We start from the raw sequence: 52,987 nt of genomic DNA, 5'->3' as shown, positions 1-52,987 counted from the left end.
TATGCGTCATCATGACGCATTATTTGTGTATATTTTAACATATTGTTTTAACGCGCATAACGCGCTTCATCGATCATCGCCTACGGCTGCGCTCGACACTATATATTGAAAATAGCAGCGCAAACGACCATATATATTGAAAAAATCCCTTTCGGGGTGTTTGCTCCGGACTTCGTGAAAAACAAGCAAATAACAGCAAGAATTACTTGCGATCCGGGTCGGTTGTGCGCCTGCGCGCCTGTCATGCTAAGAGTGATGCAAGGCCGGACGTTGGGTGGCTCGCTGGGGACCGCAGCAGCGTCGAACGAGTGGGCGTTGTGAAGCGACCGAGGGACATGAAGCGCAATCTGTCAGGTTGGGGCGTGACCATTGCGGGCCTGCTGCTTTCGAGCGGCGGCGCCTATGCGATGTGGACGGGCTGGGACATGATCCTCGTCGAGCGCGGCTGGAGCCTGTTCATCGCCGGCGCCGTCGCGGTCTCTGGAGGCGTGGTAACGATGGCGCTCGGGCGGGTGATCGCGCATCTGTCGCGCCTCGCCGCGGCCCCCGTGCAGGCGGCGGCGAGCCACGCTTCCATCGCCTCGTCGGCGGGGACGGCGGCCTCGCCGGTAGCGGAACAGCGCGCCCCGGCGGGGCAGGCGTTCGCGGAAGAAAGAGCGTCCGCCAATCCGCCGCTCCCGGCCGACCTTTCCGGCGCGAAGCCGGCCAAACCGGCGCCCGCCAGAGTGGCGCCCCCCAGACCGGCGACTCCAGCCGCGTCAGGCGCGGCGAGCGCAAAGTCCGAGAGCAAGCCGGCGACGGCCGAGGCCGCGCCGCTGCGCCCGGCGACCCCGCCGCCGAGGTTCAGCGCCCCCACGCCGAGCGAGCCAAGGACGGATGAGCGCGTCGCCGAGTCCAAGACGGAGACGTCGCCTCCCGATTTCGCCGCTTTGCTGAATCCGCAACTCAAGCCGCAAGCGCCTGCGGCGGAGCCGGCCGAGGTCGACCGCTACACAGCGGGCGACGCCACTTATGTGATGATGTCCGACGGCTCGGTCGAGGTGCACAGCGCCGGGAGCGTGCAGCGTTATCCGTCCCTCGCGGCGCTGAAGGCCGACACGTCATTGCGCCAGCGACAGACGTAACATCAGCCGCCTTTGCCCCAGATGAGAAAGAGGGCCGCGTCGCCGGGCAGGCCGTCGGGAAAGTCGATGACTTGCGCGGCGATCTTGAATCCGCGCGGGTGAAGTTCGTTGCGCCAGCGGCGGAAAACGTCGCTGGGCTCGCCCCGCAGCGTCTCTGGCCAGCGGCTGTCCGGCGCGTTGATCGCCCGTCCCCCATCCGCGCAAAGTTGCGACGGGAATCGTATGAGAATGTGTTCGGTGAGGCCGCCGGCCGCGGCCGCGCGCGCCTGAGACAGCATTTCCCGCCATTGCGCGTCCGTGAGGCGGCGCGCCGCAAGATCGCGAATGCGCTGTTCGCGCAAAGCGGCGGCGGCGCGCCGCTGCTCGATGCGCTCGTTTGCGATTTCGTGCTCATGCGCGGCGACGAGTTCGCGAAACTCGGAGGCCGTCACAATGTCGCAACTCGCGGGCTCCGGTTGCGGCATGGTGATCGTGGGCCTGTCGGCGGCGGTCGCGTCGCCGCCCGCCCTGGCGATCGCCTCCAGCACCGCGCGGCGCAGCAACAGGCCGACGAGCTTGCGTCCCTCGACGACGGGCATGCGCTTGAGCCGGTGCTCGGCCATGATCCGCTCGACTTCGGCGAGGCGCGCGTCGCAGGGAACAAAGATCGGCGGCGCGGTCATGATCTCGCTGAGCGCGCGGCTCTTGCCAAGGAAGGGCGCTTTCGGCCGGTTGCGCAGCAGAAACGGCGGGATCGGTCCGAGATCGACGGCAATAGCCGGACGCGCCTTCTCCAGATTGCTGCGCGTCACAATGCCAATCGGCTCGAGGTTCGTGTCGACGACCGGCACGGCGCCGAGCGAGGACTCGGCAAGGGCTTTCGCGACGTAATCAATGTCGGCGTCGAGCGTCACATAGACGAAGCGGCGCTGCATGAGGTCGCAAGCGATCATTCGGCTCCTCGCACGGTCAGGGTCATTCTGACAGTTCGATTGTTACCGGAACGTGATCGGATGGCCGCTCCCAGCCGCGCGCTTCCGTGCGCACGTCGAGCCGCTTCAGCGCGCCGCCGAGCGCCTCGCTGACGAGAATGTGGTCGAGACGGCGCCCGCGATTGGAGGCGGCCCAGTCGGCCGCGCGATAGCTCCACCAGGTGTAAAGCTTTTCATCCGCGGGCACGAAATGACGCATGGCGTCGATCCATTTGCCGGCGCGAAACACATTGTCGAGCTTCTCGACTTCGACCGGCGTGTGGCTCACGACTTTCAACAGCGCCTTGTGGCTCCAGACGTCATGTTCGAGCGGCGCGATGTTCAGATCGCCGACGAGCGCGACGCGCCCCTTCGCGGCGCCGTTCTCGCCCCAGCTCGTCATCTCGTCGAGAAAACCGAGCTTGTGCGCGAATTTCGGATTGATTTCGACATCCGGCTCGTCGCCGCCCGCCGGAACGTAGAAATTATGCAGCGTGATCGGTCCGCCCGCGCTCTCGACCTCGACGGCGATATGGCGCGCGTCGCCTTTCTCGCAGAAGTCGCGTTTCTCGATGAGCCGGAGCGGCTTCTTCGAAATGACGGCGACGCCGTGATAGCCCTTCTGTCCGTTGATTTCAGCGTGCTTGTAGCCGAGCGCCGCAAAGTCCTTCATCGGGAATTCGGCGTCGCGGCATTTGGTTTCCTGAAGACAGAGAACGTCGGGCGCCGTCGTTTTCAGGAAATGCGCCACGAGCGGCATGCGCAGCCGAACGGAATTGATGTTCCAGGTCGTGAGCTTCAAATGGGTCAGGCCTTGGTTTTGTCGCCGAACAGGAAGGGCGCCACGTCTTTCACGCCGGGCTGCTTCTCCGTGACGAAAGGGGTGGGGCGGCACACCGCCATGGCGGAGAGCCCGACGCGCGCCGTGAGCAGGCCGTTGAGCACGCCCTCGCCGAGCTTGGCCGAGAGACGCGCGGCGATGCCGTGCCCGAGCACCTGCTGGAGTAGCGTATCGCCGACCGCCACGGTGCCGGTGATGGCGAGATGCGCGCCGACGGAGCGCGCGAGTTTGAAAAATCCGAGCAGGCCGGGGCGCCCGCCATAGATTTCGGCAATGCGCCGCATGAGCACGATCGCCTGTCCGCCGACGAAGATCACATCCAGCACGGCGCGCGGACTCACGGCCGTCACGACAGAGACTCGCTTCGCCGCCGCCGCGATTTCGCGCCGCGCCTGCCCATCGAGCGGCGCGACGAGATTGCGCTCGGCGAGGTCGACGAGGTCCTTGCCGTCGATGATCTGCTTTGCGTAATCGTTCATGAGCGCGCGCGGCCGCGCGAGATCGACGCGCTGCTCATAGAGCGCGCAAAGCTCCAGCACATGGACGCGCGCAATTTCTGCGTCGTTCGCCGCGCGCGCGCCCGCCAAAGCAGCGTGGAGTTTGGCGACGCGATTTTGCAGCATGATCGAGCGGATTTCACGCGCGATGAAGACGAGCGCCGCGGCGGCGGCGGCGATCGCGAGCGCCAGTCCGATTGTGCCGAGAAAAGCGGAGTGCCGGAAAAGGTCCTCGACGAGATTCCATGCCCATGCGCTCACCGCCAGAGTGAGAAGGCCGCTCAGCGCGGACAGGAACAGACCGCCGGGGGTGAGAAACCAGCGATCGAGAACGCCCTTGGCCCGCGCCGCCGCGACGGCCTCCTCGCCACCCGGCGCGCCTTCGACGAGTTCGACCGCTTCGGCGAAAACATCGACTTCTGGTTCTATCACCTCCGGCGCGGGTTTCGAGGCGACGGTCTCGTCGCCATCGAGGCGAAACGCGCGCGGGCGGAGTCTGCGTTCGGAATTGCGCTCGGAGTTGCTCATGGGCCATGTCCGGGAATAATCGAGATAGTCCTTTATCGCTTTCGGCCGCAAAACGGGAGCGTCATGATCGTTTCTTGGAAAAAGGCTTGTCTGCCCCCGACGCCTTGGCCAAGGAAGGAGCGGCGGCGGCGTCGTCATCCGGGCGCTTGTTGCGCACCTGCCGAGCCTCCGCTAGCATTCGCCGCGCTTCAGCCGGCGTGTCTCGAAGATCAGAGCTTGCGTAAACCGTCATGATCTCCTTCCTGTCCGACGCCCTCGCGCTCGCCATCGGCTATCTCCTCGGCTCGATTCCCTTCGGTCTGCTGCTCACGCGCGTCGCCGGAACGAGCGATCTCCGCTCCATCGGCTCCGGCAACATCGGCGCGACCAATGTGCTGCGCACCGGTCGCAAGGACCTCGCCGCCGCGACCCTCCTGCTCGATGCGCTCAAGGGAACGGCCGCCGTGCTCATCGGCGCCAAGCTTTCGCCCGAGGGCGCGATGATCGCGGGCTTCGCCGCTTTCGTCGGTCACATTGCGCCCGTCTGGCTGAAGTTCAGGGGCGGCAAGGGCGTCGCGACCTTTCTCGGCTGTCTCTTCGGACTCTATTGGCCGGCGGGACTGGCCTTCTGCGCCGTCTGGCTCGCTGTCGCGGCGATCACCCGCTATTCGTCGCTCTCGGCGCTCGTCGCGAGCGTCGCGGCGCCGCTGCTGCTGCTGGCGGTCGGGCAGGGCGGCGAGGCTTTCGTCGTCGGCGCGATGACGGCGCTGCTGTGGCGCAAACACGCCGAAAACATCGCCCGGCTGCGCGCGGGGACCGAAAGCCGCATAGGTCAGAAGACATGAAGGACGCGGGGACGGGCGCGCATCTGAGCGAGGAGCAGCTCGTCGATTGGCTGCGCCTGATCCGTAGCGAAAACATCGGGCCGCGCACGTTCCGGGAGCTGATCAACCGCTTCGGCGGCGCGCGCGCGGCGCTGGAGGCGCTGCCCGAACTCGCCAGGAAAACGTTGCGCGGCCGCACGATTCGCATCGCCGAGCGCGACGACGTCTTGCGGGAGATCGACGCCGCGACCGCCATGGGCGTGCGCTTCGTGACGACCGGAGATTCCGATTACCCACCGCTGTTGCGCCAGATTCACGACGCGCCGCCCGTGCTGTCCCTTCGCGGCGATCCCGCCGTGGCGCAGCGAAGCGCCGTGGCGCTCGTCGGCTCGCGCAACGCCTCGGCGGCGGGGCTCGCCTTCGCAGAACGGATGGCCCGCAGCCTCGGCCGCGCGGATCATGTCGTCGTGTCGGGCCTTGCGCGCGGCGTCGACGCCATCGTGCACCGCGCCAGTCTCGAGACGGGAACGATCGCCGTGCTGGCCGGCGGACAGGCTCGGCCCTATCCCGCCGAGCACGAGCGGCTCGTGGCCGATATCGCGGGGCAGGGGCTCGTGGTGTCCGAGATGCCGATCGAGTGGGAGCCGCGCGGGCGCGATTTCCCGCGCCGCAACCGAATCATTTCCGGCCTCAGTCGCGCCACCGTGGTCATCGAGGCGGCGCGGCGCTCGGGCTCGCTGATCACGGCCCGATTCGCAAATGAACAGGGGCGGGAGGTTTTCGCCGTGCCCGGCTCGCCGCTCGATCCGCGCGCGGAGGGGACGAACGACCTTCTCCGTCAGGGAGCGACGCTGTGCGCAAGGCCGGAGGATGTCATCGACGCGCTGGCCGAGGGCCGTTCCGCGACGCCGGGCGCGCTCCTCGACGAGGCCATGAGCGGCGAGGAGGTCGAGCCCTTGTTCGACGAGCTGGATCTCTCCGCGCCGCAGGGAGAATTCGCTTTCGAGGAAAGCGCCCCGGAGGCATCGGAATACGAGCTTCGTGAATCGCCCGGAGCGGCCGCCCCATCGCAGAACCCGCCGGCGGGAGACGCGCGCGAGATCGTCCTGGCGCTGCTCGGTCCCGCGCCTGTGCCGGTGGATGAACTCATCCGTTTGACGGGTCTTGCCGCGCGTGACGTGCACGGCGCCCTCATGGAGCTCGATCTGGATGGCCGGCTCGAGCGGCATGGCGCCAATGCGGTGTCGCTCCTGTGCGCGCTTTAGTCTCAATTCTCGCGAAGAATGACAGCGCCGCCCATCTCGCGGGCGCGGATTTCCGCTTCGACCCGAGCGAGATTGAGGAAATACGCGACCATTTGCAGCTCCGCGCGAGCCGCGAGCTGAGCGAGTTCAGCGGTCATGTCCGCGATATAGCTCGCCATGGCCGCGGCGTCCTCCTCGGCGCGGCGCGCGGGCGTAGACGCCTGCGATGGCGTGGCTCCTGTGGCAGGTGTTCGGGCCATGAACTTGCCTCCGTCGATCTGTCTCTGCCGCAGCTTGATCTCAACCGTAAGGTGTAACCGTCTTAGAGCACAGTCTAGGGAAGTCAAGTACGGAAAGCCGTAACGGCGACCGGCGGCGCGATCTCGTGCATCCACCGGAAGTCTTTGACTTTCCGCTTAAATTCCCAATCTTGCCAGCCGGTCGAGCGCACCTTGCAGAATATAGGCCGCGGCCATGCGGTCGACGACCTCGGCGCGTTTGGCGCGGGACGCATCCTGTGCGATGAGCTCGCGCGTCACCGCCGCCGTGGAGAGACGCTCGTCCCAAAAGGCGAAGGGCAGGGGGGTGAGCTTGCGCAGATTGCGCATGAAGGCGCGGGTCGCCTGGGCGCGGGGACCTTCCGTGCCGTCCATGTTGAGCGGCAGGCCGAAGACGAGCGCCTGAGCCTCGAAATCCGCCGCGCGCTTCAGGAGCGCCTCGGCGTCCTGCGAGAACTTGACGCGGCGGATGGTGTCGAGCGGGGAGGCGAGCCGCCGCTCCACATCGGAGAGCGCGAGGCCGATCGTCTTGGTTCCGAGATCGAGGCCCATGAGTCGGCCGCGCGACGGCAGCGCGCGCGCCAGATCCTCGAGCGTGGTGTCTATGCTGGTCATGCCTCGCGCTACCATGCCCATCGTCAGGGATAAACCGCCCCGGGCGGGCAAACGCGGCCTTGGCGGCGCGCCCGCATTGCGCCCCGCCGTCTTCGGCTGCTATAGCGCCGTGACAGTTTCAACCGGCGGAGCTCTCCCATGTCTGTCGATTCCGCGGTGGTACGCCGCATCGCCCATCTCGCGCGCATCGCCGTCGACGGGAACGAGGTCGAGCGTCTGCGCGGCGAACTCAACGCCATTCTCTCCTTTGTCGAGACGCTCGGCGAGGTCGATGTCGAGGGCGTGGAGCCTATCGCCTCCGTTCTTCCGATGCAGATGAAGAAGCGCGCGGACGTCGTGACGGATGGAGGCATCGCCGATGACATTCTTGCCAATGCGCCGGCGCGCGAGGATCACTATTTCGTCGTTCCCAAGGTGATCGAGTAGCGCGCGCCCGAAGCCACACAGCCTCCCGCTTCCGATATATAAAGAGACTCGATGTCCGATCTGACGCATCTCTCCCTCGCCGACGCGCGCGACGCGCTGAAGTCGAAGAAAATCTCGGCGGTCGAGCTGACCACGGCGCATCTTGCCGCGATGGAGCAGGCGCGCGCGCTGAACTGCTTTATCACCGAGACGCCCGAACTCGCGCTGAAGCAGGCCGAAGCGAGCGACGCGAAGCTTTCGCGCGGCGAAGCCGGGCCGCTCGAGGGGCTGCCGCTCGGCATCAAGGATCTGTATTGCTCAAAGGGCGTGCGCACGACGGCTGCAAGCCGCATCCTCGGCAATTTCACGCCCACCTATGAGTCGACCGTCTCCGCCAATCTGCTGCGCGACGGCGCGGTGACGCTCGGCAAGCTCAATCTCGACGAATTCGCAATGGGCTCGTCGAACGAAACGAGCGCCTTTGGCCCTGTCGTTTCGCCCTGGCGGCGCAAGAACGATCCCGGGGCGAAAATCGTCCCGGGCGGCTCCTCGGGCGGCTCCTCGGCGGCGGTCGCAGCGCATCTGTGTCTCGGCGCCACGGCGACGGACACGGGCGGCTCCATTCGCCAGCCGGCGGCGTTCACCGGCACGGTAGGCGTCAAGCCGACTTACGGCCGCTGCTCGCGCTGGGGCATCGTCGCCTTTGCGTCGTCGCTCGATCAGGCCGGACCAATCGCGCGCACTGTGCGCGACGCCGCCATCATGCTGCGCTCCATGGCCGGCCACGATCCGAAAGACACGACGAGCGTCGATGCGCCGGTGCCGGATTACGAGGCGGCGGTCGGCGCTTCGGTGAAGGGGCGCCGCATCGGCGTGCCGAAGGAATATCGCCTCGACGGCATGTCGGCCGAGATCGCGGCGCTGTGGGATCAGGGCGTCGCCTGGCTGAAGGACGCGGGCGCGGAGATCGTCGAGATTTCCCTGCCGCATACGAAATACGCGCTGCCGACCTATTACATCATCGCGCCCGCGGAGGCGTCGTCCAATCTCGCGCGCTACGATGGCGTCCGCTACGGCTTGCGCGAGCCTGGCCGCGACATTGTGGAGATGTACGAGAAATCGCGCGCCGAGGGTTTCGGCGCCGAAGTGCGCCGACGCATCATGATCGGCACTTATGTGCTCTCGGCGGGTTACTACGATGCCTATTACGTGCGCGCGCAGAAGGTGCGTAGCCTCATCAAGCGCGATTTCGATCAGGCCTTCGCCGCCGGCGTCGATGCGGTGCTCACGCCCGCGACGCCTTCGACCGCCTTCGCTCAAGGCGAACAGGGCTCGACCGATCCGGTCGAAATGTATCTCAACGATGTTTTCACTGTGACAGTGAACATGGCGGGTCTGCCGGGCGTCGCCGTGCCGGGCGGCCTCGCCGCCAATGGCCTGCCGCTCGGCTTGCAGCTCATTGGCCGTCCCTTCGATGAGGAGACGCTGTTTTCGCTCGCCGCGGCGCTGGAGCAGGCGGCGCCGAAGATCGACTTCCCCCAACCCTGGTGGCGCGAGGCCTGATGATGAACAAGGCCGCGGCCGACACCGACCTCAAGGCGATGCAGGACGAAATGTCCGACGTTCGCCGCATCATCGACGAACTCGACGACGAACTCGTCGCGTTGCTCGCAAAGCGCCAGCGTCAGATCGAGCGTGCCGCAAAAGTAAAGCCCGCGCTCGGCATTCCGGCCCGCGTGCCGGATCGTGTCGACGAAGTGCTGGCGCGCGTGCTCGGCGCGGCGCGGCGCGAGGGGCTATCCGTCGAGCTCGCCATGAATCTCTGGACGAACATCATCGAATGGTCGATCCACTACGAAGAGCGCCTCATGGGCGATCACGCGCCAAAGGGCGACTAAGCGGCACACTCGTGGCAGGGCGATGGCCTCAGGTCACGCCCCAACGTCCGGGTCATTCTTGCGCTCGACCCGTTTGACGCGCAGGAATCCGTGTCGGATCGCCCAGCGCAGAAATTTGAGTTTCTGCCAGTAAAGGCGCTGCGCGGCGCGATGGGCGCCCGGAGAATGCGGCGCAAGGATCGCCAGGCCGATCGGCGCCATCCAGATGCCGAAGACAGGCAGCGGCGCGAGGATCGTGCCGCCGAGGATGAGGCCCACTCCGATGGGGATGCTGAGATAGCGCGGCGCCGCGCGCATGCGCGCGACCAACCCGTTCCTACGGTTCTTGCGGTTGTTGTCCGGCTCGTCGTTCCCGGCCATCGTTGGCCTTTCTCTCTCTGCGCGTCGCCCGTTCCGCTGGCGCCCGCTGTGGTCTATATGGAAGGCACAGGTTCAGCGAGGAAAATATGGCGACACAGGCGGCTCCCTCCAAGCTCATCAAAGGCGCGACCGGCGACTGGGAAGTCGTCATCGGCATGGAAATACATGCGCAGGTGACGAGCAACGCCAAGCTCTTCTCCGGGGCTTCAGCCGAATATGGCGGCGCGCCCAACGATCACGTTTCGCTCGTCGACGCGGCCATGCCGGGCATGCTGCCGGTCATCAACGAGGAATGCGTCAAGCAGGCGGTCCGCACGGGGCTCGGACTGGAAGCCAAAATCAATCTGCGGTCGATCTTCGACCGGAAGAACTATTTCTATCCCGATCTGCCGCAGGGCTATCAGATCTCGCAGTTCAAGCACCCGATCGTGGGCGAGGGCGCGGTCATCGTCGACGTGTCGCCCACCGAGCGCATCACGGTGGGCGTCGAGCGTCTGCATCTCGAGCAGGACGCCGGCAAATCCCTGCACGATCTTTCTCCCGGCGAGAGCCATGTCGACCTCAATCGCAGCGGCGTCGCCTTGATGGAAATCGTCTCCAAGCCCGACATGCGTTCGGCCGAGGAGGCGCGCGCCTATGTGACCAAGCTGCGCGCGCTGCTGCGCTACATCGGCTCCTGCGACGGCAACATGGAGCAGGGATCGCTACGCGCGGACGTCAATGTCTCCGTGCGGCGTCCGGGCGAACCGCTCGGCACGCGCTGCGAGATCAAGAATGTGAACTCGATCCGCTTCATCGGCCAGGCCATCGAGGTCGAGGCGCGCCGCCAGATCGGCATTCTCGAAGATGGCGGCAAGATCGATCAGGAGACGCGGCTCTTCGATCCGGGCAAGGGCGAGACGCGCTCGATGCGCTCCAAGGAGGAGGCGCACGACTATCGCTATTTCCCCGATCCGGATCTTCTTCCGCTCGAGTTCGACCAGGCTTTCGTCGATGCGCTGAAAGCGCAGCTGCCGGAATTGCCCGACGCCAAGCGCGCGCGCTTCATCGCCGAATATGGCCTGCCGCCCTATGACGCGGGCGTGCTGGTGATGGAGCGCGCGAGCGCCGACTTCTTCGAGCAGACGGCGAAGGGCCGCGACGCGAAGCTTGCGGCAAACTGGGTCATCAACGAACTCTTCGGCCGACTGAACAAAGAAGGGCTCGACGTGACGCGCTCGCCCGTTTCGGCGCAGGCGCTCGGCGCGATCATCGACCTCATCTCGGAGAACGTCATATCCGGCAAGATCGCCAAGGATCTGTTTGAGATCGTCTGGACCGAAGGCGGCGATCCGAAGGAGATCGTCGAACAGCGCGGCATGAAGCAGGTGACCGACACGGGCGCCATCGAAGCCGCCGTCGACGCCGTCATCGCCGCCAATCCGGACAAGGTGGAACAGGCGAAGGCGAAGCCAACAATGCTCGGCTGGTTCGTCGGCCAGGTGATGAAACAAACGGGCGGCAAGGCAAATCCGCAGGCCGTGAACGACCTGCTGAAGAGCAAATTGGGCGTCTGAGCGACGCCCTTCATTCGCTTCCTGCCGAATCGAGTCGGCCCGGACATGCGCGGTTTTTTCCCCGCGCGTCGTCCCGGCCGACATTTTTTTGCTTTTTTTGACCGTCGCGCACAATTTTTTTTCAAAGCCCCGTGCGGGCGACAGGCGTGCTCTCGAGTCGCGCGCATGCCGGCGTTTGAAGCGCGCGTCATTCCTCCTTCGCCGATGCAGGCAATGATGTGGTCGGCGTGCGAGGAAGCCTGCGTCGCTTCATCGGGCCAGTGCGAAACGGATTGTGACTCGAAGCGACGACCATCCAATATTTCAAAGAAAAACAACATATTGAAATATGCGTGCGTCACCAAGGAGAGACGCGTCGGCATGGTTTGGATTGGCTGCGTCCACGGGTGATCGCCGCATCGCCCCCGCAATCGTTTCAAGCGTGCGTCGGTTTCGCAGCGAGCGTTGGCGAAACATGCGGACAGGCCGACCGGGCGCGCTTCTTCTTTGTCGACGATGCTGCAGAAGGGTTTCACGCGCTCTGAAAGGCATGGCTGTCGCGCGGCGCCACTTGAACCCGTGATTAACCACGTTACGCTAGTTGGGCGTATTGTCGGTCGACCATAGTTCCGGCAATTCGGATCAAGGGGACTTATTATGGCGAGAGCTACAACAAAGCGTAAGCCGGCCAAGAAGGCGGCGGCGAAGAAGGGCGCGCGTAAAACCGCGACCAAGAAGGCGGCGACCAAGAAGCGCGCAACGAAGAAGGCGACCGCCAAGAAGACCGTCCGCAAGGCTGCGACCAAGAAGCGCGGCGTCGTGAAGAAGGCGGCGACCAAGAAGCGCGTGGTGAAGAAGGCGACGACGAAGAAGGCGGCGACCAAGAAGCGCGCCACCAAGAAGGCGACGACGAGAAAGGCGACCACGAAGAAGGCGGCGACCAAGAAGCGCACGCCGCGCAAGGTGAAGGTGGCGCCGCCGGTCGCTCCGGCAGAGGGCGTTGAGTAGAGGCGTCTTCGCCATGCGTGATCACAGGATCACGCGTCGTGAATGCGCCTTGCGCAAAAGTTTTGATCGCCCGAGGAAGCCCACATCCAGCGCGCCTCGGGCGGATTTGTTTTACGGGGCGGTCTTTCGCGAAGAACGTTCCTCCTCGCGGCTGGTCTGGCGCGTGAGGCATTGCGACGCGAATTCGCGCCATGTCGGCAGGCCGGCGATCCCGCGACGCTTCATTTGATCCCACTCCTCGGCGCAGGCGCGCATGCGCTCCCGTGACGCGCGCGGCAACAGCGGCGGCGGCGTCGATGTATCGACCGGCGGCAAAGGCGCGAGCCTTGCCGGCGGAGGCGGCGCCGGGAGGGCGGGACTCTGGGCCGGCGCATTCTGCACGCCTGGCGCTTTTGGCTTCGTGACGCCTCCCTCTGCATTTTTCGAGGTCGGCTTGCCGTGCTGCGCGGGGGCCGATGGCTTCGTCGCGGAAGCGGGCGGCGTCGCCGATTGCGCGAGCATCAATGGCGCCGCGGTGCGCGCAGGCGCATTTCGGACCGGCTGGGCGAGAGCCGGCGTCGCGAGTTCCATGGCGCAGAAGCTCGCCAGCATAGCTGCGGCGATCATGGCGAGGGGAGAGCATACGCCCGCGGCGACCATCTTCTCATTCCTTCCGCGAGCGGAGCGGACGCCTGTTTATACCGAGGCCGCGCGCCGGAGTCGAAAGCTGGATAAACGCGTGATAAGCCTCCTCGAAAAAAGGAGGCGACAATGACGGACACGGAGACTTCATCGACGCGGCTCACGCTTATCCAGCGTCCGCGCCGCAATCGCAAGAGCGACTGGTCTCGCCGTCTGGTGCGCGAGACCGCGCTCGACGTCTCGGATCTGATCTGGCCGGTGTTTCTGACCGACGGCGAGGGACGCCGCGAAGCCGTCGGCTCCATGCCGGGCGTCTTCCGCCTGTCCGTCGATCTGGCGACGGAAGCGATCGCCGAGGCCGCCGCGCTCGGCGTTCCGGCTGTGGCGCTCTTTCCCAATACCGATCCGAAACTGCGCGACGAAACGGCGAGCGCGGCGCTCGATCCCGAAAATCTGGTCTGCCGCGCCTGCCGCGCCATCAAGGCGGCGGCCCCCGAAATTGGCGTCATCACCGATGTGGCGCTCGATCCTTACACGAGCCACGGCCATGACGGGCTTTTGCAGGGCGACGAAATTCTCAATGACGAGACGGTTGCGGTTCTCACGCAGCAGGCGATCACACAGGCGCGCGCCGGTTCCGATATCATCGCGCCCTCCGACATGATGGACGGGCGCGTCGGCGCGATCCGCGCGGCCCTGGACGCCGCAGGCTTCCAGAACGTGCAGATCATGAGCTATGCGGCGAAATACGCCTCGGCCTTCTATGGGCCGTTTCGCGACGCCATCGGCACCAACAAGACGCTGCGCGGCGACAAGCGCACCTATCAGATGGACCCGGCCAACACCGACGAGGCGCTGCGCGAGGTCGCGCTCGATCTGGAGCAGGGCGCCGACATGGTGATGGTGAAGCCCGGCATGCCCTATCTCGATATCGTTCGCCGCGTCGCCGAGACGTTCCATGCGCCGACCTTCGCCTATCAGGTCTCCGGCGAATATGCGATGATCATGGCGGCCGCGCGCAACGGCTGGCTCGACGAGGAACGCGCGATGATGGAGAGCCTTCTCGCCTTCAAACGCGCCGGGGCCTCGGGCGTGCTGACCTATTTCGCGCCCCGCGCGGCGGCGCTGCTGTGCGCGCGGGGATAGGCGCGTCAGCTCGCCCGGCCTCCCAGGTCTTCGACGGCGGCAAGCCATTTTTCCGCCGTCGCGGACGTCATGTTCTTGATCGACCCGATCAGCGTGGCGCGCACGGGCGAGACGCCCGCATATTTGAGGATGTTGCGCTCGAGATTGCGCAGACCATGCGCGAGGAAGAAGAAGCGGTAAACGAGCGCAGGCATGCCCATCGTCACGATGACGCGCGCCGATCTTCCCTTGAGAAGCCCCTCGGGCAGGCGTCCTTCCCTGTAGCGAAGCGCAAATCCGGGCCGGAAGGTCTGCTCGGCGAAAGCTTTGAAAAGCGCCGGCGCGTCCCCGAGCCAGAGCGGATAGACGATCACCCAATGCTCGGCCCAGCGCAAAGTCTCCTGCGCCGCGGCGATCGGCTCAGGGAGCGCGCCGCTTTCGAATTCGGCCTGGCTGCGGATCAGGGGGAAGTCGAGAGCCGCGACATCGACGAGGCGCGTCTCGTGGCCGCTCCGGGCGGCGCCGGCCGCATAGGCTTGCGCCAGCGCCCGACAAAACCGCTCCGGCCGCCGGTCGGGATGTCCCTGAATGATCGCGATGCGCTTGCCCATGTCCCATGCCTCCACACGCTTTCCTTGCCTTAAACTGGAGCCGGAGGCGAAACAGTGCAACCGGGCGGCCTTATGGTCGGCTTTCGGCGCGGTCGGGGTGGACAAACACGGCCTCACGTGGTTTGCCTTGCCCATAGCGGCGGCGCTTCGGGGCCGCGGCCAATGTCCTTCCCGGTTCCCGCTGCTGACGATGATTCGACGCCTTCTCCTTCCCGCCATTGCGACGGGGCTGGCCCTGACGGCGCCAGCGCGCGCCGATTTTCGTCTGTGCAACAACACGAGCACGCGCGTGAGCGTCGCCATCGCTTATACGGACGGAAAAAGCTGGCTCTCGGAAGGGTGGTGGAACCTGCGGCCAACGGCCTGCGAGACGCTGCTGCGCGGGCCGCTCGCCGCGCAATTCTACTATGTCTATGCGATGGACGAGCGCGGCGGCGAGTGGAAAGGCAAGGCTTTCATGTGCACGCGCGACCGCGAGTTCAGGATCGAGGGACGCGACGACTGCTTCGCGCGCGGCTATGACAGGACCGGGTTCTTCGAGATCGACACGGGCCGCGACGCAAAGAGCTGGACGGTGCAGCTTACCGACCCCAACGCGTCGACGCATTGACACATGCGCCGTGCTATAGCGGCGCCAGGCAAAGGATTTGGGAACGGACATGAGAAGGCTCAGGCGCGTCAAGATTATCGCCACGCTGGGACCGGCGACAGTCGACAAGGCGGTCATCGCCGGGCTCGTGCGCGCGGGCGCCGACGTGTTCCGCATCAACATGAGCCACACGGACCATGCGGGGCTCGCCGCTTATGTCCGCACGATCCGCGAGATCGAGACGGAGATGTCGCGCGCCATCGGCATTCTCGTCGATCTTCAGGGGCCCAAGCTGCGCATCGGCGCCTTCGAGGAAGGCTCGGTCCATCTGCGCAAGGGCGATGTCTTCGTTTTCGATTCGGACCCCAGGCCCGGCGACGTGACGCGCGTGCGGCTGCCGCATCCGGAGATTCTCGCGGCGTTGAAAGTCGGCGACACCATTCTCATCGACGACGGACGCGTGCGCCTGCATGTCGTCGAGACGACGCCCGAGCGCGCTCATGCGGTCGTCGACGTCGCGGGCCGACTCTCGAACCGCAAGGGCGTGAGCCTGCCGGATACGGAAATCCCGATCACCTCCATGACGACGAAGGACCGCGCCGATCTGGAAGCGGCGCTCAAGGAGGGCGTCGACTGGGTGGCGATCTCCTTCGTGCAGCGTCCCGAGGATGTCATCGAGGTCAAGCAGATCACCAAGGGCCGCGCCCTCGTGATGGCGAAGATCGAGAAGCCTCAGGCGATTCACCGTCTCGAAGAAGTGATCGAAGTCTCCGACGCGCTGATGGTGGCGCGCGGCGATCTCGGCGTCGAGGTGCCGCTCGAACGCGTCCCGGGCCTACAGAAGCGCATCAACCGTTCGGCGCGGCGACTCGGCAAGCCGGTCGTGATCGCGACGCAGATGCTCGAGTCGATGATCCTCTCGCCGCTACCGACGCGCGCGGAAGTCTCGGATGTGGCCACCGCAGTCTTCGAGGGCGCCGACGCCGTCATGCTCTCGGCGGAGAGCGCCGCCGGGCAATATCCGCAGGAGGCCGTCGCGACGATGAGCCGGATTGCGGAAGAGGTCGAGACCGACGCCTTCTTCCGCTCGATCATCAACGCCCAGCGCGGCGAATTGCCCGATCCGACCTCGGCCGACGCCATTGCCGTCGCCGCGCGCGACGTGGCGCAGACGCTGCACTGCAAGGCGATTTGCGCCTGGACGTCTTCCGGTTCGACCGCGCTGCGCATCGCCCGCGAGCGCCCGCAGTCCCCGATTCTCGCACTGACGCCAAAGCGCGACACGGCGCGCCGTCTGGCCCTCGTCTGGGGCGTTCATGCGCTCGAGACGCGCGACGCCGTCGATATCGAGGACATGGTGAAGCGCGCTTCAGAATATTCGAAGAGCGAAGGCTTCGGCGATGACGGGGACCGGATCATCATTGTCGCTGGCATGCCCTTCGGTTCGCCGGGCGCGACCAACATGATTCGTATCGCCCATGTAGGCGAAGAGACGCACCAGCCGGCAGGCGAAGCGCCCTAAAAGAAAGGGGCCGTTTGGCGGCCCCGTTCCTATCAGCTTTTGACCTGGAGATTGTCGGCGGATGACCGGCCGCTGCGCTTGTCGACGACGATCTCGTAGCTGACCTTCTGGCCCTCGGCCAGATCGCGCAGGCCCGCGCGCTCGACGGCGCTGATGTGGACGAAAACGTCGTTTCCGCCGGCGTCAGGCTGAATGAAGCCGAAGCCTTTTTGTGCATTGAACCATTTAACTGCGCCAGTCTGCATTGGCGTGTCCTTTCGAGACATGAACGGACGGCCGCAGGGCGCGGCGTCTTCCCATCGAGATTGAGGTTGAAAGTCAGGCGCCGACGTCCCGAGACGAGAGAGCGAGAACGTTTCGGCCAAAACCCGATTCCGCCAATATGGTGTTTTGGTCGAAAAAATAAAGCGGGACGTGCGATTATTTCGGCTCTCGCCACTCCATCATTATTGTTGCGCGCCCCGAAAGCGTGTTGGCCCCTTGGCCGATCTGGGTGAAACCCCCGCGTTCGTAGAAGCGGATGGCGCGCTTGTTGTCGGCGTTGACGTCGAGCCGCACGAGGCCGGGCGCGAGGGCGCGCGCGGCGGCCATGAGCCTTTCGCCGCAGCCCAGCCCCTTGAACGCCGGTCCGACGCAGATCTGGTCGAGCCAGCCCGTCCGCGGATCGATGACAACGAAGCCCGCCAGCGCGGGCGGGTCGCCGGCGAAGAGGCAAAGCGTGAGCGCGCCCTCCGCTTCGAGCTTGGCGATTTGCTGCGTCAGCCAGTCACGGCGCGCGTCGAAATCAATCTCAGGATAGGTTGCGCGCCATGCGGCGACCCAGAGATCCAGCATGGCGGGCCAGTCGGCGTCTGCGCGCCTGCGCAGGAGAGGGGGGGAAGCCGGGCCGGGGAGGGGTGACTCAGGGTCAAACTCGACGGCAGTCACGTCCTCAGGCCTTCCTTATGACGTCGAGAAGCAGGCGGTGGATTGCCTCGTTGCCCGCGCAGATCTCGCCCTTGGCGAGCATGTCGCCGCCGCCGGAAAGATCGGTGACGAAGCCGCCGGCCTCGCGCACCAGCACGACGCCCGCCGCGACGTCCCAGCTGTTGATCCCACGCTCCCAATAGCCGTCGAAGCGCCCGCAGGCGACGAAGGCGAGGTCCAGGGCGGCGGCGCCCATGCGGCGGATATTGCCGATCTTCGCCATGCCGGCGGCCAGCTCGCGCTTGAAGGACTCATGATCGCGGACGCGCGCGAGCGGCGGGATGCCGCAGGCCACCATCGATTCTGCCAGCGAGCGGCGGGCGGCGACGCGCATGCGACGGTTGTTGAAATAGGCGCCCTGGCCTTTTTCCGCGACGAACATCTCGTCGGTCGCAGGATTATAGACGAGGCCGGCGACAAGCTGTCCCTCCCGCTCCAGCGCAATGGAGACGCCAAAGACCGGCAAGCCGTGCAGGAAGTTCGAGGTGCCGTCGAGCGGGTCGATATGCCAAGTGTGGCTCTTGTCCGACCCCTCTATAAAGCCGCTTTCCTCGAGCCGGAAGCTGTAGCCAGGCCGCGCCTTGGATAACTCCTCGAACAGCGTCTTCTCGGCGCGCTTGTCGGCGGCGGTGACGAAATCGCCGGGGCCTTTGACCGAGACCTGAAGATTCTCGACCTCCCCGAAGTCACGCTTGAGGCCGCGGCCCGCCTTGATCGCGGCGGCGGTCATCACATTCATCAACGCGGAACGAATCATTTGGGAAAGGCCTCGGGAGAAGGGGGGAGGCGTTCAAATGCATCCCGACCGCCCGCGCGTCAAGCAGCGCCGGGGCTTCGCATGGTTAATCCAAAATTAAGCAATCGAGTCGAAACTTGGCAATATCGGTTTCGGAGAGCCAGTCATGGCGCATATCGAGCTCGGCTATCGCGCGGCGGCGGTAAGGCCGTCCGCTCCTCAAAATCCCGTGCGCGCGCGGGAAAAGATCCAGGCCCAGCGTCCCGCGCCGGCCCGTCCGAGGTTCTGTCGCGTCGATGGCGGGCAACTGATCCGCACGGCGCTCCTCGTTCTGCTCTGTCTCGGACTATCCCAACTCCCTCGCCCCGAGAGGCTTCCGGCAAGCGGTTCGGTTGCCGCCTTTCAGCCGAAGGTCTGAGGCGGCTTTTTGTCTGGCGCATGCCGGGCAGGGCGTTAACGATTCTTTAACCAACCAGTCCTAACTTGGCGATATTACAGCGTATGTCCCGAGTGGCTCTTCTTCTCCACTCGTCCTTGATGCCTCCCTGTCACGCCTCGAGAGCCGCGTTTGCGGCTCTTTTTTTGTGTTCAAAACCCTTCCGCGGTTAAGGTTAAAAGAGAGCTAATGAAGCGCGCCCGGCCGACGTGCGCTAATGTCCCCTCTATCGAGTTCGGGGGGCGTCAGCCCCGGCAGCAAGCGTGAGCGTGGCATGGGTCGTGTCAGTGATAATCGGGGCGAGCAGAGCCAACCCGTTTCCTTTGTAGAGAAACTCGCGGGCTCCGAGGCCTTCGGCGCAATGTTCAAGGAAGGCATGGGCCTCGTCGAGGAGGCGGCCGCCTATCTCGACGGCGCCGGTCGCGGGGACGCCAAGGCTCTGCCGCGCGCCGAGGCGCTGGCTTATGCGGCCGAGAGCATGCGCCTGACCACCCGGCTGATGCAGGTCGCGTCCTGGCTCCTGCTTCAGCGCGCCGTCAACCAGGGCGAACTGACGCGGACGCAGGCGGCGAGCGATCGCCATCGGGTCAAGCTCCAGCATCAGGAACTGGCTTCCTCGCCAGAGGTGTTCCAGCGCCTGCCGCAGCGTCTGCGCGAGCTTGCGCTGCATTCGCTGCGTCTCCAGGCGCGAATCATTCATCTGGATCAGCTGATCTATACGGGTCCCGAAGCGGCCACGGCGCAGCTGGCGCCGGCGGCGAGCCCCGTTCAGGAGCAGCTGGCGCGGCTCCGGGACGCCTTTACGCAATAAGGCAAGGGGCGAGGCGGCGGATCGCCGTCATAGAACTCCCCCCAGAGGGAGGGGCTTTCGACCGTTCGCATCGCCAGAATCAGAAATGCCCGGCGCAAGGCCGGGCATTTCTGCATCAGGTTCGAGCGTTCTACCGCTTACTTCTTGCCGAAGCTCAGGCCGCCGAAGCGTGAATTGAAGCGCGACAGACGGCCGCCGCGGTCGAGCAACTGGGTCGAGCCGCCGGTCCAGGCCGGATGCGTCTTGGGGTCGATGTCGAGGTTCATCGTGTCCCCGTCCTTGCCCCAGGTCGAGCGCGTCAGATACTCGGAGCCGTCGGTCATCACGATCTTGATCGTGTGATAGTCGGGATGGATATCCTTTTTCATCGAACGCGTCCTTCCTGCGATCCTGAACGGCCACAACCCCGTGACGCCTTTTGGCGCGGGGCGGCCAGCCGAATTGACGATTTGGCTGCGCTCATAGCGCAATGCTTCCCATTCGGCAAGGCCGACCGGCTTCGCCGCGGGCTCAGGCGGCGAGCATGCGCTGAACCTCGCTCACGAGGTCGCGCAGATGGAAGGGTTTGGAGAGAATCTTGGCCTGCCGCGGCGCCTGGTTGTCGGGATTGAGCGCGACGGCGGCGAAGCCGGTGATGAACATCACCTTTATATCGGGATCGAGCTCGGTGGCGCGGCGCGCCAGCTCTATCCCGTCCATCTCCGGCATGACGATGTCGGTCAGCAGCAGCTCGAAGGGTTCGACGCGCAGCTGGTCGTAGGCCGACAGGCCGTTGTCAAAGGACGTTACGGAAAAGCCGGCCTGCTGCAAAGCCTTGACCAGGAAGCGACGCATGTCATTGTCGTCTTCCGCCAGCAGGATCTTCGCCGTCATCCGTTCGTTCATCGCCGTTCTCGTCCTTTTTTACCCATAAGGCCGCAGCTTCGTAAATATCAGGTGAAACTTGCGCCGCGCCAAGTTAACTTGGGCCATTACATAACGGAATATGCGCAAGGCTTGCAAAGCCCCGGCGTGGCCGTCCCTCCGGGGCCCGCGCGGACAGGGCGGAGCGGCAGGCAAGGGGTATTGATCGGGGACGCATGCAGGAAAACGGCGCGCCAATCGAGGGTGACTTTGACCCCCCGTCCGAGGTGCTCGAGCCGCGCGAGCTCACATCGCCGCTCGTCTTCTCATCGCCGCATTCGGGCCGGGTCTATCCCGCGCGGTTCCTCGCGGCGGCGCGTCTCGACGCGGCTGCGTTGCGCCGCTCCGAAGACGCCTATGTCGACGAATTGTTCGCCTCGGCCGGGGAGGTCGGCGCGCCCCTGTTGCGCGCGCATTTCCCGCGCGCCTATCTCGATCTCAATCGCGAGCCCTATGAACTCGATCCGAAGCTTTTCGAGGGCCGGCTGCCGGAATTCGCCAATACGCGGTCGCTGCGCGTCGCCGCCGGGCTCGGAACCATCCCCCGCGTGGTGGCGGACGCGCGGGAAATCTACGCGGGGCGCATCCCCATCGACGAGGCGCTGAGGCGGATCGAGGCGCTCTACAAGCCCTATCACGCCATGCTGCGCGGCCTGATGGAGCGCGCGCAGGAGCGGTTCGGCGTCGCCATTCTGGTCGATTGCCACTCCATGCCGTCGAGCAGCGCGCGCGAGCCGTCGCTCGCCGGGCGCGGCGACAAGCGCCGTCTCGATTTCGTCATTGGCGATCGCTATGGGGCGAGCGCGGCGCCGGGGCTGGTCGAGGGAGTCGAGGAGCGGCTGCGCGCGCGCGGCCACCAGATTCAGCGCAACAGGCCCTATGCGGGCGGGTTCATCACCGAGCATTTCGGGCGCCCGGCGGCCGGATGGCACGCGATTCAGATCGAAGTTTCACGCGGTCTTTACATGGACGAAGCGACACTGGAGAAGGGTCCGCGCTTCGCGGCGATCGCCGCCGACCTCGCCGAGGTGGCCGCGGGCCTGGCTCAGGACTCTGACAGGATCTTTGGCGGCCCACGCCGGATGGCCGCCGAATAATCAGCGGCTTTCCGGCGCTGGAGCAGGAATGACCGTCGTCGATTTCGAAAAATTCGTCGAGGAGCTGGCCGAGGTTTCGGGCGACGCCATCCTGCCCTTTTTTCGCACCGCCATCGCCGCAGACGACAAGGCGCATGGCGGCGCCTTCGATCCGGTGACCGAGGCCGATCGCGCGGCGGAGCTCGCCATGCGCCGCCTGATCGAACGCACCTTTCCGAGCCATGGAATCATCGGCGAGGAATTCGCCGCCCGCGACGAACAGGCCGAATATGTCTGGGTGCTCGACCCCATCGACGGCACGAAAAGCTTCATCTCCGGCTTTCCGACCTGGGGCACGCTGATCGGTCTCTCGCATCACGGCCGGCCCTGTTACGGGATGATGAACCAGCCCTTCACGCGCGAGCGTTTCCATGGCGACGGCGAGGCCGCCTTCTGGCGCGGGCCGGCGCGTCACGGCAGGGGCGGCGAGGAGCGTCGCAAGCTGGTCACGCGGCCTTGCCCCCGGCTGGCGCAGGCGACCCTGATGACGACTTCGCCGTTGTTGATCGAGCCCGAGCGACGCGACGCCTTCCACCGCGTCGAAGAGAAAGTCCGGCTGTCGCGCTATGGAGGAGACTGCTACGCCTATTGCGCGCTCGCAGCCGGCCATGTCGATCTCGTGATCGAATCCGGCATCAACAAATACGATATTTTTGCGCTGATCCCGATCGTCGAAGGCGCGGGCGGCGTCGTCACCACCTGGGACGGCGGCGACCCCTCGGATGGCGGCGCCATCGTCGCGGCGGGAGATCGGGCGCTACACGAGGCGGCGGTGAAGCTGCTCGCGGGGTAGGGCGCGTCACCCGCTCGCTTCTTCGCTTCGCTCTCCCAGCGGCGGGCTACGTCCCGCTCCCCGGAATGAAGGCGTCGAAGGCGCGCCAGAACTGGGCGCGATAGTCGTCGCGCTCCATGAGTAGCTCGTGCTTCGCCCCGGGGATTTGGATGAGCGCGCCGTTGTTTAGATTTTGCGCGAAGCGTTCGATCGCGGGATTCGACACGATCTGCTCGCGCCCGACGGAGAAGCTCAGGATCGGCGTGCGGATGTGGCGCGCATATTCCGGCGCCTCGAAACGCTTCATCAGGCGGAAGGCGGCGTTGACCCAGCCGATCGTCGGATCGCCGATGACAAGGCGCGGCGCGGCCTCGACGATGCGGGCGTTGCGGGCGAAGCGCACCGGATCGGTCGTGAGCTTGTTGCCTTCGAACGGCCCTTCCAGGAAGGATCGGCCCTTGCCGAAGGGGATGTACCAGCCGCCGAGGCCGAGCATGTCGAGCGTGTCGGCGAGCCAGCGCGCTCCGCGCGGAAAGCGCAGACTGTGGAGGTCGATCATCGGCGCGGTGAGCGCCATCCGCTCGAAAGGCGGCCGGGTTTCGTGCGCCATGTCGAGCATGATGGCCGCGCCCATGGAATGGGCGAGCGCGAACCACGGCTGCGGTCGCGGGCGCAGGACCTCCGCGCAGAAGACCTCGAGGTCGCGCTGATACTGCGAAAAGTCGTCGATATGGCCCTTGCGCGGGTCTTCCAGTTCACGTTCCGAGCCCGCCTGTCCGCGCCAGTCGAGCGCGACCACGTCGAAACCGCGCTGACGCAGCGCCTCGATGGTTTCGAAATATTTCTCGATGAATTCATTGTGCCCCTGGAACACCGCGACCGTGCCGCGCGGCTTCGTGGGGCAGGGGAAGGTCGCCGCCCGCAGGCGTCGGCCGTCCTGTGTGCGCAGGTGATGGACGACGGCGCCCTCGGGGATGGGATTGTCTGGCGTCGCGACCAGTTCGCGCATGTCTTCTCCGTGGCGCTCGAGCCCGATTCTCTCGGCGCAAGGATAGTGCATTTTCCTCCAGGGGCCGAACGGCGGGGCGGCTCAGCGCCCGCAGAAGGCCGCGAGCCTGTCGGGCTGCGAGAAATCCATCTTGCCCGCGACGATCGCTTCAACCACGCCGCGGCTGTCGATGAAGTAATGCATTGGCGTCACGACGCCGCCCTCCGACGTCTCGCCATAAAAGGCGCGCGCGGCCTCCGCCTTCGCGCGATCGGTCCGCGCCGCGTCGCCCACGCGGTAGAATTTCCATGGCAGGCCGTAGCTTTTGAACTTGGCCAGATCTTTTGGATAATCGCTGGCGCGCGCGGAGACGAAGACGACGTTCCACCGCTGCGGACAGGCCTTGGCCAGCGCCTTGTAGCCCTGGACTTCGGCGAGGCAGTTCGGACACCAGTGCGCCCAGAGCGAGACGAGCGTTGGCTTGCCGCTCGCCATCAAAGCGGAGAGATCGAGCGGCGCGCCTTTCTCGTCCACGAGCTCCACCGAGCGCAGCGACGCCTTCATCTCCTCTTCGCTGACCGCGCGCTCGACCTGCATGCCGATGATTTCCGAGCGCGCCAGCGTGGGCGTGAAGGCGATCAAGAGCGCGAGGCCGGCTATTCGAAACATGGCGTCATTCCCGGTTGCATTCATGCGCAGGGGTTAGCCGGAAGCCCGCGATCTGCATAGCCCTTGAACTTCGCGCCCTCAATTCCCAAATCGGGATCAGCGCGGGCCGCAATGGACGCGCGATCAGGCGCGGCGCGTTACGCAGCGCGCCGCATGTCGCTTCATGAGGAGGATATGTCATGCGTCACTTCGATCTTTCGCCCCTCTATCGTCAGACGGTGGGCTTCGATCGTCTCTTCAATCTTCTCGATCAGGCCGGCGGCGTCGACAGCGCCTCGACCTATCCGCCCTACAATATCGAACGGACGGGCGAGAACGCCTACCGCGTCACGCTCGCGGTCGCGGGCTTCTCTCGCGGCGAGCTGACGATCGAGACCCGCGAGAACACCCTCTCGATCAAGGGCTCCAAGGAGCAGAGCGGCCCCGCCGAGGGCCGTGAGATGCTGCATCAGGGCATCGCGGCCCGCGCCTTCGAGCGTCGCTTCCAGCTGGCGGACCATGTCGTTGTCACGGGCGCAAGCCTCGTCAACGGTTTGCTGCATGTCGACCTCGTTCGCGAGATCCCCGAGGCCCAGAAGCCGCGCCGCATCGAAATCGGCGGCGTCGCCGCGACCGCGCAGGTCGTGGAGTCCAAGGCCGCGTAATCTCCAAAAGAGAGCGCGCAAACAGCGAGGCGCCCCAACCGGGCGCCTCTTTTACGAGAAGCGCCGGTTTCTTTTCTCTCCGCGCCTGCCGCGTTTCGCGAGCCGGAAGCCTTGCTTTTCTCAAAACGTCGTATTTCACTAGGCGAAATTCATTTTGTTTTAGGTTTTCACGCGGAGAGAATTGATGTCCAGATTGATAGATCGGATCCCCATTCCTCAAGGCGTCAACGCCGGTCTCGACGGCGTATCCAATCGCCTGGCGCTGAGTATTCTCGGCAACCCGCGCTCCCGCTACAGTTCGTCTTGCCAGCCCGTGACCAATCCGGGTCTCGCGCCGCATATCATCACGGAAAGCGTCGGCCCCTTCCCCGGCATGCATTTCGAGATCAGCAAGCAACTGCTGATGTCGTGGCACGCAGATATCCTGCCCGAGACCTCCCATGCGGCCGACGAGCGGCTGACGCTGGGCGATCGGGGCGCCCGCGTCGCCGAGTTGCAGAGGAAGCTCAATGCGGGCGGTGAGGATCTTGTCGTCGACGGCGTGTTCGGGCGCGACACGCTCGCGGCCGTCATGGCGTTCCAGTCCGCGAGCGGGCTGGACGTCACCGGCGTGGTCGACCGCAAGACCTGGGACCGGCTTTGAGGGCGACGGCGCTGCTACTTCTCGCCGTCCTTCCGGTCATGGCCTGCCTGGCCATGCCGGGAGCGGCCTTCGGCTCGAGCGCGCCGTTTTCGTCGCTCTACTCGTCATTGAAGAAGTGCCAGACGGTCGAGAGCCTCGGCCTGCCGGACAGGACGATTCGGCGTAGCGACCGCGAAGGCGTCGTCCGTTGCCCAGGGCAGGGTGGCTTCACGGTCTACATTGTCGATCAGGATCCGCGAAGCTGGCTGGTTCTGGAGCGCGGGGGCGTTCGCGCGCCACTCCAGCGGGAAATGGTCGGAGAATTCAAGCTGGGCGAATTCCCCACCGTCAGCGAGCAGGGGATGATGGAATGGCGCCTCGATCGCCGGAAGGCGGTGCGTGGCTTCATCGTCCGGGTCGAGTATCAAATTCCCGGCTCGACCGAGCCCGCGTCGGCTTTGCTCGCCTTTCTGCTCGAGAACGGGAAGCCCAGGCTTCTCGGCGCGACGACGAGCAATGAAAAGGCGCGGGCGCTGATCGACTCCGCAGCGCGTTGAACCGCCCGGAAGGGATGAAATTCCCCCTTCTTGCAGGGCGGTTGCTTGTCATGCGGGCATAAATCTGGCAACAATCATGGGCGTCGATATGTCAGTGCTGCTGACCTTTTGACGCATGCGCCCTTCGCCTGCCGTGTGATTGCCTTGCCCGCCCATCGAGCGCGGCCAACAGGGCTTTGCCGGTCGGCGAAAATTTGGGACTGGCGCGCCTTTTGCCTGAGGGCGCGGCGGCCGGTCCGGGGCTTTGGAATCGATCGGCCGAAGCGATTGGCCGGACGCAAGCGGGGACTGGACGAAGCGCGCGGGCGCTTCTATCCGTCCCGGTCTTGCTCTATGCAGTTTGGAACGAGGATATGACGGGACGAAAGGCCGCTCGCGCGCCGCGTCACGTCGGGGAGACGCCGCCATGACGAAGGTCGTTGATATGAAGGCCATCGAGGCCGGGCAGGAGCACGCCGCCATTGGCCGCGATCCCGCGCTGCCTGCCGCCCAGGGCCTCTACGATCCGGCGCAGGAGCACGATTCCTGCGGCGTCGGCTTCGTCGCCAACATGCACAATCAGAAGTCGCACGCCATCGTGGAGATGGGCCTGCAAATTCTGCTCAATCTCGACCATCGCGGCGCGGTCGGCGCGGACCCGAAGCTCGGCGACGGCTGCGGCATTCTCGTGCAGATCCCGCATGAGTTCTTCAAGGCCGAGTGCAAGAAGCTCGGCTTCGACCTTCCTGCGCCGGGCGACTACGCCATCGGCCAGTTCTTCATGCCCCGCGACCCGGAAATCCGCGCGCGGGCGAAGGCCATCCTCGAAGAGCAGATGCGCGACGAGGGCGTGGTTGCGCTCGGCTGGCGCGATCTTCCCGTCGATTCGAGCGACCTCGGCGACGCCGTGCGCGCCGTGGAGCCGCACCACATTCAGCTTTTCATCGGCCGCGGCCCGGATGTGAAGGACGCCGACGATTTCGAGCGGCGCATCTATCTGGCGCGCAAGTCGTCCTCCAACGAAATCTACAAGCTCGAGGGCGGCCGCGAGTTCTACTCGGTCTCCGTCTCGACGCGCACCATCGTCTACAAGGGCATGGTGCTGGTCTCCCAGCTCGGCAGCTATTTTCTCGACCTGAAGGACGAGCGTTTCGTCTCGGCGATCGCCCTGGTGCATCAGCGGTTCGCCACCAATACCTTCCCGTCCTGGCGACTGGCGCATCCCTATCGCTTCGTCGCGCACAATGGCGAGATCAATACGCTGCGCGGCAATCTGAACTGGATGGCGGCGCGTCAGGCGTCCGTCTCCTCGCCGCTCTTCGGCGACAACATCAGCAAGCTCTGGCCGATCTCCTATGAGGGCCAGTCCGACACCGCCTGTTTCGACAATGCGCTCGAATTCCTGGTGCGCGGCGGCTATTCGATGGCTCATGCGGTGATGATGCTGATCCCCGAGGCCTGGGCGGGCAATCCGTTGATGGACGAGGATCGCCGCGCCTTCTACGAGCATCACGCCGCGCTCATGGAGCCGTGGGACGGTCCCGCCGCCATGGCGTTCACCGACGGCTGTCAGATCGGCGCGACGCTCGACCGCAACGGCCTGCGTCCGGCGCGCTATCTCGTCACCGACGACGGCCTCGTTGTGATGGCGTCGGAAATGGGCGTGCTGCCCATTCCGGAGGAGAAGATCGTCACCAAGTGGCGCCTCCAGCCGGGCAAGATGTTGCTCGTCGATCTGGAGCAGGGCCGCATCATCTCCGACGACGAGATCAAGAAGGAGCTGTCACTCTCCCATCCCTACAAGGAGTGGCTGGCGCGCACGCAGATTCAGCTCGAGGATCTGAAGCCCGTCGAGGCGCGCCCGGCGCGCGCCGACGTCACGCTGCTCGATCGCCAGCAGGCCTTCGGCTACACCGAGGAAGACCTCTATCTGCTGATGTATCCCATGGCCGTGACTGGCCAGGAAGCCGTCGGCTCCATGGGCACGGACACGCCCGTCTCGCCGCTCTCCGACAAGGAGAAGCTGCTTTATACCTACTTCAAGCAGAACTTCGCGCAGGTGACCAATCCGCCGATCGATCCGATCCGCGAAGAGCTGGTCATGAGCCTCGTCTCCTTCATCGGTCCGCGCCCGAACATTCTCGATCACGAGGGCTCGGCCAACAAGAAGCGGCTCGAGGTGCGTCAGCCCATCCTGACCAATGAGGATCTGGAGAAGATCCGCTGGATCGGCATGGTCGAGGACAGCTTCGACACCAAGACGCTTGAAGTCTCATATGATTCGAGCAAGGGCGCGGCCGGGATGCGCGGCGCCATCGAGCGCCTCTGCCAGCGCGCCGAGGAGGCGGTCAGCGGCAAATACAACATTATCATCCTGTCGGATCGCATGGTCGGGCCGGACCGCATTCCGATTCCGGCGCTGCTCGCGACGGCTGCGGTGCATCACCACCTGATTCGAAAGGGGCTGCGCACCTCGGTCGGCCTCGTCGTCGAGACGGGCGAAGCGCGCGAGGTGCATCACTTCGCCTGTCTTGCCGGCTTCGGAGCCGAGGCGATCAACCCCTATCTCGCCTTCGACACGCTCGAAGCCTCGGTCTCGGAGTTCCCCAAGGACGTCGACGCCGAGACGGCGGTCAAGCGTTACATCAAGGCGGTCGGCAAGGGCTTGCTGAAGGTCATGTCCAAGATGGGCATTTCGACCTATCAGTCCTATTGCGGCGCGCAGATTTTCGACGCCGTGGGCCTTGCCCAGAGCTTCGTGGACGAGTTCTTCACCGGCACGACGACGCGGGTCGAGGGCGTTGGCCTCGACGAGATCGCCAGGGAAAGCGTGCGCCGTCACCGACTCGCTTTCGGTGACGCGCCGGTTTATCGCGACGCGCTGGATGTCGGCGGCGACTACGCTTTCCGCATCCGCGGCGAGGCGCACAGCTGGACGCCGCAGACGGTGTCGCTGCTTCAGCACGCGGTGCGCGGCAATGCGCGCGACCAGTATCGCGCCTTCGCCAAGACCTTGAACGAGCAGGACGAGCGTCTGCTCAACCTGCGCGGCCTGTTTCGCATCAAATCCGCCGAAGAGGACGGCCGCACGCCCGTGCCGCTCGACGAGGTCGAGCCGGCGAGCGAGATCGTCAAGCGTTTCGCAACGGGCGCCATGTCCTTCGGCTCGATTTCGCGCGAGGCGCACACGACGCTCGCCATCGCCATGAACCGCATCGGCGGCAAGTCGAACACGGGCGAGGGCGGCGAGGAGCCGGATCGCTTCAAGCCGCTGCCGAACGGCGACACCATGCGCTCGGCGATCAAGCAGGTGGCCTCGGGCCGCTTCGGCGTGACGACCGAATATCTCGTCAACGCCGACATGATCCAGATCAAGATGGCGCAGGGCGCGAAGCCCGGCGAGGGCGGGCAATTGCCGGGCGACAAGGTCGACGCGGTGATCGCCAAGGTGCGTCATTCGACGCCGGGCGTCGGCCTCATCTCGCCGCCGCCGCACCATGACATTTATTCGATCGAGGATTTGGCTCAGCTGATCTTCGATCTGAAGAACGTCAATCCGAAGGCCGCGGTTTCGGTCAAGCTCGTCTCCGAGGTCGGCGTCGGCACGGTGGCGGCCGGCGTCTCCAAGGGCCGGGCCGATCACGTCACGATTTCCGGCTTCGAGGGCGGCACGGGCGCGTCGCCGCTCACCTCGATCAAACATGCGGGCAGCCCGTGGGAGATCGGCCTTGCCGAGACGCATCAGACGCTGGTGCTCAACGGACTGCGCGCGCGCATCGCCGTGCAGGTCGACGGCGGTCTGCGCACGGGCCGCGACGTCGTGGTCGGCGCGCTGCTTGGGGCGGACGAATTCGGCTTCTCGACGGCGCCGCTGATCGCGGCTGGCTGCATCATGATGCGCAAGTGCCACCTCAACACTTGCCCCGTCGGCGTCGCGACACAGGACCCGGTGCTGCGCAAGCGTTTTGCCGGCCAGCCTGAGCATGTCATCAATTACTTCTTCTTCGTCGCCGAGGAAGTGCGCGAGCTGATGGCCGAAATGGGCTACCGCCGCTTCGACGAGCTCGTCGGCCAGATGCAGATGCTCGACAAGACGAAGGCCGTCGCCCATTGGAAGGCGCAGGGTCTTGATTTTTCGAGGCTCTTCCACAAGCCGGCTGGCGAGGGCGGGGCGATCCGCCACTCGCAGACGCAGGATCACGGCCTCGAGAAGGCGCTCGACAACAAGCTCATCGCCGAGGCCCGTCCGGCGCTCGACCGCGGCGCCAAGGTCTCGATCGAGACGCCGATCAAGAATGTGGACCGTACGACCGGCGCCATGCTGTCCGGCGAAGTGGCGCGCATCTATGGCCACGCCGGCCTGCCGGAGGATACGATCAGCATTCGCGCAACCGGCACCGCGGGACAAAGCTTCGGCGCCTTCCTTGCGCGCGGCGTCACGCTCCAGCTCGAGGGCGAGGCCAACGATTACGTCGGCAAGGGCCTCTCGGGCGGCAAGCTCGTCGTCTATCCGTCGCGCAACGCCCGGCAGATCGAGCCCTCCAGCTCGATCATCGTCGGCAATACGGTGCTCTACGGCGCCATCGCGGGCGAATGCTACTTCCGCGGCGTCGCGGGCGAGCGTTTCGCGGTGAGAAACTCGGGCGCCGTCGCCGTCGTGGAGGGCGTGGGCGACCATGGCTGCGAATATATGACCGGCGGCGTGGTGGTTGTGCTCGGCCAGACGGGCCGCAACTTCGCGGCCGGCATGTCAGGCGGCATCGCCTATGTCCTCGATGAGGAAGATACGTTCTCGACGCGCTGCAACCTCGCCATGGTCGATCTCGAACCCGTTGGCGCAGAAGAGACGGCGATGACCGAGACCTATCACCAGTCGGGCGATCTCGAGACGCATGGCAAAGTTGATATTCTCGCCGACATGACGCGCTTCGACGCCGAACGCCTGCGCCAGCTCATCCAGAACCATCTGCGCTACACGGGCTCGACCCGCGCGCGAGAGATTCTGGACAATTGGGCGGTCTATCGGCCGAAGTTCCGCAAGGTCATGCCGATCGAATATCGCCGCGCGCTGACCGAGCTCGCGGCGAAGAAGGCGCAGCCGAAGCGTCTCGCGGCGGCCGGCGAATAAGGCGTCAGGCCCTCCGGGGCCAATGCGGCGCGAAGCCTCGTAAGCTTCGCGCCGCGCGCGCGTCAGGCAGGATGGCTTGACGGGTCGAAAAATCGTTGCGAAATCCCGCTATGGCGGCGGCTGTCGGCAGGCTGGCGGAATTCGCCTTTGTATCTGGCTGCATGAAAGGAGCAAAGTTGAGGCTCCGGTTGTGGCTGGAGCCCGATGCGAAAGGTTGGGAAGCTACTCATGGGCAAGGTCACGGGCTTTCTCGAAATCGACCGTCAGGACCGCAAATACAAGCCGGCGGCCGATCGCATTCGTCATTACGACGAATTCGTCATTCCACTTTCGGAAGAGGCGACCCGCAGCCAGGCCTCGCGCTGCATGGATTGCGGCATCCCGTTCTGCCACAATGGCTGCCCGGTCAATAACCAGATCCCGGACTGGAACGACCTCGTCTATCACAACGACTGGCGGCGGGCGCTCGCCAACCTCCATTCGACGAACAACTTCCCGGAATTTACCGGCCGCATCTGCCCGGCGCCCTGCGAAGCGTCCTGTACGCTGAACCTTCAGGACCAGCCGGTCACGATCAAGACGATCGAATGCGCCATCATCGACCGTGGCTTCGCCGAGGGCTGGGTGGTCCCCGAGCCGCCCAAGCGCAAGACAGGCCGCCGTGTCGCCGTCGTCGGCTCGGGTCCGGCGGGCCTCGCGGCAGCGCAGCAGCTCGCGCGCGCCGGCCACGACGTGCATGTCTTCGAGAAGGCGCCCAAGGCCGGCGGCCTGCTGCGCTATGGCATCCCGGACTTCAAGATGGAGAAGCATCTGGTCGACCGCCGCGTCGAGCAGATGGAGGCCGAGGGCGTCATCTTCCACTACAATGTCGATGTCGGCGTGGACATGAATGTCCGCGACCTGGTCGCGAGTCACGACGCCGTCGTTCTCGCGGGCGGCGCCGAGGAGCCGCGCGATCTGCCGATTCCCGGCCGCGAGCTGCGGGGCGTCCATGTCGCCATGGACTTCCTCACGCAGCAGAACCGCCGCGTTTCGGGCGAGCCGCTCACGACCAACGAGCCGATTCTCGCGACCGGCAAGCACGTCATCGTCATCGGCGGCGGCGACACCGGTTCGGACTGCATCGGCACTTCCGTGCGCCAGGGCGCTCTGTCCGTCACGCAGCTCGAAATCATGCCGCGCCCGCCGGAGAAGGAGAACAAGCTGCTGACCTGGCCGGACTGGCCGCTGAAGCTGCGCACCTCCTCGTCGCATGAAGAAGGTTCGGCGCGCGAGTTCTCAGTGCTGACAAGGGAATTTGTCGGCGACGGCGGCGCGGTTGCGGGTCTGCGCTGCGTGCGAGTCGATGGCAAGATGCAGGAAGTTCCGGACAGCTCCTTCACGCTGAGGGCCGATCTCGTTCTCCTCGCCATGGGCTTCGTTTCGCCTGTGCGCAAGGGGTTGCTCGACCAGGCGGGCGTGGAACTGGACAACCGCGGAAACGTCGCGGCCGATACGCGAGCCTATAAATCGTCGCGCGAGAAACTGTTCGCGTGCGGAGACATGCGGCGCGGACAATCGCTCGTGGTGTGGGCCATTCGCGAGGGACGCCAATGCGCCCATGCGGTCGACCTTCACCTGATGGGCGAAACGAATTTGCCAAGGTGAGGAAAAAATGGTCAGCGAAAAGCTCAATCTCTGGTATTGCGACACCTTCGTCAGCCAGCCGTGGCAGTTCTTCTTCCTGCTGCTGCCGCTGGTCGGCGCGTTCCTCTACGGCCGCGACCAGAAGAAATGGGGCTGGATCCTCATCGGCATCTGGGTCGCCGTGACGATATCCTTCTCCGCGCTGACCAATTTCGTCTTCAGCTGCAATCTCGAGTAAACGCTGAAAAGCCCCGGTTCGCCGGGGCTTTTCATTTCATGTGTTCGCGCCTGGCGACGCCTGATTACAAAACGACGACCGTCGTGCCGATTTTCACGCGGCTGAACAGATCGGTCACATCGTCATTGGTCATGCGGATGCAGCCGGAGGAGACCGCCTGGCCGATCGTCCAGGGTTCGTTAGAGCCGTGGATGCGGAACATCGTGTCTTTATCGCCGGCGTAGAGATACATGGCGCGAGCGCCAAGCGGATTGTCTTCGCCTCCGACCATGTGGCGGGGCAGGTCCGGCCGGCGTTTGAGCATTTCCTTCGGCGGCGTCCAGTCGGGCCAGCTTTCTTTCCTGCCGATGCGGACGCGGCCCTTCCAGGTGAAGCCCTGCCGGCCGACGCCGATGCCGTAGCGCATTGCCTGCCCATTGGCGAGCGAGAGATAGAGATAGCGGTTCGCCGTGTCGACGGTGATCGTGCCGGGCCGCTCATCGGTCGGGTCCGCCATCATTTCTCGGGTAACCGTGGGATATTCGCGCCCGAGCCGAGTCTCATCCTGCAAGTCTCGCGGCGCTGCCTGTTGAGGGGCGCTGTAATGGCTGTAACCGGGTTCGCCGTAATAGGCGGTCATGTCGCGCGCGTCCGAGGCCGGTTCGCTGTCGAAGAGCGCGAGGAAGCCGCGATCGTCTGCCGATGCGGGAGTCACGAGGGCGCCCGCGAGAAGCGAAAAAGCGGCTAGAGACAGAAGACGACGCGCGCCGAAATCAAAATGGGGCATCTTTATGGCTCCGAAAATCCCTCTGGGCGGGAAATGCGTGAGCCAGACAAAGAGTTCCCCGCAACGGCGCCCCCGCAAGAATTTTTCGCCGCAATATAGACACAGCGGTTAATGATCGCGTTTTTTTATTGGCGCGGCGCTTGCCAGGACGTGTCGTCGGCGCGATTGGGGCGCGACGGCTGATCGCCGCCGTCAACGAACACATGCCGAGCGAGAGCCTGCGCGCCGGCGCCGGATTCGTTTGCTTGCTGCTTGGGGCGCGCGAGTTCGGCGCCGCCCGGCGCCGGCGCTCCGGTCAGGGCCTGAACGGGGCCGATCGCCGGCCGATCGGGCAGGGCGGGGGCGTTGGGCGAAACTGGATTGACGGGCGAGCGGAAGACGATGGGCGGGCCATTGGCGGCTGGCGTGGCGGCCTGAGCGGGCGTTTCGGCGGGCGCGCCGGTCGCGGGCGCCGCCGCTGTCGGCGGCTGTTCGGGCAAGGCGGGGCGATTGCCGTCGTATAATTTCCTGATTTCGTTCGCGACGAAATGCGCGACGCTGAGCGCGCCGGCGTCAGTGAGATGCACGCCGTCGGCCGTGCGCAATTTGACGATCTGGCCGTTGATGTCCGGTCCGAAGGCGCTGAACTGGCCGCGTTCGTCCGCGAGCGCCTCCCATAAGTCGACGTAAACGCCGCCATCTTTCGCGACCGCGTCGCGATAGATCTCGTTGAGCTTCGCCATATCGGCCGAGAAAGTCTCGCTCTTCATGATGGGCAGGCCAACCCAGACGACGGGGATTTTCTTCTCCCGGAACGGCGCCAGTACGGCGTCGACGCGCGCCTGATAGAGTTCTCGCCAGCGGGGCGAAAAGGGCTCCTCGCTCTTTGTTCCGTCGCGCAGCGGCTGGCGGTCGTTCGAGCCGATCATGATCACCGCGACGTCGACCTTCGGCGCGCCATTGGCGATGTCCCTCGCGGCCTTTGCCCAGTCATAATAATCCTCGCGGACGAGGCCGGAGTTTTCCTTCGCCTTTTTCTCTACGCCGATCTCGGGCTTGTCGGCGAAGGTTTCTTCGAGCCCATTGGCAAGCAGCACGCCGAAGCTGTCGCCCATCACCGCAACGAAATAATTCGCGGCGACGTCCGGCTTTTCGGATGCGGAGATGTCTGTCGCCGGTTCGGCCCGCTTGGCGCGTTTGGCGCCGCGGCTGGCCTCGCCGCCACGCCAATAGGTTGGCGGCCGATTCTCCTGATGGGGCATGATGCGGCGGACCCGCGGCTGCTCTGCGTGCTGCGTTGGCGCGCGCCTCGGGCCGCCAAAAATGCTCCCGAAAAACTCCGAGAAGGGGTCCTGCGCGTGCGAACTCGGCGCACTGACCACGAGCGCAGCCAGCGTGATCGCCGCAATCGCCAGCAGGCGCGTGAAAATGGCCGTTGCTCTGGAATTCGTCGCCATTACGCTACTATAAGGGCGCGGCGCGCCGCTGTCCAAATCGCGTCTTGACGCGGTGGAGGCCTTCGGGGCCCAATCCTCGCCGAGTCGGATGCGGGAGCAGAAAATGAGGAATTTCGCCGTGGCGCGCGCTGTCTGTTGTCTCGCCATTTTGGCCTTCGTCTCGGGGGCCGCCGCTGCGCCGCTGACGCTGGGCGAAGAGGATCGGCCGCTCGCCGAGAATCGCGCGTCTCCCTACAGCGGCGAGATTCGTCCCTGCGGCGATCCAGGCGTGCTTGCCGAGATCGTCTGGAGCTTCAAGGGGCGTGAGTGGGAATACTGGGGTTCCGGCCTCGAGATCGAAGGCTTCGATCCGCCCGTCGAATATGGCTACCGGACGAATGGATTGAGCTACATTCCGCGCCGGTATTGCCGCGTGGACGCGCTCTTCAACGATGGGCTGCGCCGACAGGTCGTCTACAATATCGGCGAGGCGCTCGGCTTCATCGGGCTTGGTCCCGGCGTGACCTGGTGCGTGGAAGGGCTTGACCGTAACCATGCCTTCAGTCCGAATTGCCGCGCGGCCGGACCTTGATCCGGGCCGTCGTTTCGGCCCAGGGGTCTCGCCCATGTCAGGTTTCAACGCTGCCATTTTCGCGCGCGCTTTCGCACTCGCGGCCGCTTTTTGCGTCTTCGCGCCCGTCGTCTCCGCACAGGCGAAGGACGACGACTGCATTCTCGACCATTGCGCCGACCGCCTGCCGCCCAAGGCGACAGAGCCTTCGACGAAGCCCGAACCAGCGACGGGGGCCGACGGCGGCCTTCGCGCCGGAGCGCCCGCGCGCGATTTCGATTTTTACGTTCTGGCGCTGAGCTGGTCGCCCGGCTTCTGCGACAGCGTCGGCGGCGCGCATGATCAATGCGAGCCGGGAAAAGGGCAGGGCTTCGTCGTCCATGGCCTCTGGCCGCAATATGAGCAGGGCTTTCCGAGCGAGTGCGCCGGGCCGCGCGCGCCGTCGCGCCTTGCGCTCGAGCGCGCCAATGGCCTCTTTCCCGACGACAGGCTGGCGCGCTACGAGTGGCGCAAGCATGGGACCTGCACGGGTAAAAGTCCGAGCGACTATTTCGCCGACGTGGCCCGCGCGCGCGAGGCGGTGACGATCCCGCAGCCTTTCGTGAAGCCGACGCGCGACCAGACCTTTACGCCCATCGACGTGGAGCGCGCCTTCTTCGACGCCAATCCGCGCCTGCGGCCCGGCATGATGGCCGTCTCCTGCCGCCGCGACGTGCTGGACGGCGTGCGCATCTGCATGACGAAGGACCTGCGGGAGTTCCGCGCCTGTCCGGATATTGTCCGGCGCGGCTGCCATCAGCGGGAAATTTCCGCGCCCGCGCCGCTGTAGCGCATGAATTATCGCCACGGCTTTCACGCCGGCAATTTCGCGGATGTCTTCAAGCACGCATTGCTGGCGCGGCTGCTGTCGTATCTGACGCGAAAGGACGCCCCCTTTCGCGTCATCGACACCCATGCCGGAGAAGGGGCCTATGATCTTTCCGCCGACGAGGCCGAGCGCACGCTCGAATGGCGCGACGGAGTTGGCCGCCTCGCCGATCTTTCGGGCGCGGACGCGCAGACGCTGGAGCTGCTCGCGCCCTATCTCGATTGCCTCGGTCCTTTCGATCAGGCCGGGCGCCCGGCGCTCTATCCCGGTTCGCCGCTCATCGCCGCGCGGCTGATGCGCCCGCAGGATCGCGCCATCTTCTGCGAACTACGCCCGGACGCCTTCGCGGCGCTGCGTTACCGCTTCGGCCGCGACGCGCGCGTAAAGGCGATCCACATCGACGGGTATACGGGCCTTTCCGCCTATGTGCCCCCAAAAGAGCGGCGCGGGCTCGTGCTGATCGACCCGCCTTTCGAGCGCACGGACGAGTTCGAGGCGATGTTTTCGGCTTTCCTCGGCGCCTACCGGAAATGGCCGACGGGCGTTTACGCGCTGTGGCATCCCTCCAAGGACGCGCAGATCGAGCGCAAATTCCTCGACGCCTTCGGGCGCGAGGGCGTCAAGCGGGCGCTGCGTCTGTCGCTCGCCGTCGCGGCAAGCGGCGATGGCCTGCGCCGCACCGGCCTCGTCGTGGTCAATCCGCCCTTCCTCTTCGAGGAGGAGGCCCGCCGCATCCTCTCTTTTCTGGCGCCAAGACTGGCCCAGGGTCCCGGCGCGGGTTTCGAGGTCGAGCGGCTGACGCAAGAGTGATAGAGGCGCATAGTCCATGAACAACAGAGACCGCTCATGATGATCCTTCGCTATTCCGCCGCCTCTCCTTACGCGCGCAAGATCCGCATCGCGGCGGAGCTTCTGGGGCTCGCCTCGCACATCGAGATCGTCGCGGCCAGCACGGCCGACCCGAAGGATTCGCTGCGCCAGCAAAATCCGCTCGGCAAAATCCCGACGCTGCTGCTCGAAGATGGAACGGCGCTCTACGACAGCCGCGTGATCGCCGATTATCTCGATTACCTCGGCGGCCATAGACTGATCCCCGCCGATCCGCTGCGCCGTTTCGACGTCCTGCGGCTCCAGGCGCTCGGCGACGGGATCAACGACGCCGCGCTGCTCATCCGCTACGAGACGGCGACGCGCCGGACCGAGCTGCGCGACCCCGAGGCGATCGCGCTTCAGCAGGGCAAGATCGACCGCGCGCTCGCCGTGCTGGACGCCGCGCCGCCCGAGGGTCCCGTGGACATCGGCCAGATCGCCGTCGCCTGCGCGCTCGGCTATCTCGATCTGCGTTTCGAGGGCGCATGGCGCGCAGGCCATCCGAGACTCGCCGCCTGGCTTGCGGAATTCGAAGTGCAGGTTCCGGCCTTCGCGGCGACAGGGGCGTAAGCTGCCTTACGACTTGCCGGCGATCTCGGCAGGCGGCGCCCAGCCGCCGGCCTTCGCCAGCGCCGCGCCGCTCGCGCCCGGAATTCGCAGGCGCTGGCCGGGGTAGATCTTGTCGGGGTCCGAGAGCATCGGCCTGTTGGCCTCGAAGATTTCCTTATAGCGGGCGCCGTCGCCGTAACAGGCTTCGGCGATCTTCCACAACGTGTCGCCCTTTTCGACGACGTGAATGCCGGAGGGTTGCGTGGGATCGTGGTCGGGCGCGATGAGATTGTTCTCGACCTTCGCGACGCCCTTGCTGTTGCCGACGGCGAGCACGATCTTCTCGAGCTCCGCGCGCGAAGCGACCGCGCCATTGAGCGTCACTGTGTCGCCGCTGACTTCTATGTCGACGCCCGAGACGTCGAATCCCAGCCCTTGCAGCTCCTTCATGAGCGCGTCGGCGGGGGCGGCCGCAGTGTCCGTCGCGCCAGAAACGCTCGGCGCCGCTTTGCTCTTGCCAGTGAAAAAGTCAAAGATACCCATGAAATTTCTCCTCTGCTGAAACTGGTTTCTGCATCCCGCAAGCCTAATCTAGGCGCGTTTGGGCGGCGCGACACCCATGGCGACGGATTTTTGCATGGGGCCAAACGCCCATGGACAGCCGTTGACGCGGAGGGCGCGCCATGGGAAGCGGCGCCTCCTGAGAGGAGAGCGGCATGATCGAGACCGGGGACAATCCTGCGGGGCCGGCGCTTGTGACAGGCGCGGCGCGGCGCATCGGCCTCGCCATCGCCGGGCGTCTCGCGCATGAGGGGCGGCCGGTCGTGCTCCATACGTCGCGCCGTTCGGCCGATGAGGCGGAGCTTGCGGCGGAGGCGATCCGCGCACGCGGCGGCGAGGCCGTCGTCGCGGTCGCCGATCTTGCGGACGCCTCGGAGACGCAGCGGCTCATCGAGTTCGCGGCGCGCGCCTTCGGACCGTTGACGCTCCTCGTCAATAACGCGTCGATCTTCGAGGTGGACGAAGCGCAGGATTTTTCTCTCGATGGCTACGAACGCCACATGGCGATCAATCTGCGCGCGCCGCTGCTGCTCTCCCGCGACTTTGCGGCCCAATTGCCGGCGGGGGCGGACGGGGTCATCGTGAACATGATCGATCAGCGCGTCTGGCGCCTCACCCCGCGCTACTTCAGCTACACGCTCACCAAATCGGCGTTGTGGACCGCGACGCGCACCATGGCGCAGGCCTATGCGCCAAGGATCCGCGTCAATGCCGTGGGGCCGGGGCCGGTCTTCCCAAATGAGGCGCTGGGCGACCGCGAGTTCGAGATCGAGGCCCGCGGCGTGCCGCTCGGCCATGCGGCCGATGTCTCGGGCGTGGTGGACGCGGTGGTTTTTCTGGCGAAAGCGAAGAGCGTCACGGGCCAGATGATCGCCGTCGACAGCGGCCAGCATCTCGCCTGGCGCACGCCGGATGTGGCGCCGGAGTAGGCGGCCCCTGTAAACTCTTCCCAAACCATGACCGAGTAAGAGTTTCGTCGGTTGCGGCCGGCGCCGGGCGGGGCTACAGCCTGCAAGTGTTTCAAAACGGCGCGGCTTCGCGCCAAGGAGTGTGCATGCGCGTTCTCGGCATCGAAACCACCTGCGACGAGACGGCGGCCGCGGTCGTGTCGGATCGGCTGGGCGGGGATGGCGGCGACATCCTCTCCAACGAGGTGCTGAGCCAGATCGCACAGCATGCCGCCTATGGCGGGGTGGTGCCGGAGATCGCCGCCCGCGCCCATATCGAGGCGCTCGACCGCCTCATCGTCCGCGCGCTCGCCAACGCCAGGGTCGAACTCGGCGACATCGACGCGATCGCCGCCGCCGCCGGGCCGGGGCTGATCGGCGGGGTGCTGGTGGGGCTCACGGCCGCGAAGGGACTGGCCCTCGCGCTGGGCAAGCCCTTCGTCGCGGTCAATCATCTCGAGGCGCATGCGCTCACCGCGCGGCTGACCGATCACCTTGAATTTCCCTTTATCGCGCTGCTGATTTCCGGCGGCCATACCCAGCTCGTCGCCGTGCGCGGGGTGGGCGATTACCGCCGCCTCGGGTCGACCATCGACGACGCGGCCGGCGAGGCGTTCGACAAGGTGGCCAAGATGATGGGGCTGCCCTATCCCGGCGGCCCCCATATCGAGCAGCTCGCGCAGGAGGGCGATTCCCACCGCTTCGAATTCCCGCGCCCCATGGTCGGTCGCGGCGGCGCGGATTTCTCGCTCTCCGGGCTCAAGACCGCCGTGCGGCAGGAAATTCTCAAGCTTCCGGCGCTCGGCGAGCAGGACAGGAAAGACCTCGCCGCCTCCTTCCAGGCGGCGATCGTGGATGTGATCGTCGATCGCGTGCGCGGCGGCATTCGCCTGTTCAGCGAGAGCGAGGGGCGGCCGAGCGGGCTCGTGATCGGCGGCGGCGTCGGCGCCAATGGCGCGATCCGCCGCGCGCTGACGCGGCTTTGCGCCGAGAGCGGCCTGCGCTTCGTATCGCCGCCCGCGAACCTCTGTTCGGACAATGGCGCGATCATCGCCTGGGCCGGGCTCGAACGGCTGAAATGCGGATTAACCAGTGATCTCGGTTTCGCGCCACGCCCGCGCTGGCCGCTCGACGCCGTCGCCAGCGAGGCGCATCACGGCAAGGCGTAGCCGCTTGCGTCGCGCCTTTCTCGCCGCGCTCGCGGCGCTGACGCTGACGCCGGAGCCGCAGGCGGCGGGGCCGCTTTCGCAGGAGCCGCTCATCGCCGGCGTGCACATTCTGTATGGACCCGGTGACGATTTCGAGTCGGTCGACGCGCGCCTCATCAATGGCGCGCGGCGCTCCATCGACATGGCCGCCTATGTGCTGACCGACCGCGCCCTGGTCGCGGCGCTGGGCCGCGCCGCCATGCGCGGCGTGAAAGTCAGGGTCTATCTCGACGGCGAAGAACTGGGCCGCTCGGCGGCGATCCTCGACATCGCCGACGCGCCCAATCTCGACGTGCGCCGCAAGGGGCGGGGCCGTGATCTGATGCATCTGAAAAGCTATCAGGTCGACGGCCACGTGCTGCGCAGCGGCTCGGCGAATTTTTCGGTCTCCGGCGAGGTCCGGCAGGACAACGACCTGATCGTGGTCGAAAGCCCGCAGGCGGCGGCGCGCTTTCGCGAGGCCTTCGAGCGGCTCTGGGCGCGGCCGGACAATCAGAGACTGGGTTTGCGCTGAACCGTCTTTGAGGCGCGACATTGGCTCGTTATAGAGGGCCTTCGCGTTCACGGCGCGAGGCGTTTCACTTTATGGATCCCGAGCCATGACCCGCGACAGAATTGCAGTTCTCGGCGCCGGCGCCTGGGGCGTCGCGCTCGCCAATGTGGCGGCGCAGGGACGCGCGCGCGTGCCGCTCTGGGCGCGCGACGCCGCCCATGTGGCCGCGCTGGCGCAGGATCGCGAGAACCGCCGCCACCTGCCGGGGCTGGCGCTCGCTTGCGCGGTGGCGCCGACGACCGATCTCGCGAGCATCGCAGGCGCGGAGATCGTGCTCGCCGTGGTCCCGGCGCAGGCGATGCGCGAGGTGGCGCGGGCGGCGCGGCCGCACCTTTCAAAGGGCGCGGCTTTCGTCATCTGCGCCAAGGGCATCGAGCGCGACCGGCGCCGCTTCATGAGCGAGGTCGTGGCCGAGGAGCTGCCGCAGGCGCGGCCCGCCGTTCTCTCCGGCCCGAGCTTCGCGGCGGATGTGTGCAAGGGCCTGCCCACGGCCGTGACGTTGGCGGCGCAGGACGAGCCGCTGGCGCAGCGACTTTGCGAGGCGCTCTCGACAAAGGCGTTTCGTCTCTACCGCTCGACGGACGTTCTGGGCGTCGAGATCGGCGGCGCCGCCAAGAACGTCTTCGCCATCGCCGCCGGCATGGCTTCGGGGCGCCAGCTCGGCGCGAGCGCGCAGGCCGCGCTGATCGCCCGCAGCTTCGCCGAGCTCACGCGGCTCGGCCGCGCGCTGGGCGCGAGAAGCGAGACGCTGATGGGCCTCTCGGGCCTTGGCGACCTCGTGCTGACCTGCGGCTCGGCGCAGTCCCGCAATTTCGCCTTCGGGCAGGCGCTGGGGCAGGGCGCTTCGGTGAAGGACGCATCCGCCGGCAAGCTTACGGAAGGGGCCTTCACCGCGCGGGTGCTGGTCGAAATGGCGCAGGCCGCCGGCGTCGAAATGCCGATCGTCGAGGCGGTGGACGCCATTCTCGCGGCTCGCCTGAGCGTCGACGCCGCCATCGACGCCCTGCTCATGCGCCCGCTGAAGGCGGAGGCGTGAACGGGCGCGCCTTCCGGCCGGCTCCCCCTGTCTGTCCGGCGCGCCCGTCGAGGGCGTCGCGGATTACCGTTGCAATCTGCGCCAGGGTGAACGGCTTGGTCAGCAGGTTGACGTGCGGATCCAGGATGCCGTTCTGGGCGATCGCGTTCGGCGAATATCCAGTGATAAAAAGCACCTGCAGCGCATGCCGGCGAAAGACGGCCTCGCGGGCGAGCTGTGCGCCGTCCATTCCCGGCATGTTCACGTCGGTGATCAAAAGCGAAATATCGGCGCGCGCGCGGATGATCTGGATGGCGTCCCTGCCGCTTGCCGCCTCGAGCACTGTATAGCCGAGCTCGCGCACGCCCTGCGCCGTCACCCGCCGCGCCTGTTCGTCGTCCTCGACAAGGAGAATGAGTTCCTCCGGCCTGCCGCGCGGGAAATCCTCTTCCTTGGGCGCGGGCGGGGGCGGGGCCGCCTGGCTTTCGTCGACATAACGGGGCAGATGGAGCTTGATGCAGGAGCCGCGACCGACCTCCGAGTGGATCTTGATGTGCCCGCCCGACTGGCGGACGAAGCCATGCGCCTGCGAGAGGCCGAGGCCAGTGCCCTTGCCCATGGGCTTTGTCGTGAAGAAGGGCTCGAAAGCCTTCGCTATGACCTCCGGGGGCATGCCCTCGCCGGTGTCGCAGACCGAAAGCCGGACATAGGCGCCGGGCCGAGCATCCGGATTCGCCGCGGCGTAATCCTCGTCGAGCACGACATTGGCCGTCTCGATCGTCAGCCTGCCGCCGTTCGGCATCGCGTCCCGCGCGTTGATGGCGAGATTGACGATCGCGCTTTCGAGCTCGTTGGCGTCGACCTTGATTGGCCAAAGATCTTCGCCGAGCCGGGTGGCGAGCTCGATATGCACGCCGAGCGTTCGGTGCAGAATCGTCGACATGCCGGCGACGAGCTGATTGGCGTCCAGCGGCTCCGGTTTGAGCGGCTGGATTCGGGAGAAGGAAAGAAGCCTGCGCACCAGCCCGGCGGCGCGCTCGGCGCCGTCCATCGCCGAACCGATCAGCGGCTCGATTCCGCCGTCGTCGTGCTTCAGCCTGCGCCGCATGATGTTGAGGCTGGCGACGATGACGCCGAGCATATTGTTGAAATCATGAGCGATGCCGCCGGCGAGCTGGCCGAGCGCCTCGAGTTTCTGCGACTGGCGGAGCTGCGCTTCGAGCGCCCCGCGCCGCGTCGATTCCGCGATGAGCTCATCATAAGCCCGCCGCAGGGATTCCTCTGACTTGCGCAGGGCGTCGAGTTGCTTTTCCGCCTGTAGCACGGCGAATATTGCGACGATCACCAGAAGAACGATCATCGCGCCAATCGCCATTTGCAGCGTGTCCGTCGCCTCCGAGAGGCGCTGGTCTCTCTGCCTGTAGAGATCCTCCTCCTGCGCGATCATCTCCCCGATCAACGCCTCGATCTGATCGGTCAGCTCCTTGCCGCGCCCGGCGCGCACCACGTCCGCGGCCTCGTCGAAGCGCCCCTCCCGCATGAGGCCTAGCTTCCGCTGAAGGAGATCCAGGCGCTCCGCTATGAGGGGGCGGAGCTTCTCGAACCGCTCGGATTCCTTCGCGTTGTCGGACAGGAGCGCCCCGAGCGCCGCAAGCTCGCTTTTCAGGCGTTCGGAAAGGTCGTTGGGGGATTTGAAATAGCGGGGGTCGCGCGTGATGATGTATCCGCGCTCGTCGCTTTCCGAGCGGCGGATGGCTGCGTCGAGACGATGAAGCGCGCTCTCGACCTCGACGGTGTGGCGCACCCAGGCGTTGCTTTCTCGCCGATACTGTTCCGTGCGGATCGTGACCACGCCCGCCGAAACGAGAATGGCGAAAGCAACAATCAGACTGACTGTCTCGAAAGACAGAAATCGTCTCGACGCCGCCATGCGTGATCCTGGAAAACCGAGCGGACGATCTTACGCGCCGGCGTCGCAGAAAAGCCAGCCCGCCGTGCCCGAAACGGGCGCCCCGAAAGGGCGCCCCAAATGGGCGCCCGCGCGGCTCGCGCCTTACGTCTCGGGAACCTCGCGAACGGCGCCGCGCGCGGCGCTGGTCGTCATGGCGGCGTATGCGCGCAGCGCCGTGGACACCTTGCGGTGGCGCGGGCTCGCGGGCGCGAAGCCTTTCGTAGCTTGAACCGCGCGGCGCTCGGAAAGTTCCGCTTCGCTCACGGCGAGAGTGATGGTGCGGTTGGGAATGTCGATCTCGATCCTGTCGCCGTCCCGCACCAGCGCGATCGTCCCGCCCTCGGCGGCCTCGGGCGAAACATGGCCAATGGAGAGGCCGGACGTGCCGCCCGAGAAGCGCCCGTCGGTGATGAGCGCGCAGGCCTTTCCGAGCCCCTTCGATTTCAGATAGCTCGTGGGATAGAGCATCTCCTGCATGCCGGGGCCGCCGCGCGGTCCCTCGTAGCGGATCACGACGACGTCGCCTTCCTTCACGCCGCCGGTCAGAATGCCGGAGACGGCCGCATCCTGGCTCTCGAACACGCGGGCGGGGCCGGAGAATTTCAGGATCGAGTCGTCGACGCCCGCCGTTTTCACGATGCAGCCGTCCTCGGCGAGATTGCCGAAGAGCACGGCGAGGCCGCCGTCCTTCGAGAAGGCGTGCGCGGCGTCGCGGATCGCGCCCTTGGCGCGGTCGGCGTCGAGGTCGTCGAAGCGGCGCTCCTGGCTGAAGGCCACCTGAGTCGGCACGCCGCCGGGCGCCGCGCGGAAGAAGGTTTTCGCCGTCTCGCTCGTCGTCACGCCAATGTCCCAGCGGGAGATGGCGTCGGCCATGGTGGCGCTGTGCACCGTCGGCAGGTTGCCGTGCAGCAAGCCGGCGCGATGCAACTCGCCGAGAATGGCGATGACGCCGCCGGCGCGGTGCACGTCCTCCATGTGCACGTCCGGCACGGAGGGCGCGACCTTGCAGAGCACCGGCACGCGGCGCGACATGCGGTCGATGTCGGACATGGTGAAGGGCACCTCGGCCTCATGCGCGGCGGCGAGGAGATGCAGCACGGTGTTGGTCGAGCCGCCCATGGCGATGTCGAGCGCGATGGCGTTCTCGAAGGCCTCGAAGCTCGCGATGGAGCGGGGCAGCACGCTCGCGTCGTCCTGCTCGTAGTAGCGGCGCGCGAGATCGACGATGAGATGGCCGGCCTCGACGAAGAGCCGCCTGCGGTCGGCATGGGTGGCGAGCGTGGTGCCGTTGCCGGGCAGCGAGAGGCCGAGCGCCTCGGTGAGGCAGTTCATGCTGTTGGCCGTGAACATGCCCGAGCAGGAGCCGCAGGTGGGGCAGGCCGAGCGTTCGATCGCCTTCACGTCGCTCTCGGCCACCTTGTCGTCGGCGCCGGCGATAATGGCGTCGACGAGGTCGAGCGCATGCTCCTTGCCGCCGAGCACGACCTTGCCGGCCTCCATCGGCCCGCCGGAAACAAAGACGACCGGGATGTTGAGGCGCAGCGCCGCCATCAGCATGCCGGGCGTGATCTTGTCGCAGTTCGAGATGCAGACGATGGCGTCGGCGCAATGGGCGTTGACCATATACTCCACGCTGTCCGCGATGATCTCGCGCGAGGGCAGGGAGTAGAGCATCCCGTCGTGGCCCATGGCGATGCCGTCGTCCACCGCGATGGTGTTGAACTCCTTGGCGACGCCGCCGGCCTTCTCGACCTCGCGGGCGACCAGCTGTCCCAGGTCCTTCAGATGCACATGGCCCGGCACGAATTGGGTGAAGCTGTTGGCGATGGCGATGATCGGCTTGCCGAAATCCTCGTCCTTCATGCCCGTGGCGCGCCAGAGGCCGCGCGCGCCAGCCATGTTGCGGCCGTGGGTGGTTGTGCGTGAGCGATAGGGAGGCATTGGCGAAATCTTTCTCGCTGGGCGATTTTCTATAGAGGCGATAGCCCAGCCTGCGCGCCCCCGCAACCTCGGCGAGGCTCGAAAACGCCTATGGCCGACAGAGGAAAAAGCGATATTCTCGCCTTCATGTCGGGCGAAACCGAAGACCGGATGACTGTCGAGGAATATCTTGCCTGGAGCGTCGTCGTCGTCGAGGTCATTCCCCCGACGTCCGGCGGCTCCAGCGGCCGGGGATCGAACTGCCGCTCTCGGAGCTTTACGCACCGTAAAAAACGAGCCCGAAAGGCCGCCGGACAGGCGCGCGCTTTCGGGCTTCGTTGAGCGAATTACGCCGCCTTGCGATCGGCGTCCGAGCAGAGTTCGTTGAGGCAGGCGGCGATGGCCTCGACGGAGACGAAGCTCTGCCGGCGAAGCATGGCGACCGGAAACTCGACGTCGTAAGCCTCCTCGATCGCGAGCATGGTGCGGATGGCGGCGAAGGGAGTCAGTCCCGCCTCGTAAAGATCGGCGCTGTCGGAGAGCGTCTCGATCGGCGTGTGAAGGCGGCCGTTTTCTTGCAAAAGACGCCTGATGGTCTCTGTCATCGGTCCAACTCCAGGGGCCAGCGCTCGAGTATTTGCGCGGGCCGAGGCTTGTGCTCGAAGTGATGATCGCGACTGTAAAGGACAATCGTGAATATCGAGGAAAGAGATGGGGCGCCGCGGCTGAACCGAAAATGAACCGGGCGCCGCTTTAACGAAATTTCATGTATGCTGCGGTTAACGAAACATTCACGGCGCGGGCGCGCCGGGCCGCGTTACTGGACGGCAGACTGATGATGAAACTTCGCGCGCTGGCGCTTCTGGCCATGCTTGCACCCGCGACCGTCGCCGCGCAGGAAGCCCGGCCGCCCGCGCTTTCGGAAGACCCCGACGGGGGAACTTTTCTGTTCATTCCCGGCATCGGCAAGATACCGGTCTCGCCCGGCGCCCGCGGCCTCGGGCCTGCTCTCCCCGGCGAACATCTGGAGGGGCCTCCTCCCGAGAGGGGCGCGGGCCCCAGGGCCGCGCAGCCGAGGCCCGAGCCGCGCCTTTCCCCCGAGGAGCGGGAAGCGCGCGACTTGAACCGTCTTTTCGATCGCCTCGCCAATGCGGAGGACGAGCGCGAGGCCAATGGAGCCGCCGGGGCCATTCTGCGCCGCTGGTCGCAGTCCGGCTCCGACACGATCGACCTGCTGGCCGCGCGGGCGCTCGCGGCGGAGACTGCGGGCGCGCCAGGGCTCGCGAAAGCCCTGCTCGATTACGTGGTCGCTTTGTCGCCGCGCTGGCCGGAGGGCTTCGTGCGCCGCGCGCGCGTCGCCGCGTCTGGCGGCGACGTTTCGGGGGCGCTGGCGGATCTGGAGACGGCGGCGCGGCTCGAACCGAGGCGCTTCGACGCGCTGGAGACGATCGGCGCGCTCTCCGAGAAAGCCGGGGACAAGAAACGCGCCCTCGACGCCTATCGCAAGGCGCTCGATATTGCTCCCAGAGACGCGGCGCTCCAGCGCCACGAGGAACAATTGCGCCTCGAGGTGGAGGGGCGCGGCATTTGAGGATCGGAGAAGCAGGTGGCTGACGGGAAGCAACTCTCGGCGGAGGCGATGGCGCAGCTCTTCACAGCCGCGCGCACGCACAATGGCTGGGTCGACAAGGAGGTCCCGGACGACCTCCTCGAGCTTGCGCTGGACTACGCCAAATGGGGTCCGACCAGCGCCAATTGCTCGCCTCTGCGCATTCTCTTCGTTCGTACGCCGGAGGCGAAGCGGCGGCTCGCCCCGGCGATGTCGCCCGGCAATCTCGAAAAGACGATGGCCGCGCCAGCAACCGCGATCATCGCCTTTGATCTCGGTTTTCCTGAGCTGCTGCCGCATCTCTACCCGGCAGCCGACGCGCGCTCCTGGTTCGTCGGCAATGACGCGCTGATCGAGGAGACGGCGTTTCGCAACGGGACCTTGCAGGCGGGCTATTTCATCCTCGCCCTGCGCGCCGTCGGCCTCGACGCCGGCCCGATGAGCGGCTTCGACAAGGCGAAGGTGGACGCCGAATTTTTCGCCGGCACGAAGATCAAGAGCAATTTTCTCATCAATATCGGCTATGGGGACAGCGCCAAGCTCTATCCGCGCGGCCCCCGCCTCGCCTTCGAGGACATGGCCAAGATCATCTGAGGCCCGTGATGACGCTTCGAATCATTCCGGAACGCTACCTGCCCCACGCGCAGGGCGCGTTGAGAATCGCCGCCGCCTTGCTCTTCCTGCAGCATGGAGCGGCGAAGCTCTTCGGCTATCCGCATGTCGACATGTTCAACGATCTGAAGCTTTTCTCCCTCCTTGGCGTCGGCGGCCTCATCGAACTCGTGGGCGGGACGCTGCTGCTGCTCGGCCTGTTCACGCGGCCGGCGGCTTTCGTGCTCTCGGGGGAGATGGCGGTGGCCTATTTCGGCTTTCACGCCTTCCAGTCGTTCTGGCCGATCCACAACAAGGGCGAACTCGCGGCTCTTTACTGTTTCGTGTTTCTGTTCTTCGCCGTCGCGGGGCCGGGGAAATTCGCGCTCGATCCGGACTGAGCGAACATATTGCGGCGCGGGAGAATTGCGTCCGCAAGGCGAAGCCGCCGCTACATCTATTGACAAGAGAGACGCCTGACCTATTCCCTTGCTGACATGACCGAGACCGCCGTCACGACCAAGCGCCGTTCTCACGCCCTGGCGCTGCCCAATCTGCTCACTTACGGACGGTGTCTCGCCGTGCCGGTGGTGGCCGCCTTCCTCCTCGCCTCGAACGAGGAGTGGACGCGCTGGGCTGCGCTCAGCGTTTACACGGCCGCGGCCGTCACGGACTTTCTGGACGGCTATCTCGCCCGGGCCTGGCAGCAGCAATCGCCGATCGGCCGCATGCTCGATCCGATCGCTGACAAGCTGCTCGTCGCGGCGACGATTCTGGCTGTCGTGGCCAATCAGACGCTCGTCGGCTGGACGATCTGGGCCGCCATCATCATCCTGTGCCGGGAGATTCTGGTCTCGGGGCTGCGCGAATATCTCGCAGAGCTCAAGGTGCGTCTGCCCGTTTCCGCAATTGCGAAATGGAAGACGGCTTTTCAGCTCGTGGCGCTCGGCTTCTTCATCGCCGGTCCGGCTGGCGAGGCGGTCATTCCCGGCGCCGTCAAGATCGGCTCGGCCATGCTCTGGGTCGCCGCCGTGCTGACGCTCTATACGGGCGCGGACTACATGCAGGCGGCCTTCGTCCACTTCGGAGAAGAAAAGGGATCATGAAGGCCGTCTATTTCGCCTGGGTGCGCGAACGGATCGGGCTCTCGGAAGAGGAAATTTCGCCGCCCGGCGAGATCGAAACCGTCCGCCAGCTCGTGGATTGGCTCGCGGCGCGGGGCGAGGGCTACGCCGCCGCCTTCGCCAATCCCAAAACGATCCGCGCCGCCATCGACAAGACCCACGCCGCCCCGGACGCGCCGATCGCGGCCGCGCGCGAGATCGCCTTCTTCCCGCCGATGACGGGCGGCTGATGGCGTCTCCCACGGTTCGCGTGCAGGCCGGCGATTTCGATCCCGCCCACGAGGAGGCGCTGCTCACCCAAGGACGCCGGGATGTCGGCGCGGTCGTGACCTTCATCGGGCTGTGCCGGGACGAGGACGGTTCGCTCGCGGCGCTCGAACTCGAACATTACCCCGGAATGGCCGAGGAGGAGATTTCGCGGGTCGCCCAAGAGGCGTTGTCGCGCTGGCCGCTCGTCGGCCTCACGGTGATCCACCGCCACGGCTCCATCCGCCCCGGCGAGCGCATCGTGCTTGTCGTCGCGGCGGCGCGCCACCGGGGCGAAGCCTTTGCCGCGGCGGAATTCATGATGGACTATCTCAAGACCCGCGCCCCTTTCTGGAAGAAGGAGCGGCGCACGGATGGCTCCGAGGGCGGCTGGGTGGCGGCCAAAAGCGAGGACGACGCTGCGGCGGCGCGCTGGTCGGATCGGTCCTGATACAATTCATGTGCAGCGCCAAGCTTGCCTGCGCCCTCCAGACGGATGAAAACTCCCGGTTTGGAGATGCCCTTACGGGTGCGGAAGATGGGCGAGATGACCGAGGGCGCTGTCGGTCGAGGCGACCCCGACAGGGGACGGTCCGAGGGCGCCCCTGCGCCGCGAATCGGGCCTTACGAGAATTTTGCGCGCGCGCAGAAGCTCGGACAGATCGGCTGGTGGCGGCTCGACTCACGCCAGAACATCCTTACCTGGTCAGAGGAAAACAGCCGCATATTCGGCGCGGAGCCTGGCGCGCCGCAGTCCTATCAGACCTTTCTCGAGGCCGTTCATCCAGAAGATCGCGCCTATGTCGATGAAAGGTGGATGGCCGCCTTGCGCGGCGAGCCCTATGACATCGAACATCGCATCATCGTCGATGGCGTCGTCAAATGGGTCCGCGAGAAAGCGGATCTCGAATTCGACGAGCATGGCCATCTCATCGGCGGCTTCGGAATCACGCAGGACATCACCGACCGGAAGTCGGCCGAGAAAGCCTTGCAGTGGAACGTCCGCCGCAACGAGCTTCTCTCGAACACGGCCGCGCGGCTCTTGCAGTCGAGCGACGTCCAGGGAGTGGTCACCGAACTTTGCACGGAGGTGATGCAGTTCCTCGACTGCGACGTCTTCTTCAATTTCGTTCTCGCCGACAGCGCGAACCGTCTCCGCCTCAATGCCTATGCCGGCATCCCGGAAGCGCAGGCCGCGGAGATCGAAAATCTGGATTTCGGCGTCGCCGTTTGCGGCTGCGTCGCGCGCGATCGGGAGCGCATCGTCGCCGAGCACATTTCCTGCGAGGAGGATGTGCGCACGGCGCTCGTGAAATCCTATGGCGTCCAGGCCTATTGCTGCCACCCCCTGATGTCACAGCGCAAGCTCATCGGCACGCTCTCCTTCGGCGCCAAATCGCGGCCGACATTCACGCTCGACGAAATCGAAGTCATGCAGGCAGTGAGCCATCTTGTCGCCATGGCGATGGAGCGGCTCAAGATGGAGCAGGCGCTGCGAGACGCCGCCCGGCGGAAAGACGAGTACCTGGCGACCTTGGCGCATGAACTGCGCAATCCGCTCGCGCCAATTCGCAGCGGCCTCCAGCTCTTGCGCAGGCTCGATGGGGGAGACCCCAAGGCGCCCCGGGTTCAGGAGATGATGGAGCGACAGGTCGACCATATCGTCCGGCTGGTCGACGATCTGATGGAGGTTTCGCGCATCCGCAGCGGCAAGATCGAGCTGAAGATGGAGCCGCTCGACATCGCCGAGGTCATCCGGCAGGCCATCGAGGCGAGCGAGCCCTTTCTGGACGCCAGCCGGATCGCCTTGATGGTCCGGCCGCCGGAGCAGCCGCTTCACGTCGAGGGGGATCCGGTTCGGTTGACGCAGGTCATTTGCAACCTTCTCAACAACGCCGCGAAATATACCGAGCCCGGCGGGCGGGTAGAGGTCGAGGCTTACGCGTCCGGCGCCGAGGCGGTGGTGAGCGTCACCGATACGGGCGTCGGCATTCCGCCAGATTTGCTGCCGCATGTGTTCGAACTTTTTGCCCAGGTCGACCGCACCCGCGACCGCGCGCAAGGGGGGCTGGGCATCGGCCTGGCGCTGGTGCGCTCGCTGGTCGCCATGCATGGCGGGGACGCGACGGCGGAGAGCGCCGGGCCCGGGCAGGGCAGCCGCTTCGTTCTACGTCTGCCTTTACTGGCGCAGGGCGCGGCGCGCGCGGCGACGGACGTGGGCGTCGGGGAAGTCCCCCCGGCGCCAGAGCGCGTGCTTGTCATCGACGACAATGAAGATGCGGCGCTCAGCATGTCCATGCTGCTGCGCGCCATGGGCGCGAAGGTCCGCGCCGCAAATGACGGCGCGCGAGGGATCGAGGCTTTCGAAAGTTTTTTGCCCGGCCTCGTCTTTCTCGATCTCGGAATGCCGGGCCTCGATGGTTTCGAGACCGCCCGCCGCCTGCGGTCGAGCCCTGCGGGCAAGGCGGCGACCCTCGTCGCGCTCACGGGATGGGGCGGCGAGGAGACGCGCCGCCGCACACGCGAGGCGGGTTTCGACCTCCACATGACGAAGCCCGCCTCCCTGGAGGATATCAAAAAGGCGCTGTCCTTCGCGCGGGCCTGTTAGCTCAGATCAGTTGTTGCGGCGCGATCGTCGAGACGATCCAGGCGTGCAGCGCGCCCATGGCTACGGTGAGGAACAGCGCAACCAGGGTGAACACGTCAAGATTATCCTTCGGCACGCGCATCATGCGGTTGAGGCCGAGCGAGAAAACATAAATGCCGTAGAAGCCGAGCACGTCGAGGAAGCGAAGGCCGGGCACCAGGCCAAAGGCGGCCGCCAGCCAGGCGGGCGTATAGGAGTAGGCGGCGAGCGCCAGCGCGCGGCGGTCGTCGCTCTTGCCGTCGAAAAAGGGCGCGGCCATCGAGATCACGAAAGCGACGGCGAACAGCGCCGGCAGGCTCAGCAGATACTGCACGGCGGCGCGAAAGAGGCCGGCCGTAAATGTCGGATGCAGCCCGCGCATGCCGAAGAACCATGCGCCAAGAAAGCTCGCGAAAGGCGGGATCGCCGCGAGAATGACAATATACCCCCGGTAAAGGCTCAGGACGGATGTTCGTTCCGTCTCGATGGTCTCCCATTCCTTCTGGGGAGAGAGGATCAAGCCCTTGACCCGCGAAATCAGATCCTTCATGGCGTCCATCCGGTTGGTTTTCAGGACTTTTTTGTCGCTCCCCACGGCGCCGATGCACCATGCGGCGGCACTTGGCGCTTGCTCGCGGACCTCTTACATGCGAGGGAGGGAACAGGCCAGTAGCGGCCTCGCTTTCTAAGCTCGCCCGATAGGTCTAACGCGACAGGCTCCATGAGAAAACTGGCGGAATATTTCTGGCCCGTGGTCGGGCTGCTTGCGGTCGTCGGCTCCTTTTACCTGCTCTACCATGAGTTTCAGGGCGAGTCGGTGGGGACCGAAGTC

At 65.7% G+C, this 52,987-nt stretch carries 60 protein-coding genes (1 of these 60 running past the window's edge); 38 read left to right on the top strand and 22 right to left on the bottom strand.

Annotation, left to right across the window (positions count from 1 at the left end):
• The first annotated feature begins 335 nt into the window (after positions 1–335).
• Positions 336–1,124 carry a hypothetical protein gene (locus WOC76_RS11960; RefSeq protein WP_341388478.1) on the top strand — a complete coding sequence of 263 codons (789 nt, stop codon included), beginning with the start codon at positions 336–338 and terminating at the stop codon, positions 1,122–1,124.
• A 2-nt stretch (positions 1,125–1,126) separates the two neighbouring features.
• Here the strand turns inward: WOC76_RS11960 and WOC76_RS11955 are convergent, their stop codons facing one another.
• From WOC76_RS11955 to WOC76_RS11945, 3 genes are read right to left on the bottom strand one after another with little or no spacing between them, the layout of a single operon-like run.
• Complete coding sequence (locus tag WOC76_RS11955) at positions 1,127–2,056, bottom strand: CBS domain-containing protein (protein ID WP_341106646.1); 930 nt, start codon at positions 2,054–2,056, stop codon at positions 1,127–1,129.
• A 22-nt stretch (positions 2,057–2,078) separates the two neighbouring features.
• Positions 2,079–2,876 carry an exodeoxyribonuclease III gene (gene xth, locus WOC76_RS11950; RefSeq protein ID WP_341106648.1) on the bottom strand — a complete coding sequence of 266 codons (798 nt, stop codon included), beginning with the start codon at positions 2,874–2,876 and terminating at the stop codon, positions 2,079–2,081.
• Between the two features lie 5 nt (positions 2,877–2,881).
• Complete coding sequence (locus tag WOC76_RS11945) at positions 2,882–3,940, bottom strand: YcjF family protein (protein ID WP_341106650.1); 1,059 nt, start codon at positions 3,938–3,940, stop codon at positions 2,882–2,884.
• Between the two features lie 230 nt (positions 3,941–4,170).
• Between WOC76_RS11945 and plsY the strand changes: the two genes are divergently transcribed.
• Together plsY and dprA are read left to right on the top strand one after the other, a co-directional pair.
• Positions 4,171–4,764, top strand: coding sequence for a glycerol-3-phosphate 1-O-acyltransferase PlsY (gene plsY / locus WOC76_RS11940; protein ID WP_341106652.1), 594 nt, complete (start codon positions 4,171–4,173; stop codon positions 4,762–4,764).
• Positions 4,761–6,008 carry a DNA-processing protein DprA gene (gene dprA / locus WOC76_RS11935; protein ID WP_341388474.1) on the top strand — a complete coding sequence of 416 codons (1,248 nt, stop codon included), beginning with the start codon at positions 4,761–4,763 and terminating at the stop codon, positions 6,006–6,008. Before plsY ends, dprA begins: the two co-directional genes overlap by 4 nt.
• Before the next feature lie 2 nt (positions 6,009–6,010).
• On the opposite strand, the gene WOC76_RS11930 is transcribed toward dprA, so the two are convergent.
• Positions 6,011–6,247: a hypothetical protein gene (locus WOC76_RS11930; RefSeq protein ID WP_341106654.1), complete on the bottom strand. Its 237-nt coding sequence runs from the start codon at positions 6,245–6,247 to the stop codon at positions 6,011–6,013.
• Between the two features lie 156 nt (positions 6,248–6,403).
• On the bottom strand, positions 6,404–6,880 hold the full coding sequence (ruvX, locus tag WOC76_RS11925; protein ID WP_341106655.1) for a Holliday junction resolvase RuvX: 477 nt from the start codon (positions 6,878–6,880) through the stop codon (positions 6,404–6,406).
• 138 nt (positions 6,881–7,018) lie between these two features.
• On the opposite strand from ruvX, the gene gatC reads away from it, so the two are divergent.
• Genes gatC through WOC76_RS11910 form a run of 3 tightly spaced genes read left to right on the top strand, consistent with a single transcriptional unit; the run spans position 7,019 to position 9,183 of the window.
• Entirely contained in the window at positions 7,019–7,306 is a 288-nt protein-coding gene (gene gatC / locus WOC76_RS11920) for an Asp-tRNA(Asn)/Glu-tRNA(Gln) amidotransferase subunit GatC (RefSeq protein ID WP_341106658.1), read from the top strand.
• 51 nt (positions 7,307–7,357) lie between these two features.
• Positions 7,358–8,848 carry an Asp-tRNA(Asn)/Glu-tRNA(Gln) amidotransferase subunit GatA gene (gene gatA, locus WOC76_RS11915; protein WP_341388471.1) on the top strand — a complete coding sequence of 497 codons (1,491 nt, stop codon included), beginning with the start codon at positions 7,358–7,360 and terminating at the stop codon, positions 8,846–8,848.
• Between the two features lie 2 nt (positions 8,849–8,850).
• A complete protein-coding gene (locus tag WOC76_RS11910) occupies positions 8,851–9,183 on the top strand; it encodes a chorismate mutase (protein ID WP_341389832.1) in 333 nt (110 codons plus the stop codon).
• Positions 9,184–9,216: 33 nt separating this feature from the next.
• On the opposite strand, the gene WOC76_RS11905 is transcribed toward WOC76_RS11910, so the two are convergent.
• The gene (locus WOC76_RS11905; RefSeq protein WP_341106659.1) at positions 9,217–9,543 is read right to left on the bottom strand and encodes a hypothetical protein; all 327 of its coding nucleotides are present in this window, start codon (positions 9,541–9,543) and stop codon (positions 9,217–9,219) included.
• Positions 9,544–9,629: 86 nt separating this feature from the next.
• Between WOC76_RS11905 and gatB the strand changes: the two genes are divergently transcribed.
• Both gatB and WOC76_RS11895 read left to right on the top strand, forming a co-directional pair.
• The gene (gene gatB, locus WOC76_RS11900; protein WP_341106660.1) at positions 9,630–11,099 is read left to right on the top strand and encodes an Asp-tRNA(Asn)/Glu-tRNA(Gln) amidotransferase subunit GatB; all 1,470 of its coding nucleotides are present in this window, start codon (positions 9,630–9,632) and stop codon (positions 11,097–11,099) included.
• Positions 11,100–11,735: 636 nt separating this feature from the next.
• A complete protein-coding gene (locus tag WOC76_RS11895; RefSeq protein ID WP_341106662.1) occupies positions 11,736–12,086 on the top strand; it encodes a hypothetical protein in 351 nt (116 codons plus the stop codon).
• A gap of 111 nt (positions 12,087–12,197) precedes the next feature.
• Here the strand turns inward: WOC76_RS11895 and WOC76_RS11890 are convergent, their stop codons facing one another.
• Positions 12,198–12,725, bottom strand: coding sequence for a hypothetical protein (locus tag WOC76_RS11890; RefSeq protein ID WP_341431425.1), 528 nt, complete (start codon positions 12,723–12,725; stop codon positions 12,198–12,200).
• A 111-nt stretch (positions 12,726–12,836) separates the two neighbouring features.
• Between WOC76_RS11890 and hemB the strand changes: the two genes are divergently transcribed.
• Positions 12,837–13,853 carry a porphobilinogen synthase gene (gene hemB, locus WOC76_RS11885; RefSeq protein WP_341106664.1) on the top strand — a complete coding sequence of 339 codons (1,017 nt, stop codon included), beginning with the start codon at positions 12,837–12,839 and terminating at the stop codon, positions 13,851–13,853.
• A 5-nt stretch (positions 13,854–13,858) separates the two neighbouring features.
• On the opposite strand, the gene WOC76_RS11880 is transcribed toward hemB, so the two are convergent.
• Positions 13,859–14,443 carry an NAD(P)H-dependent oxidoreductase gene (locus WOC76_RS11880; protein ID WP_341106666.1) on the bottom strand — a complete coding sequence of 195 codons (585 nt, stop codon included), beginning with the start codon at positions 14,441–14,443 and terminating at the stop codon, positions 13,859–13,861.
• 190 nt (positions 14,444–14,633) lie between these two features.
• Here WOC76_RS11880 and WOC76_RS11875 point away from each other — a divergent pair, with 190 nt between their 5' ends.
• On the top strand, positions 14,634–15,053 hold the full coding sequence (locus tag WOC76_RS11875; RefSeq protein ID WP_341106668.1) for a DUF1036 domain-containing protein: 420 nt from the start codon (positions 14,634–14,636) through the stop codon (positions 15,051–15,053).
• Positions 15,054–15,102: 49 nt separating this feature from the next.
• Positions 15,103–16,554 (top strand): pyruvate kinase, encoded by a 1,452-nt coding sequence (pyk, locus tag WOC76_RS11870; protein ID WP_341106669.1) that lies wholly within the window; start codon positions 15,103–15,105, stop codon positions 16,552–16,554.
• Between the two features lie 32 nt (positions 16,555–16,586).
• Here pyk and WOC76_RS11865 read toward each other — a convergent pair whose 3' ends face one another.
• The 3 genes from WOC76_RS11865 to WOC76_RS11855 all read right to left on the bottom strand — a co-directional run bounded on the left by WOC76_RS11865 (position 16,587) and on the right by WOC76_RS11855 (position 18,277).
• The gene (locus WOC76_RS11865; RefSeq protein WP_341106670.1) at positions 16,587–16,799 is read right to left on the bottom strand and encodes a cold-shock protein; all 213 of its coding nucleotides are present in this window, start codon (positions 16,797–16,799) and stop codon (positions 16,587–16,589) included.
• 175 nt (positions 16,800–16,974) lie between these two features.
• The gene (locus WOC76_RS11860; RefSeq protein ID WP_341106671.1) at positions 16,975–17,388 is read right to left on the bottom strand and encodes a GNAT family N-acetyltransferase; all 414 of its coding nucleotides are present in this window, start codon (positions 17,386–17,388) and stop codon (positions 16,975–16,977) included.
• A gap of 97 nt (positions 17,389–17,485) precedes the next feature.
• Entirely contained in the window at positions 17,486–18,277 is a 792-nt protein-coding gene (locus tag WOC76_RS11855) for an inositol monophosphatase family protein (protein WP_341106672.1), read from the bottom strand.
• A gap of 145 nt (positions 18,278–18,422) precedes the next feature.
• Between WOC76_RS11855 and WOC76_RS11850 the strand changes: the two genes are divergently transcribed.
• Positions 18,423–18,674 carry a hypothetical protein gene (locus WOC76_RS11850; RefSeq protein WP_341106674.1) on the top strand — a complete coding sequence of 84 codons (252 nt, stop codon included), beginning with the start codon at positions 18,423–18,425 and terminating at the stop codon, positions 18,672–18,674.
• A 292-nt stretch (positions 18,675–18,966) separates the two neighbouring features.
• Complete coding sequence (gene rcdA, locus WOC76_RS11845; RefSeq protein WP_341106676.1) at positions 18,967–19,503, top strand: protease adaptor protein RcdA; 537 nt, start codon at positions 18,967–18,969, stop codon at positions 19,501–19,503.
• A 137-nt stretch (positions 19,504–19,640) separates the two neighbouring features.
• Here rcdA and rpmE read toward each other — a convergent pair whose 3' ends face one another.
• Positions 19,641–19,871, bottom strand: a complete 231-nt coding sequence (rpmE, locus tag WOC76_RS11840; RefSeq protein WP_341106677.1) for a 50S ribosomal protein L31 — start codon at positions 19,869–19,871, stop codon at positions 19,641–19,643.
• 142 nt (positions 19,872–20,013) lie between these two features.
• On the bottom strand, positions 20,014–20,376 hold the full coding sequence (gene cpdR, locus WOC76_RS11835; RefSeq protein ID WP_341108785.1) for a cell cycle two-component system response regulator CpdR: 363 nt from the start codon (positions 20,374–20,376) through the stop codon (positions 20,014–20,016).
• A gap of 206 nt (positions 20,377–20,582) precedes the next feature.
• Here cpdR and WOC76_RS11830 point away from each other — a divergent pair, with 206 nt between their 5' ends.
• On the top strand, positions 20,583–21,503 hold the full coding sequence (locus tag WOC76_RS11830) for an N-formylglutamate amidohydrolase (protein WP_341106678.1): 921 nt from the start codon (positions 20,583–20,585) through the stop codon (positions 21,501–21,503).
• Between the two features lie 28 nt (positions 21,504–21,531).
• Positions 21,532–22,335 (top strand): histidinol-phosphatase, encoded by an 804-nt coding sequence (gene hisN, locus WOC76_RS11825; RefSeq protein ID WP_341106679.1) that lies wholly within the window; start codon positions 21,532–21,534, stop codon positions 22,333–22,335.
• Positions 22,336–22,381: 46 nt separating this feature from the next.
• On the opposite strand, the gene WOC76_RS11820 is transcribed toward hisN, so the two are convergent.
• Both WOC76_RS11820 and WOC76_RS11815 read right to left on the bottom strand, forming a co-directional pair.
• Positions 22,382–23,323: an alpha/beta hydrolase gene (locus tag WOC76_RS11820; RefSeq protein ID WP_341106681.1), complete on the bottom strand. Its 942-nt coding sequence runs from the start codon at positions 23,321–23,323 to the stop codon at positions 22,382–22,384.
• An 81-nt stretch (positions 23,324–23,404) separates the two neighbouring features.
• Entirely contained in the window at positions 23,405–23,971 is a 567-nt protein-coding gene (locus WOC76_RS11815) for a TlpA family protein disulfide reductase (RefSeq protein ID WP_341106683.1), read from the bottom strand.
• Positions 23,972–24,150: 179 nt separating this feature from the next.
• Between WOC76_RS11815 and WOC76_RS11810 the strand changes: the two genes are divergently transcribed.
• The 6 genes from WOC76_RS11810 (at position 24,151) to WOC76_RS11785 (ending at position 32,765) form a co-directional block, all read left to right on the top strand.
• Complete coding sequence (locus tag WOC76_RS11810; protein ID WP_341106685.1) at positions 24,151–24,615, top strand: Hsp20 family protein; 465 nt, start codon at positions 24,151–24,153, stop codon at positions 24,613–24,615.
• Between the two features lie 184 nt (positions 24,616–24,799).
• Positions 24,800–25,258, top strand: coding sequence for a peptidoglycan-binding domain-containing protein (locus tag WOC76_RS11805; RefSeq protein WP_341106687.1), 459 nt, complete (start codon positions 24,800–24,802; stop codon positions 25,256–25,258).
• A complete protein-coding gene (locus tag WOC76_RS11800) occupies positions 25,255–25,794 on the top strand; it encodes a hypothetical protein (protein WP_341106689.1) in 540 nt (179 codons plus the stop codon). Before WOC76_RS11805 ends, WOC76_RS11800 begins: the two co-directional genes overlap by 4 nt.
• A 406-nt stretch (positions 25,795–26,200) precedes the next feature.
• Positions 26,201–30,901: a glutamate synthase large subunit gene (gene gltB, locus WOC76_RS11795; protein ID WP_341106691.1), complete on the top strand. Its 4,701-nt coding sequence runs from the start codon at positions 26,201–26,203 to the stop codon at positions 30,899–30,901.
• A gap of 228 nt (positions 30,902–31,129) precedes the next feature.
• Positions 31,130–32,548 (top strand): glutamate synthase subunit beta, encoded by a 1,419-nt coding sequence (locus WOC76_RS11790; protein WP_341106693.1) that lies wholly within the window; start codon positions 31,130–31,132, stop codon positions 32,546–32,548.
• 7 nt (positions 32,549–32,555) lie between these two features.
• Positions 32,556–32,765: a hypothetical protein gene (locus WOC76_RS11785; RefSeq protein ID WP_341106695.1), complete on the top strand. Its 210-nt coding sequence runs from the start codon at positions 32,556–32,558 to the stop codon at positions 32,763–32,765.
• 64 nt (positions 32,766–32,829) lie between these two features.
• Here WOC76_RS11785 and WOC76_RS11780 read toward each other — a convergent pair whose 3' ends face one another.
• Both WOC76_RS11780 and WOC76_RS11775 read right to left on the bottom strand, forming a co-directional pair.
• Positions 32,830–33,531 carry a L,D-transpeptidase gene (locus WOC76_RS11780; protein ID WP_341106697.1) on the bottom strand — a complete coding sequence of 234 codons (702 nt, stop codon included), beginning with the start codon at positions 33,529–33,531 and terminating at the stop codon, positions 32,830–32,832.
• Positions 33,532–33,656: 125 nt separating this feature from the next.
• Entirely contained in the window at positions 33,657–34,967 is a 1,311-nt protein-coding gene (locus WOC76_RS11775; RefSeq protein WP_341106698.1) for an SGNH/GDSL hydrolase family protein, read from the bottom strand.
• A gap of 103 nt (positions 34,968–35,070) precedes the next feature.
• Between WOC76_RS11775 and WOC76_RS11770 the strand changes: the two genes are divergently transcribed.
• From WOC76_RS11770 to WOC76_RS11755, 4 genes are read left to right on the top strand one after another with little or no spacing between them, the layout of a single operon-like run.
• Positions 35,071–35,538: a hypothetical protein gene (locus WOC76_RS11770; protein ID WP_341106699.1), complete on the top strand. Its 468-nt coding sequence runs from the start codon at positions 35,071–35,073 to the stop codon at positions 35,536–35,538.
• Between the two features lie 34 nt (positions 35,539–35,572).
• Positions 35,573–36,346: a ribonuclease T2 gene (locus tag WOC76_RS11765; RefSeq protein WP_341106700.1), complete on the top strand. Its 774-nt coding sequence runs from the start codon at positions 35,573–35,575 to the stop codon at positions 36,344–36,346.
• 3 nt (positions 36,347–36,349) lie between these two features.
• Positions 36,350–37,195 (top strand): 23S rRNA (adenine(2030)-N(6))-methyltransferase RlmJ, encoded by an 846-nt coding sequence (locus WOC76_RS11760; protein ID WP_341106701.1) that lies wholly within the window; start codon positions 36,350–36,352, stop codon positions 37,193–37,195.
• Between the two features lie 36 nt (positions 37,196–37,231).
• Entirely contained in the window at positions 37,232–37,825 is a 594-nt protein-coding gene (locus WOC76_RS11755; RefSeq protein WP_341106703.1) for a glutathione S-transferase, read from the top strand.
• Between the two features lie 6 nt (positions 37,826–37,831).
• Here WOC76_RS11755 and lysM read toward each other — a convergent pair whose 3' ends face one another.
• Entirely contained in the window at positions 37,832–38,347 is a 516-nt protein-coding gene (lysM, locus tag WOC76_RS11750; protein ID WP_341106704.1) for a peptidoglycan-binding protein LysM, read from the bottom strand.
• 173 nt (positions 38,348–38,520) lie between these two features.
• Here lysM and WOC76_RS11745 point away from each other — a divergent pair, with 173 nt between their 5' ends.
• The 4 genes from WOC76_RS11745 to WOC76_RS11730 all read left to right on the top strand — a co-directional run bounded on the left by WOC76_RS11745 (position 38,521) and on the right by WOC76_RS11730 (position 42,109).
• Positions 38,521–39,294 (top strand): SDR family oxidoreductase, encoded by a 774-nt coding sequence (locus WOC76_RS11745; protein ID WP_341106706.1) that lies wholly within the window; start codon positions 38,521–38,523, stop codon positions 39,292–39,294.
• Between the two features lie 125 nt (positions 39,295–39,419).
• Complete coding sequence (tsaD, locus tag WOC76_RS11740; protein WP_341106708.1) at positions 39,420–40,481, top strand: tRNA (adenosine(37)-N6)-threonylcarbamoyltransferase complex transferase subunit TsaD; 1,062 nt, start codon at positions 39,420–39,422, stop codon at positions 40,479–40,481.
• 4 nt (positions 40,482–40,485) lie between these two features.
• Complete coding sequence (locus tag WOC76_RS11735; RefSeq protein WP_341106710.1) at positions 40,486–41,034, top strand: phospholipase D-like domain-containing protein; 549 nt, start codon at positions 40,486–40,488, stop codon at positions 41,032–41,034.
• Positions 41,035–41,119: 85 nt separating this feature from the next.
• Positions 41,120–42,109 carry an NAD(P)H-dependent glycerol-3-phosphate dehydrogenase gene (locus tag WOC76_RS11730; RefSeq protein WP_341108786.1) on the top strand — a complete coding sequence of 330 codons (990 nt, stop codon included), beginning with the start codon at positions 41,120–41,122 and terminating at the stop codon, positions 42,107–42,109.
• On the opposite strand, the gene WOC76_RS11725 is transcribed toward WOC76_RS11730, so the two are convergent.
• Both WOC76_RS11725 and ilvD read right to left on the bottom strand, forming a co-directional pair.
• A complete protein-coding gene (locus WOC76_RS11725) occupies positions 42,081–44,018 on the bottom strand; it encodes a CHASE3 domain-containing protein (protein WP_341388455.1) in 1,938 nt (645 codons plus the stop codon). The genes WOC76_RS11730 and WOC76_RS11725 overlap by 29 nt on opposite strands.
• A gap of 123 nt (positions 44,019–44,141) precedes the next feature.
• Positions 44,142–45,980, bottom strand: a complete 1,839-nt coding sequence (ilvD, locus tag WOC76_RS11720; protein WP_341106711.1) for a dihydroxy-acid dehydratase — start codon at positions 45,978–45,980, stop codon at positions 44,142–44,144.
• Positions 45,981–46,070: 90 nt separating this feature from the next.
• Between ilvD and WOC76_RS11715 the strand changes: the two genes are divergently transcribed.
• Positions 46,071–46,301, top strand: a complete 231-nt coding sequence (locus tag WOC76_RS11715; RefSeq protein ID WP_341106713.1) for a hypothetical protein — start codon at positions 46,071–46,073, stop codon at positions 46,299–46,301.
• Between the two features lie 5 nt (positions 46,302–46,306).
• Here the strand turns inward: WOC76_RS11715 and WOC76_RS11710 are convergent, their stop codons facing one another.
• Entirely contained in the window at positions 46,307–46,564 is a 258-nt protein-coding gene (locus WOC76_RS11710) for an acyl carrier protein (protein ID WP_341106714.1), read from the bottom strand.
• A gap of 161 nt (positions 46,565–46,725) precedes the next feature.
• Here WOC76_RS11710 and WOC76_RS11705 point away from each other — a divergent pair, with 161 nt between their 5' ends.
• From WOC76_RS11705 to WOC76_RS11675, 7 genes are all read left to right on the top strand, one after another.
• Positions 46,726–47,550: a hypothetical protein gene (locus tag WOC76_RS11705; protein ID WP_341106715.1), complete on the top strand. Its 825-nt coding sequence runs from the start codon at positions 46,726–46,728 to the stop codon at positions 47,548–47,550.
• 15 nt (positions 47,551–47,565) lie between these two features.
• Positions 47,566–48,162, top strand: coding sequence for a malonic semialdehyde reductase (locus WOC76_RS11700; RefSeq protein ID WP_341106716.1), 597 nt, complete (start codon positions 47,566–47,568; stop codon positions 48,160–48,162).
• An 8-nt stretch (positions 48,163–48,170) separates the two neighbouring features.
• Positions 48,171–48,560 carry a DoxX family protein gene (locus WOC76_RS11695; RefSeq protein ID WP_341106718.1) on the top strand — a complete coding sequence of 130 codons (390 nt, stop codon included), beginning with the start codon at positions 48,171–48,173 and terminating at the stop codon, positions 48,558–48,560.
• Positions 48,561–48,656: 96 nt separating this feature from the next.
• Positions 48,657–49,265 (top strand): CDP-diacylglycerol--glycerol-3-phosphate 3-phosphatidyltransferase, encoded by a 609-nt coding sequence (pgsA, locus tag WOC76_RS11690; RefSeq protein ID WP_341106719.1) that lies wholly within the window; start codon positions 48,657–48,659, stop codon positions 49,263–49,265.
• Positions 49,262–49,513, top strand: coding sequence for a molybdopterin converting factor subunit 1 (moaD, locus tag WOC76_RS11685; protein WP_341106721.1), 252 nt, complete (start codon positions 49,262–49,264; stop codon positions 49,511–49,513). Before pgsA ends, moaD begins: the two co-directional genes overlap by 4 nt.
• Entirely contained in the window at positions 49,513–49,980 is a 468-nt protein-coding gene (locus tag WOC76_RS11680) for a molybdenum cofactor biosynthesis protein MoaE (RefSeq protein WP_341106722.1), read from the top strand. The genes moaD and WOC76_RS11680 overlap by 1 nt, the downstream gene beginning before the upstream one ends.
• 96 nt (positions 49,981–50,076) lie before the next feature.
• The gene (locus tag WOC76_RS11675) at positions 50,077–52,137 is read left to right on the top strand and encodes a hybrid sensor histidine kinase/response regulator (protein WP_341431424.1); all 2,061 of its coding nucleotides are present in this window, start codon (positions 50,077–50,079) and stop codon (positions 52,135–52,137) included.
• Between the two features lies 1 nt (position 52,138).
• On the opposite strand, the gene WOC76_RS11670 is transcribed toward WOC76_RS11675, so the two are convergent.
• Positions 52,139–52,705, bottom strand: a complete 567-nt coding sequence (locus tag WOC76_RS11670) for a Yip1 family protein (protein WP_341106726.1) — start codon at positions 52,703–52,705, stop codon at positions 52,139–52,141.
• Positions 52,706–52,876: 171 nt separating this feature from the next.
• Here WOC76_RS11670 and WOC76_RS11665 point away from each other — a divergent pair, with 171 nt between their 5' ends.
• A protein-coding gene (locus WOC76_RS11665) for a lysylphosphatidylglycerol synthase transmembrane domain-containing protein (RefSeq protein WP_341106727.1) crosses the window boundary here: on the top strand, positions 52,877–52,987 show its start. 885 nt of this gene lie beyond the right edge of the window; the window shows 111 of its 996 coding nt (coding positions 1–111); it begins with the start codon at positions 52,877–52,879; its stop codon lies beyond the right edge, outside the window.

Source organism: Methylocystis sp. IM3, from assembly GCF_038070105.1.
Taxonomy (GTDB): Bacteria; Pseudomonadota; Alphaproteobacteria; order Rhizobiales; family Beijerinckiaceae; genus Methylocystis.
The sequence above is the reverse complement of the archived record's forward strand: the minus strand, read 5'-3'. Positions and strand labels throughout refer to the sequence as shown.

What these genes read in the sequence shown, in the direction of transcription:
- WOC76_RS11695 (WP_341106718.1), top strand. Translation starts at nt 48,171, where the DNA reads ATGACGCTTCGAATCATTCCGGAACGCTACCTGCCCCACGCGCAGGGC.
- WOC76_RS11910 (WP_341389832.1), top strand. Translation starts at nt 8,851, where the DNA reads ATGAACAAGGCCGCGGCCGACACCGACCTCAAGGCGATGCAGGACGAA.
- dprA (WP_341388474.1), top strand. Translation starts at nt 4,761, where the DNA reads ATGAAGGACGCGGGGACGGGCGCGCATCTGAGCGAGGAGCAGCTCGTC.
- WOC76_RS11785 (WP_341106695.1), top strand. Translation starts at nt 32,556, where the DNA reads ATGGTCAGCGAAAAGCTCAATCTCTGGTATTGCGACACCTTCGTCAGC.
- hemB (WP_341106664.1), top strand. Translation starts at nt 12,837, where the DNA reads ATGACGGACACGGAGACTTCATCGACGCGGCTCACGCTTATCCAGCGT.
- WOC76_RS11815 (WP_341106683.1), bottom strand. Translation starts at nt 23,971, where the DNA reads ATGTTTCGAATAGCCGGCCTCGCGCTCTTGATCGCCTTCACGCCCACG.
- WOC76_RS11680 (WP_341106722.1), top strand. Translation starts at nt 49,513, where the DNA reads ATGGCGTCTCCCACGGTTCGCGTGCAGGCCGGCGATTTCGATCCCGCC.
- WOC76_RS11865 (WP_341106670.1), bottom strand. Translation starts at nt 16,799, where the DNA reads ATGCAGACTGGCGCAGTTAAATGGTTCAATGCACAAAAAGGCTTCGGC.
- WOC76_RS11670 (WP_341106726.1), bottom strand. Translation starts at nt 52,705, where the DNA reads ATGAAGGATCTGATTTCGCGGGTCAAGGGCTTGATCCTCTCTCCCCAG.
- WOC76_RS11895 (WP_341106662.1), top strand. Translation starts at nt 11,736, where the DNA reads ATGGCGAGAGCTACAACAAAGCGTAAGCCGGCCAAGAAGGCGGCGGCG.
- WOC76_RS11930 (WP_341106654.1), bottom strand. Translation starts at nt 6,247, where the DNA reads ATGGCCCGAACACCTGCCACAGGAGCCACGCCATCGCAGGCGTCTACG.
- pgsA (WP_341106719.1), top strand. Translation starts at nt 48,657, where the DNA reads ATGACCGAGACCGCCGTCACGACCAAGCGCCGTTCTCACGCCCTGGCG.
- hisN (WP_341106679.1), top strand. Translation starts at nt 21,532, where the DNA reads ATGACCGTCGTCGATTTCGAAAAATTCGTCGAGGAGCTGGCCGAGGTT.
- gatB (WP_341106660.1), top strand. Translation starts at nt 9,630, where the DNA reads ATGGCGACACAGGCGGCTCCCTCCAAGCTCATCAAAGGCGCGACCGGC.
- WOC76_RS11775 (WP_341106698.1), bottom strand. Translation starts at nt 34,967, where the DNA reads ATGGCGACGAATTCCAGAGCAACGGCCATTTTCACGCGCCTGCTGGCG.
- pyk (WP_341106669.1), top strand. Translation starts at nt 15,103, where the DNA reads ATGAGAAGGCTCAGGCGCGTCAAGATTATCGCCACGCTGGGACCGGCG.
- WOC76_RS11715 (WP_341106713.1), top strand. Translation starts at nt 46,071, where the DNA reads ATGGCCGACAGAGGAAAAAGCGATATTCTCGCCTTCATGTCGGGCGAA.
- WOC76_RS11730 (WP_341108786.1), top strand. Translation starts at nt 41,120, where the DNA reads ATGACCCGCGACAGAATTGCAGTTCTCGGCGCCGGCGCCTGGGGCGTC.
- ilvD (WP_341106711.1), bottom strand. Translation starts at nt 45,980, where the DNA reads ATGCCTCCCTATCGCTCACGCACAACCACCCACGGCCGCAACATGGCT.
- WOC76_RS11710 (WP_341106714.1), bottom strand. Translation starts at nt 46,564, where the DNA reads ATGACAGAGACCATCAGGCGTCTTTTGCAAGAAAACGGCCGCCTTCAC.
- rcdA (WP_341106676.1), top strand. Translation starts at nt 18,967, where the DNA reads ATGGGTCGTGTCAGTGATAATCGGGGCGAGCAGAGCCAACCCGTTTCC.
- gltB (WP_341106691.1), top strand. Translation starts at nt 26,201, where the DNA reads ATGACGAAGGTCGTTGATATGAAGGCCATCGAGGCCGGGCAGGAGCAC.
- WOC76_RS11955 (WP_341106646.1), bottom strand. Translation starts at nt 2,056, where the DNA reads ATGATCGCTTGCGACCTCATGCAGCGCCGCTTCGTCTATGTGACGCTC.
- WOC76_RS11770 (WP_341106699.1), top strand. Translation starts at nt 35,071, where the DNA reads ATGAGGAATTTCGCCGTGGCGCGCGCTGTCTGTTGTCTCGCCATTTTG.
- WOC76_RS11790 (WP_341106693.1), top strand. Translation starts at nt 31,130, where the DNA reads ATGGGCAAGGTCACGGGCTTTCTCGAAATCGACCGTCAGGACCGCAAA.
- moaD (WP_341106721.1), top strand. Translation starts at nt 49,262, where the DNA reads ATGAAGGCCGTCTATTTCGCCTGGGTGCGCGAACGGATCGGGCTCTCG.
- rpmE (WP_341106677.1), bottom strand. Translation starts at nt 19,871, where the DNA reads ATGAAAAAGGATATCCATCCCGACTATCACACGATCAAGATCGTGATG.
- WOC76_RS11745 (WP_341106706.1), top strand. Translation starts at nt 38,521, where the DNA reads ATGATCGAGACCGGGGACAATCCTGCGGGGCCGGCGCTTGTGACAGGC.
- WOC76_RS11880 (WP_341106666.1), bottom strand. Translation starts at nt 14,443, where the DNA reads ATGGGCAAGCGCATCGCGATCATTCAGGGACATCCCGACCGGCGGCCG.
- WOC76_RS11675 (WP_341431424.1), top strand. Translation starts at nt 50,077, where the DNA reads ATGACCGAGGGCGCTGTCGGTCGAGGCGACCCCGACAGGGGACGGTCC.
- lysM (WP_341106704.1), bottom strand. Translation starts at nt 38,347, where the DNA reads ATGGGTATCTTTGACTTTTTCACTGGCAAGAGCAAAGCGGCGCCGAGC.
- WOC76_RS11765 (WP_341106700.1), top strand. Translation starts at nt 35,573, where the DNA reads ATGTCAGGTTTCAACGCTGCCATTTTCGCGCGCGCTTTCGCACTCGCG.
- cpdR (WP_341108785.1), bottom strand. Translation starts at nt 20,376, where the DNA reads ATGACGGCGAAGATCCTGCTGGCGGAAGACGACAATGACATGCGTCGC.
- WOC76_RS11705 (WP_341106715.1), top strand. Translation starts at nt 46,726, where the DNA reads ATGTATGCTGCGGTTAACGAAACATTCACGGCGCGGGCGCGCCGGGCC.
- WOC76_RS11860 (WP_341106671.1), bottom strand. Translation starts at nt 17,388, where the DNA reads ATGCTGGATCTCTGGGTCGCCGCATGGCGCGCAACCTATCCTGAGATT.
- WOC76_RS11820 (WP_341106681.1), bottom strand. Translation starts at nt 23,323, where the DNA reads ATGCGCGAACTGGTCGCGACGCCAGACAATCCCATCCCCGAGGGCGCC.
- tsaD (WP_341106708.1), top strand. Translation starts at nt 39,420, where the DNA reads ATGCGCGTTCTCGGCATCGAAACCACCTGCGACGAGACGGCGGCCGCG.
- ruvX (WP_341106655.1), bottom strand. Translation starts at nt 6,880, where the DNA reads ATGACCAGCATAGACACCACGCTCGAGGATCTGGCGCGCGCGCTGCCG.
- WOC76_RS11830 (WP_341106678.1), top strand. Translation starts at nt 20,583, where the DNA reads ATGCAGGAAAACGGCGCGCCAATCGAGGGTGACTTTGACCCCCCGTCC.
- WOC76_RS11875 (WP_341106668.1), top strand. Translation starts at nt 14,634, where the DNA reads ATGATTCGACGCCTTCTCCTTCCCGCCATTGCGACGGGGCTGGCCCTG.
- WOC76_RS11890 (WP_341431425.1), bottom strand. Translation starts at nt 12,725, where the DNA reads ATGGTCGCCGCGGGCGTATGCTCTCCCCTCGCCATGATCGCCGCAGCT.
- WOC76_RS11780 (WP_341106697.1), bottom strand. Translation starts at nt 33,531, where the DNA reads ATGCCCCATTTTGATTTCGGCGCGCGTCGTCTTCTGTCTCTAGCCGCT.
- WOC76_RS11760 (WP_341106701.1), top strand. Translation starts at nt 36,350, where the DNA reads ATGAATTATCGCCACGGCTTTCACGCCGGCAATTTCGCGGATGTCTTC.
- WOC76_RS11850 (WP_341106674.1), top strand. Translation starts at nt 18,423, where the DNA reads ATGGCGCATATCGAGCTCGGCTATCGCGCGGCGGCGGTAAGGCCGTCC.
- WOC76_RS11805 (WP_341106687.1), top strand. Translation starts at nt 24,800, where the DNA reads ATGTCCAGATTGATAGATCGGATCCCCATTCCTCAAGGCGTCAACGCC.
- WOC76_RS11755 (WP_341106703.1), top strand. Translation starts at nt 37,232, where the DNA reads ATGATGATCCTTCGCTATTCCGCCGCCTCTCCTTACGCGCGCAAGATC.
- WOC76_RS11945 (WP_341106650.1), bottom strand. Translation starts at nt 3,940, where the DNA reads ATGAGCAACTCCGAGCGCAATTCCGAACGCAGACTCCGCCCGCGCGCG.
- WOC76_RS11960 (WP_341388478.1), top strand. Translation starts at nt 336, where the DNA reads ATGAAGCGCAATCTGTCAGGTTGGGGCGTGACCATTGCGGGCCTGCTG.
- WOC76_RS11810 (WP_341106685.1), top strand. Translation starts at nt 24,151, where the DNA reads ATGCGTCACTTCGATCTTTCGCCCCTCTATCGTCAGACGGTGGGCTTC.
- WOC76_RS11905 (WP_341106659.1), bottom strand. Translation starts at nt 9,543, where the DNA reads ATGGCCGGGAACGACGAGCCGGACAACAACCGCAAGAACCGTAGGAAC.
- WOC76_RS11855 (WP_341106672.1), bottom strand. Translation starts at nt 18,277, where the DNA reads ATGATTCGTTCCGCGTTGATGAATGTGATGACCGCCGCCGCGATCAAG.
- WOC76_RS11725 (WP_341388455.1), bottom strand. Translation starts at nt 44,018, where the DNA reads ATGGCGGCGTCGAGACGATTTCTGTCTTTCGAGACAGTCAGTCTGATT.
- plsY (WP_341106652.1), top strand. Translation starts at nt 4,171, where the DNA reads ATGATCTCCTTCCTGTCCGACGCCCTCGCGCTCGCCATCGGCTATCTC.
- gatC (WP_341106658.1), top strand. Translation starts at nt 7,019, where the DNA reads ATGTCTGTCGATTCCGCGGTGGTACGCCGCATCGCCCATCTCGCGCGC.
- gatA (WP_341388471.1), top strand. Translation starts at nt 7,358, where the DNA reads ATGTCCGATCTGACGCATCTCTCCCTCGCCGACGCGCGCGACGCGCTG.